General features: G+C 46.5%; 42 protein-coding genes, 2 tRNA genes, 1 rRNA gene and 3 pseudogenes. 25 read left to right on the top strand and 23 right to left on the bottom strand.

Features of this window, described 5'->3' with window-relative positions; translation table 11 throughout:
- Window positions 1-74: 74 nt before the first annotated feature.
- Both EL262_RS09610 and feoB read right to left on the bottom strand, forming a co-directional pair.
- On the bottom strand, window positions 75-257 hold the full coding sequence (locus EL262_RS09610) for a FeoB-associated Cys-rich membrane protein (RefSeq protein ID WP_025839228.1): 183 nt from the start codon (window positions 255-257) through the stop codon (window positions 75-77).
- 4 nt (window positions 258-261) lie between these two features.
- Window positions 262-2,730: a ferrous iron transport protein B gene (feoB, locus tag EL262_RS09605; RefSeq protein ID WP_078735942.1), complete on the bottom strand. Its 2,469-nt coding sequence runs from the start codon at window positions 2,728-2,730 to the stop codon at window positions 262-264.
- 546 nt (window positions 2,731-3,276) lie between these two features.
- Here feoB and pyrE point away from each other — a divergent pair.
- The 7 genes from pyrE to EL262_RS09570 all read left to right on the top strand — a co-directional run bounded on the left by pyrE (window position 3,277) and on the right by EL262_RS09570 (window position 11,708).
- Window positions 3,277-3,912 carry an orotate phosphoribosyltransferase gene (gene pyrE / locus EL262_RS09600; protein ID WP_025839230.1) on the top strand — a complete coding sequence of 212 codons (636 nt, stop codon included), beginning with the start codon at window positions 3,277-3,279 and terminating at the stop codon, window positions 3,910-3,912.
- 21 nt (window positions 3,913-3,933) lie between these two features.
- A complete protein-coding gene (locus EL262_RS09595; protein ID WP_025839232.1) occupies window positions 3,934-4,359 on the top strand; it encodes a hypothetical protein in 426 nt (141 codons plus the stop codon).
- Window positions 4,360-4,396: 37 nt separating this feature from the next.
- Window positions 4,397-4,891, top strand: coding sequence for a hypothetical protein (locus EL262_RS09590; protein ID WP_126464426.1), 495 nt, complete (start codon window positions 4,397-4,399; stop codon window positions 4,889-4,891).
- 207 nt (window positions 4,892-5,098) lie between these two features.
- On the top strand, window positions 5,099-5,632 hold the full coding sequence (locus EL262_RS09585) for a hypothetical protein (RefSeq protein ID WP_025839236.1): 534 nt from the start codon (window positions 5,099-5,101) through the stop codon (window positions 5,630-5,632).
- Between the two features lie 145 nt (window positions 5,633-5,777).
- Complete coding sequence (locus EL262_RS09580) at window positions 5,778-6,308, top strand: hypothetical protein (RefSeq protein WP_025839238.1); 531 nt, start codon at window positions 5,778-5,780, stop codon at window positions 6,306-6,308.
- A 563-nt stretch (window positions 6,309-6,871) separates the two neighbouring features.
- The gene (locus EL262_RS09575) at window positions 6,872-10,129 is read left to right on the top strand and encodes a SusC/RagA family TonB-linked outer membrane protein (RefSeq protein WP_025839240.1); all 3,258 of its coding nucleotides are present in this window, start codon (window positions 6,872-6,874) and stop codon (window positions 10,127-10,129) included.
- A gap of 16 nt (window positions 10,130-10,145) precedes the next feature.
- On the top strand, window positions 10,146-11,708 hold the full coding sequence (locus EL262_RS09570) for a RagB/SusD family nutrient uptake outer membrane protein (protein WP_025839242.1): 1,563 nt from the start codon (window positions 10,146-10,148) through the stop codon (window positions 11,706-11,708).
- A gap of 171 nt (window positions 11,709-11,879) precedes the next feature.
- Here EL262_RS09570 and EL262_RS09565 read toward each other — a convergent pair.
- Window positions 11,880-12,167, bottom strand: a pseudogene (locus tag EL262_RS09565) (transposase); the annotation flags it as partial.
- Between the two features lie 75 nt (window positions 12,168-12,242).
- Here EL262_RS09565 and EL262_RS09560 point away from each other — a divergent pair.
- The 3 genes from EL262_RS09560 to EL262_RS09550 all read left to right on the top strand — a co-directional run bounded on the left by EL262_RS09560 (window position 12,243) and on the right by EL262_RS09550 (window position 18,937).
- On the top strand, window positions 12,243-13,394 hold the full coding sequence (locus tag EL262_RS09560; RefSeq protein WP_126464425.1) for an IS256 family transposase: 1,152 nt from the start codon (window positions 12,243-12,245) through the stop codon (window positions 13,392-13,394).
- A gap of 605 nt (window positions 13,395-13,999) precedes the next feature.
- On the top strand, window positions 14,000-17,248 hold the full coding sequence (locus EL262_RS09555) for a SusC/RagA family TonB-linked outer membrane protein (RefSeq protein WP_025839618.1): 3,249 nt from the start codon (window positions 14,000-14,002) through the stop codon (window positions 17,246-17,248).
- A 12-nt stretch (window positions 17,249-17,260) separates the two neighbouring features.
- Window positions 17,261-18,937, top strand: coding sequence for a RagB/SusD family nutrient uptake outer membrane protein (locus tag EL262_RS09550; protein WP_078735984.1), 1,677 nt, complete (start codon window positions 17,261-17,263; stop codon window positions 18,935-18,937).
- Window positions 18,938-19,092: 155 nt separating this feature from the next.
- On the opposite strand, the gene EL262_RS09545 is transcribed toward EL262_RS09550, so the two are convergent.
- Window positions 19,093-19,995: an IS982 family transposase gene (locus EL262_RS09545; RefSeq protein ID WP_126464424.1), complete on the bottom strand. Its 903-nt coding sequence runs from the start codon at window positions 19,993-19,995 to the stop codon at window positions 19,093-19,095.
- A 223-nt stretch (window positions 19,996-20,218) separates the two neighbouring features.
- On the opposite strand from EL262_RS09545, the gene EL262_RS09540 reads away from it, so the two are divergent.
- Window positions 20,219-21,370 carry an IS256 family transposase gene (locus EL262_RS09540; RefSeq protein WP_126464423.1) on the top strand — a complete coding sequence of 384 codons (1,152 nt, stop codon included), beginning with the start codon at window positions 20,219-20,221 and terminating at the stop codon, window positions 21,368-21,370.
- Between the two features lie 111 nt (window positions 21,371-21,481).
- Here the strand turns inward: EL262_RS09540 and EL262_RS09535 are convergent.
- The 4 genes and pseudogenes from EL262_RS09535 to EL262_RS09520 form a co-directional block, all read right to left on the bottom strand.
- Window positions 21,482-22,802: pseudogene (locus EL262_RS09535) on the bottom strand (IS5 family transposase).
- Between the two features lie 218 nt (window positions 22,803-23,020).
- Window positions 23,021-23,764, bottom strand: a complete 744-nt coding sequence (locus EL262_RS09530) for a porin family protein (protein ID WP_025839625.1) — start codon at window positions 23,762-23,764, stop codon at window positions 23,021-23,023.
- 21 nt (window positions 23,765-23,785) lie between these two features.
- Window positions 23,786-24,766, bottom strand: a complete 981-nt coding sequence (locus tag EL262_RS09525) for a PCMD domain-containing protein (RefSeq protein ID WP_036851001.1) — start codon at window positions 24,764-24,766, stop codon at window positions 23,786-23,788.
- Window positions 24,767-25,049: 283 nt separating this feature from the next.
- Window positions 25,050-26,581 (bottom strand): 16S ribosomal RNA (locus EL262_RS09520).
- A 561-nt stretch (window positions 26,582-27,142) separates the two neighbouring features.
- Here EL262_RS09520 and EL262_RS09515 point away from each other — a divergent pair.
- From EL262_RS09515 to EL262_RS09480, 8 genes are all read left to right on the top strand, one after another.
- A complete protein-coding gene (locus tag EL262_RS09515) occupies window positions 27,143-27,733 on the top strand; it encodes a DUF4294 domain-containing protein (protein ID WP_025836987.1) in 591 nt (196 codons plus the stop codon).
- Window positions 27,734-27,950: 217 nt separating this feature from the next.
- A complete protein-coding gene (locus EL262_RS09510) occupies window positions 27,951-28,565 on the top strand; it encodes a DUF4254 domain-containing protein (protein ID WP_036853330.1) in 615 nt (204 codons plus the stop codon).
- A 31-nt stretch (window positions 28,566-28,596) separates the two neighbouring features.
- On the top strand, window positions 28,597-29,622 hold the full coding sequence (locus tag EL262_RS09505; RefSeq protein WP_126464422.1) for a glycosyltransferase family 9 protein: 1,026 nt from the start codon (window positions 28,597-28,599) through the stop codon (window positions 29,620-29,622).
- Between the two features lie 184 nt (window positions 29,623-29,806).
- Window positions 29,807-33,079 carry a S41 family peptidase gene (locus EL262_RS09500; protein WP_078735538.1) on the top strand — a complete coding sequence of 1,091 codons (3,273 nt, stop codon included), beginning with the start codon at window positions 29,807-29,809 and terminating at the stop codon, window positions 33,077-33,079.
- A 247-nt stretch (window positions 33,080-33,326) separates the two neighbouring features.
- Window positions 33,327-35,177 (top strand): ABC transporter ATP-binding protein, encoded by a 1,851-nt coding sequence (locus tag EL262_RS09495; RefSeq protein WP_025836979.1) that lies wholly within the window; start codon window positions 33,327-33,329, stop codon window positions 35,175-35,177.
- Window positions 35,178-35,248: 71 nt separating this feature from the next.
- The gene (locus EL262_RS09490; protein ID WP_078735525.1) at window positions 35,249-38,470 is read left to right on the top strand and encodes an Omp28-related outer membrane protein; all 3,222 of its coding nucleotides are present in this window, start codon (window positions 35,249-35,251) and stop codon (window positions 38,468-38,470) included.
- A gap of 16 nt (window positions 38,471-38,486) precedes the next feature.
- Window positions 38,487-38,957 (top strand): TlpA family protein disulfide reductase, encoded by a 471-nt coding sequence (locus tag EL262_RS09485; protein ID WP_025836974.1) that lies wholly within the window; start codon window positions 38,487-38,489, stop codon window positions 38,955-38,957.
- Between the two features lie 35 nt (window positions 38,958-38,992).
- Entirely contained in the window at window positions 38,993-40,573 is a 1,581-nt protein-coding gene (locus tag EL262_RS09480; RefSeq protein WP_078735524.1) for a DUF6029 family protein, read from the top strand.
- Between the two features lie 91 nt (window positions 40,574-40,664).
- Here the strand turns inward: EL262_RS09480 and EL262_RS09475 are convergent, their stop codons facing one another.
- The 5 genes from EL262_RS09475 to EL262_RS09455 are packed head-to-tail and all read right to left on the bottom strand — an operon-like array spanning window position 40,665 to window position 46,424.
- Window positions 40,665-42,029, bottom strand: coding sequence for a TolC family protein (locus tag EL262_RS09475; protein WP_159100486.1), 1,365 nt, complete (start codon window positions 42,027-42,029; stop codon window positions 40,665-40,667).
- Between the two features lie 19 nt (window positions 42,030-42,048).
- Entirely contained in the window at window positions 42,049-43,149 is a 1,101-nt protein-coding gene (locus EL262_RS09470) for an efflux RND transporter periplasmic adaptor subunit (protein WP_025836969.1), read from the bottom strand.
- A 32-nt stretch (window positions 43,150-43,181) separates the two neighbouring features.
- Window positions 43,182-44,462, bottom strand: coding sequence for an ABC transporter permease (locus EL262_RS09465; RefSeq protein ID WP_025836968.1), 1,281 nt, complete (start codon window positions 44,460-44,462; stop codon window positions 43,182-43,184).
- Between the two features lie 18 nt (window positions 44,463-44,480).
- Window positions 44,481-45,746 (bottom strand): ABC transporter permease, encoded by a 1,266-nt coding sequence (locus EL262_RS09460; protein WP_025836967.1) that lies wholly within the window; start codon window positions 45,744-45,746, stop codon window positions 44,481-44,483.
- 12 nt (window positions 45,747-45,758) lie between these two features.
- Window positions 45,759-46,424 (bottom strand): ABC transporter ATP-binding protein, encoded by a 666-nt coding sequence (locus tag EL262_RS09455; protein WP_036844504.1) that lies wholly within the window; start codon window positions 46,422-46,424, stop codon window positions 45,759-45,761.
- A gap of 320 nt (window positions 46,425-46,744) precedes the next feature.
- Between EL262_RS09455 and EL262_RS09450 the strand changes: the two genes are divergently transcribed.
- From EL262_RS09450 to EL262_RS09430, 5 genes are all read left to right on the top strand, one after another.
- Window positions 46,745-47,032 carry a helix-turn-helix domain-containing protein gene (locus EL262_RS09450; RefSeq protein ID WP_078735537.1) on the top strand — a complete coding sequence of 96 codons (288 nt, stop codon included), beginning with the start codon at window positions 46,745-46,747 and terminating at the stop codon, window positions 47,030-47,032.
- Between the two features lie 170 nt (window positions 47,033-47,202).
- Window positions 47,203-47,622 (top strand): SRPBCC family protein, encoded by a 420-nt coding sequence (locus EL262_RS09445; RefSeq protein WP_078735523.1) that lies wholly within the window; start codon window positions 47,203-47,205, stop codon window positions 47,620-47,622.
- Window positions 47,619-48,092 carry a MarR family winged helix-turn-helix transcriptional regulator gene (locus tag EL262_RS09440; protein ID WP_025836966.1) on the top strand — a complete coding sequence of 158 codons (474 nt, stop codon included), beginning with the start codon at window positions 47,619-47,621 and terminating at the stop codon, window positions 48,090-48,092. Before EL262_RS09445 ends, EL262_RS09440 begins: the two co-directional genes overlap by 4 nt.
- Window positions 48,093-48,100: 8 nt before the next feature.
- Window positions 48,101-48,544, top strand: coding sequence for a GNAT family N-acetyltransferase (locus EL262_RS09435; RefSeq protein ID WP_025836965.1), 444 nt, complete (start codon window positions 48,101-48,103; stop codon window positions 48,542-48,544).
- A 2-nt stretch (window positions 48,545-48,546) separates the two neighbouring features.
- Complete coding sequence (locus tag EL262_RS09430) at window positions 48,547-49,161, top strand: DNA alkylation repair protein (protein ID WP_025836964.1); 615 nt, start codon at window positions 48,547-48,549, stop codon at window positions 49,159-49,161.
- A 797-nt stretch (window positions 49,162-49,958) separates the two neighbouring features.
- Here the strand turns inward: EL262_RS09430 and EL262_RS09420 are convergent.
- Both EL262_RS09420 and EL262_RS09415 read right to left on the bottom strand, forming a co-directional pair.
- Entirely contained in the window at window positions 49,959-51,287 is a 1,329-nt protein-coding gene (locus EL262_RS09420) for a bifunctional folylpolyglutamate synthase/dihydrofolate synthase (protein WP_025836963.1), read from the bottom strand.
- Between the two features lie 164 nt (window positions 51,288-51,451).
- Window positions 51,452-52,621, bottom strand: a complete 1,170-nt coding sequence (locus EL262_RS09415) for a GIN domain-containing protein (RefSeq protein WP_078735522.1) — start codon at window positions 52,619-52,621, stop codon at window positions 51,452-51,454.
- Between the two features lie 116 nt (window positions 52,622-52,737).
- Here EL262_RS09415 and EL262_RS09410 point away from each other — a divergent pair, with 116 nt between their 5' ends.
- Window positions 52,738-53,745: a S24 family peptidase gene (locus EL262_RS09410; protein ID WP_051522628.1), complete on the top strand. Its 1,008-nt coding sequence runs from the start codon at window positions 52,738-52,740 to the stop codon at window positions 53,743-53,745.
- Between the two features lie 185 nt (window positions 53,746-53,930).
- On the opposite strand, the gene EL262_RS09405 is transcribed toward EL262_RS09410, so the two are convergent.
- The 8 genes and pseudogenes from EL262_RS09405 to rpsF all read right to left on the bottom strand — a co-directional run bounded on the left by EL262_RS09405 (window position 53,931) and on the right by rpsF (window position 57,603).
- A tRNA-Leu gene (locus tag EL262_RS09405) sits at window positions 53,931-54,015 on the bottom strand.
- Between the two features lie 20 nt (window positions 54,016-54,035).
- Window positions 54,036-54,108 (bottom strand) — tRNA-Gly (locus EL262_RS09400).
- Between the two features lie 131 nt (window positions 54,109-54,239).
- Window positions 54,240-54,374: pseudogene (locus tag EL262_RS10285) on the bottom strand (IS30 family transposase); the annotation flags it as partial.
- A 233-nt stretch (window positions 54,375-54,607) separates the two neighbouring features.
- Complete coding sequence (locus EL262_RS09395) at window positions 54,608-55,240, bottom strand: DUF417 family protein (RefSeq protein ID WP_025836960.1); 633 nt, start codon at window positions 55,238-55,240, stop codon at window positions 54,608-54,610.
- A 131-nt stretch (window positions 55,241-55,371) separates the two neighbouring features.
- Window positions 55,372-56,214, bottom strand: coding sequence for an AraC family transcriptional regulator (locus EL262_RS10235; protein ID WP_078735521.1), 843 nt, complete (start codon window positions 56,212-56,214; stop codon window positions 55,372-55,374).
- 190 nt (window positions 56,215-56,404) lie between these two features.
- Complete coding sequence (gene rplI, locus EL262_RS09385) at window positions 56,405-56,914, bottom strand: 50S ribosomal protein L9 (RefSeq protein WP_025836957.1); 510 nt, start codon at window positions 56,912-56,914, stop codon at window positions 56,405-56,407.
- 63 nt (window positions 56,915-56,977) lie between these two features.
- A complete protein-coding gene (gene rpsR / locus EL262_RS09380) occupies window positions 56,978-57,247 on the bottom strand; it encodes a 30S ribosomal protein S18 (RefSeq protein ID WP_025836955.1) in 270 nt (89 codons plus the stop codon).
- 2 nt (window positions 57,248-57,249) lie between these two features.
- A complete protein-coding gene (rpsF, locus tag EL262_RS09375; RefSeq protein ID WP_025836953.1) occupies window positions 57,250-57,603 on the bottom strand; it encodes a 30S ribosomal protein S6 in 354 nt (117 codons plus the stop codon).
- Window positions 57,604-57,671 lie beyond the last annotated feature (68 nt).

Genomic DNA, 57,671 nt, shown 5'->3' with positions numbered 1-57,671 from the left:
AGTATAAAAAGTTTGGCAAACCTCTTTAAGGTTATGCCCGATACTGCGATCGAAACTGCGTTTTTTCTTCCGATTTATCTTCCGCACGAGGTCGGAGGATTGCCTTTATCATCGCCCTTCCCCGGCTTGATGTCACAACCCGAACAGCCGGCACAAGGGCTGCCGGCATCATTCTTTTTGAACATCCGCACGGCTCCTCGCACGAGAAGGACGAAGACAACAGCAATGATAAGATATACAATGATTTCTTGCAACATAGTCTTAAAAGAACATTCGTCCCAACAATACACAGCCGTACGACAGCAACCATCCGATGGCCAGAGAGTAGAACACCGAGAAGAATGCCCACTTCGCAGAGCCGGACTCCCTACCGATGGCCACGATCGTCGCAATACAAGGGAAGTAGATCAGGACAAAGATCATAAACGCCAATGCCGTGATCGGATCGTAAGCCGGCGAACCATCAGGTCTCTTTGCCGTCTGGAGCTTCTCGGTCAATAAGACCTCGTTGCTGTCATCCCCCACATAGAGCACACCCATCGTACTCACGACGATTTCCTTGGCTGCCGCACCCGTAAGGAGAGCGACACTCATGCGCCAGTCAAAGCCAAGCGGCTCAAAGACAGGCTCTATCGCATGACCGATCTTCCCGATATAAGAGTGCTCCTGCTGAAGCATGCTCTCTCGTTGCTCTTCACTCAAACCTTCGAAGTACTCGACCTCAGAGACGGCATGATCTTTTGCAAAGTTCGCCACCTCCTGTGTCTCGGTGCCTCCCTCATAGCGTGGGAAATAGCCCAGTGCCCACACTGCTATCGAAGCCACGAGGATCACGGTACCCATCTTGTTGAGGTACTGCTTGGCACGTGTCCACATATGAAGCAAGACACTCATCGTCGTGGGGATACGATAGGGGGGCAGCTCCATCACGAACGGAGTATCTTCTCGCGTGAAGAAAAACTTCTTGAGCAGCAACGCGCTAAGCACGGCCACAATAATACCGAGGAAGTACATCCCGAAGAGCACCGTCCCTGCCGATTGGGGGAAGAACGCCCCTGCCAAGAGCAAGTACACCGGCAGACGAGCACTACAACTCATGAACGGCAGGATGAGCATCGTCACCATGCGGTTATTACGACTTTCGATCGTTCGAGTCGCCATGACCGCAGGGACATTGCACCCGAAGCCCATCACAAGGGGGATGAACGACTTCCCGTGCAAACCTATCAAGTGCATCAGCCTATCCATGATGAATGCCGCACGAGCCATATATCCGGTGTCCTCCATGATCGACATGAAGAGATAGAGGATGACGATGTTCGGCAAGAAGACGATGACCCCTCCGACCCCTCCGATGACCCCATCGATGAGCAGATCCTTGAGCATGCCATCGGGCATCCAGGTACCGACGAGATTGCCGAGCCACTCGACACCGGCCTCGATCCAGTCCATCGGATACTGCCCGAGCGTAAAGGTCGCTTGGAACATGATATACATCAACGCGATGAAGATCGGGAATCCCCATATCTTGTGTGTCAGGATGTGGTCTATCTTCCTGTTTTTGTCCACGATGTCGGAGAAGTCCGCCTTGAGCGTCTCATTGAGCGCACCACTGACGAAGCCATAGCGAGTGTCGGTGATCACCGTCTGCATGTCCTTCTCATACTTCGCCTCATACCCCTGACGGAGGTATCGAGCCCTCGTCAAGAGGTAGCCCCCTTTATTCATCTCCTTCTCCACCTGATGAGACAAGGCCTCATCATCTTCAAGGAGCTTGATGGCCACATAACGGCTACGGATACGACGAAGCGAGTCACTCATATCCGTCGAGTAAGCATCGATCTCGCCCTTGAGTTGGACGATCGCATCCTCCACATCCTCTCTGTATCTCACGTCGACGATACGACGAGTCTCCGATCTCTTCTCATGGAGCTCGATGACCTGAGTGAAGAGTTCTTTCAGCCCACGGCCTGTACGCCCGACGGTGGGACAAAGAGGGACACCCAGAAGTTGAGTCAACTTAGGCAAGTCAAGCTCGCTACTGCTCTTCTCAAACTCATCAAACATATTCAACGCCACCACCATCGGCAACCCCGTCTCTATCAGCTGAGTCGTCATGTATAGGTTGCGCTCGAGGTTGGAGGTATCCACCACATTGATGAGGACATCAGGCTGCTCCTCACCAGACATGAAGTCAGAGATATACCTCTCTTCGAGACTGTAAGACGACAACGAATAAGTACCGGGTAGATCCACCAGGTCAAAGGTATAGCCCCCCTGTCGGTACTGAGCCGTCTTTGCCTCGACAGTCACGCCGCTGTAATTTCCCACATGTTCGTTGGCACCACTGGCGGCATTGAAGAGGGAGGTCTTGCCACAGTTTGGGTTCCCCACGAAAGCCACCTTGATACGCTTGGGGTCCTTCACCGGCTTATCGACGGCAAGGCGGACTCTATCCTCCGATGCCTCGAAGGGCACAGCCTCAGGGACACGCACCTCGTTGGGTGAGATGAGCTCGACCTCTATGGTCTCTGCCTCCTGACGTCTCAGGGAGACATCATAGTTGAGGATCCGGTACTGCACAGGATCTTGCATGGGAGCACTCTTCACGACGAGGATCTCCTTCCCTCTGAGGAAGCCCATCTCCAAGATACGCTTCCGAAACGCTCCCTGCGCATGGTGTCGGACGATGATCGCTCTATCGCCCGTATGTAGTTCTGACAATCTCATAAACAAATATTTTGTGGTCTATAATTCACACTCTAAAACCAATCCCACGGAGATACAACATCCCCATGATAACGAGTGTTCAAAAATACGATACTTTGGACAATCCCGACATACCTAAAAGTAGGGATATTCGATCAAAAAAACTCCTTTATCGAAGAAAGAAATGCAGTCCGTAACCAACCATATATTTAATGTATTATGGAGCATAAAAAAAGATCCTTGAACTTGTCATCACGATTCATACGACTTTCGAAATCGAGTCCTACCGATCATCATCGAGCCTCCTACGACTTCTTTGTGTCGGGATAAGACCACCCAGCCTTGCAAGCCCCCCCAGAATACATACTGTCGTCCGCAAGAACACATTCCGACACGGCACAGAATGAATTCTGTCGTGCACCGAGACAGACCTTTCGGAGGACTCATGACTTGGAGCTCGGCAAGCCTTATGAAGACAGCATGGACGGATATTTTTCGTACCTTTGGATAACGATAAACAATAACCACTTGATACATAATCTAAAAACTAATATAAAATACTGAGACATGAAGACCTTACAAAAACAAATAGCGGAAAAACTATTGGAAGTAAAGGCCGTAAGACTCCAACCCAACAACCCTTTCACATGGGCTTCGGGCTGGAAGTCACCGATCTATTGTGACAATAGGAAGACCCTCTCCTATCCTGCCGTACGCACCTACATCAAGTTGCAGCTCGCCAGAGTGATCAGTGAAACTTTCCCCGAAGTCGAAGCCATCGCCGGTGTGGCAACGGGGGCCATCGCCCAAGGTGCATTGGTATCTGACCTACTCGGCCTGCCATTTGCCTACATCCGTGCCACTCCCAAGGATCATGGGCTCGAAAATCTCATCGAGGGTGAGCTCCGCCCGGGAGCAAAAGTCGTCGTCGTCGAAGACCTGATCTCTACGGGAGGTAGCAGTCTCAAAGCTGTCGAAGCCCTTCGCCGTTTCGGATGTGAAGTCGTCGGGATGGTGGCGATCTACACTCATCAGTTCCCTCAAGCAACCGTCGCCTTTGAGGATGCCAACGTACGCCTTGTAACGCTCAGCAACTACGACGCCGTCATCGAAGAAGCCCTTCGCACAAACTATGTCAGCGAGGAGGATCTCGAAGCCCTCAGAGAGTGGCGCAAGTCTCCCGACACTTGGAGACAAGAGTAACAACAAAACATTTGGATCACAATGGAAGTCATCAACAGCAGATCATTTACACTCAAAAAAGACATACAGACCGTCTTCGGAATCGCATCCAAACCGAGTGTCCTATCGGGGCTCTTGGCAAAAGTGGGCGACAAGCTCCCTCTGAAGGATGTGTCACTATCGGACGACAGCTTCGGATTTGATGCTCCCATGGTGGGGCAGATCAAGTTTGTACGTTCGGCAGACTCCACGCCCAACCTCATACGCTACAAAGCGGAGAGCGCAGCAGTCCCCTTAGGCTTCCTCATCCACATGAAAGAGGCCGGGGAGCACACAGATATGCAACTCAGTGTGGAGGCCGACATCCCTTCGTTTCTCAAAGGGATGGTCATGAGCAAACTCTCTCCGGGTCTTGAAAAAGCTGCTGATATGCTCGAAAAAATCGATTTCGACAGACTCAAACTCTGAGCAAGAGTTTTTGCATCCTCTTACACTTGACACCTTTATGAATACTATAATGAAGAGCCTCCGTAGTCTCGTGACAGCTTCGGGGCTCTTCTTTTTTGTCTCTTGTGGCTCTTCGCCCGAACCTCACCCTCTTCCCGAAGCTCCGGCACGCCTGACATTGGATCTTTCGGGCGAGGCCTATGTGCTGAGGACTCCATTGGGAACATTGGAGGTCCGATCGCCTCGCACCATGGACGAACGAGTAGGAGTGGGAGGCATTGTCATCGTCCATGGCATACCCCAAGGGGGCTCTTCGGGGTACTATGCCTATGATATGGCTTGCCCCATCGAAGCCCCGGAGCTATCCGTAATCGAGCCTTACAAGGGCAACGAGCATGAAGGGTTGATCCTCTACCGTTGTCCCTCGTGTGGTGAGGTGTACGAATTGGGACTTGGCATAGGCAATCCCATTCGAGGTCTCGGCCGTCACCCCTTGAGGCAATACACCGCCATACTCTCCGGGGAGCTACTGCACATATCAAACAGAAGATAAATCCCCATCCGGAGGCAGTCTTTATCCGAAGAGTTTTCTTGAAATCGAGCGTGAAGTCCTTCCCCAAAAGCAATTCGGAGAGCTCCTCCGCACCATTCATATCGAAAATACTATTATCTTTGCTCAAAGAGGGATACCTATCCCCATTAGTCAAGCCGGACCCAACTAACGATTGGTCGGGCGAGTGTTAATGAAAAAACAAACAGTATGAGAAAGCTAACTCTTTTGCTCGTGACAGCATTCCTGACTTTGAGTGCAACCTATGCCCAAGACGTATTTTCGAAAGGCAAATCAACCATCAATATTGGTGCATCGTTCTTTGGCGAACTGGATAAGGGTAATGTATGGAAAGTGAGAACACCCAATCTGGCTGTCGCTTATGACCTCTCCGTCGCAGATAAACTCTTTGGAGAATATGGCAGCATCGGTGTGGGAGCATACATTTCCAATGTAGGATACAAGTCAGATGCCATGGGCAACTTCGGCTTCACGACCGTCGGAGCACGCGGTACACTGCATTTTGAATTTGTAAAAAACCTTGACCTCTACATTGGAGGGATGGCGGGCTACGCGATAAGAAGTGGAGAAGCCGAAAAGCTCGACCCGGTGAACATCAAGTCAAAATTTGCCTGGGTAGGATTTGGAGGTGTACGCTATATGTTCACCAACTTCCTTGGTATTTATGCTGAAGGGGGGTATGGTGAGTACATGCTCAACGGAGGCTTGACCCTAAGGTTCTAAAGTCCCTTTGTTGCGACATGACATAAGAAAGTGGTCGCACAAGGCAATAAATAAACTATACAATAAAGCGAGGCACAAATCTATTCCATGTTTAGGGATGATTTGTGCCTCGCTTTGATTTACAACTCAAAAACTTTACAACTGTATGAAAAGACTATTCACTGCCATCCTTGCTCTGACAATGGGATTCGGAACTCTCAGTGCACAAGAGGTATTTAAGAAGAACGATGTGGCGATGAACATGGGTATAGGATTCAACAATACTCTGACTATGAACTTCAACACCGTTGTACCACCGGTGTCCGTATCTGTCGAATATGGCATAGTGGACAACCCCTTCAACGAAGACAACGGCAGTATCGGTATCGGTGGCTACTTGGGCTATACCTCCTATGGAATCAAAAACAACAGCTTGACTGCAAACTACACCATACTCGGAGCACGTGGTTCGTACCACTACCAGTTCGTCCCCAAGCTTGACACTTATGCCGGTCTTCTTTTGGGGTTGGCTTTCAGAAGCGGAGATCTCATCGACAACACCAATACAAGCAACACAAGGTTGGCTTATGGTATATTCGTCGGTGGACGATATATGTTCCACGAGAATATCGGAGCATTTGCAGAAGTTGGCTGGGGCGTATCGGCAATCAACCTAGGGCTATCATTGAAATTCTGAGCCTCTCAAGACTACTCCCCTCAAGAAGAATAACAGAAAAAGCATCAGAATAAAGAGAAAGGTCAGACAATTCGGAGCAGAAGACACAACAAACAAGTGTGCCTCAAGGGTGAAGATTTAGATTTATCTCATCCTTGAGGCACTTCTTTTTCAGATACTCCATGCGAGTATTATAATAACAACAACACACCTCATGAGATGTAACCCACACAAAAGAACAAATTCACACTTTTTCACACCGAAAACACTAATACCCAAATATCAAGCACAAACAAATATTGATAGCAATTCAGACCCGAATATGTTAAAATCAAACCCTAAAACGAAATATCCATTAAAAAAAGTTGCTTTATTGAGAGATTAAGCGTTTATTTGCATGAGGGTATGTTCTGGAACGTAGCCCAAAAACGCAAAACAGGAACAGTCAAACTTAAAATTAAATTAACTTAACATAGCAATAAATTAACTCAACAGAAATACTTTAACATCTCGCTAAAGATCAACCAAAATCAGAAATCAACACAAACTCATTAGAGAAATATTAATCTAAAAAGCCCGTTTTTATGAAAAGAATTACATTACTTTTTGCTTTCCTTGTGATGAGCATGGGTATGGCACTAGCACAGTCTCAGGTCGAGGTATCTGGTACTGTCATCTCTGCCGAGGATAACCAGCCCATCATAGGAGCTACCGTTAGAGGTAAGACATCAAAGAAGGGTGACCGCACCAACATTGATGGTAAATTCAAATTCACAGTCCCTGCCAACGAAAAGATCATCATCATCTCTTTCGTGGGTATGAAAACTCGTGAAGTCGCGGTAGGAAAAAACCTTAAGATTGTTCTCCAACCGGATGCTACCAGTCTTGATGAAGTTGTTGCGATTGCTTATGGTACTGCCAAAAAGCAGTCTTTGGTGGGAGCACAGTCCAACGTATCTGCAAAGCAACTTGAGAGACGCCCAGTATCTAATGTCACGAATGCTCTTGCAGCGGCAGCACCAGGGGTACAGGTTACAACCTCTAGTGGACAGCCCGGCTCTGGTGCAAAAATTATGATTCGAGGATTTGGTTCTATGAAAGAAGAATCTTCGGCACCATTATTTGTCGTGGATGGAGCGATATACAACGGCAATATTAGTGATTTGCCAGCATCAGACATTCAGAGCCTAAGTATCTTGAAGGACGCTTCTTCTACAGCATTATATGGATCCAGTGCAGGTAACGGTGTCGTTCTGATTACCACTAAGAGTGGTTCTCGTGCAACAAAAGGGAAACCTAACTTTACTTTTACGACAAGTGTTGGCGGAAGCCGTCGAGGAGAAGATCGTTATGAAATCGTAAATGCTATGCAGCACTATCCTCTACGTTGGCAACAGTGGTTTAACCAGTACAAATATGAGGAAAAACGTTCAGATGAAGAAGCAGCATACAAGGCTAACAATGATGTGTATACAGATTTGGTATACAATCCTTACAAGGGGATATCGTCTTATGTTGCTTATGATGAAGCTCAAAAAAAATGGATCAAAACTAACGATGCCAATATTGCAGGAGCATCACCTCTTTTTGTTATGCCTGACGGCACACTGAATCCGGAAGTCACAGGTCTTCTTTGGGGGGATGACACAGATTGGGAAAAAGAGCTCTTTAGGACAGGCTTGCGTCAAGAATATACATTGAGTGGAGGTCTTAATACTGAGAAAATGAAGAGCTTCATGTCATTAAGCTATCTTGGAGAAGATGGTTACAAAAAATTCACTCATCTCAATCGTCTGTCGGCTCGTATCAATGTCTCTTATGATGTCAACAATTGGTTTACGGTAGGGACGAATACCAGTGTCGTTCATACAGATACAGAAAGCCCCAAAACCCTTAGAGGAGCAGCATCCAATCCTTTCAGCTTTATGAATTTCGTTGCTCCCATCTATCCTATTCATCAACACGATGAAAATGGGGCCTATATATTGGATGGGAATGGCAATAAGAAAGAGGATTATAGTTCATTCAGACCGTATTCAAAGAATTTCAACCCAGTTTTGGAGCAAAAGTTAGACAAGAGGTATGGCTCTCGTGATGCGATAACAAATAGAACATTTGCTGAACTCAAACTTTATGATGGATTGAAATTCCGCACCAATTTAGGCTATGACATCAGTCGTTATACCTCAAAACAGCGCTACAACAATGTTATGGGTGATCAACCTCAAGGGATGCTAACCATCGAAAATGAGAGACAATCAACGATAACCTTGAACCAGCTACTCGAATATGATAAGACATTCGATAAGCACCATATTAATATTCTTGCAGGGCATGAAAGCTATCAATACCTTGTTCAGGCTCTAACTGGACGTAAAGATCAAATGTATCTTCTTGGTATGGATGAGATGTCCAATCTCTCTAACATGAATGACATTACATCATACACTGACAATTATCGTAAAGAAGGCTATTTTAGTCGTATCTCTTATGATTATGGCAATCTATATAATGCATCGTTCTCTTTCCGTAGAGATGGGACATCTAGATTTGCCCCTCAAAGCAGATGGGGTAACTTTTGGTCGGTAGGTGCTGGTTGGCAACTATCTAATCATGAGTTCATGTCAGGGACTCGTTCTTGGTTAGACTATTTTAAACTGAGAGCATCTATTGGTCAGACAGGGAATGATGCAGTAGGCACCTATTACGCATATCAGACCCTATTTTCTCTCGGAAGTAATAACAACAAAGATTTAGGACTGCGCGTCTCTAATCTTGGCAATCTTGATCTTCGTTGGGAGAAACAGACAGCATTCGACTTAGCATTCGAGTTCGGGCTCTTTAACCGCTTGACCGGTACTATTGAGTTGTTCAATAAAGAGTCTGACGACCTCCTATTTAGCTTCTCACTTCCAATATCCACAGGAGTTGGCTCTATTGACAAAAACTTGGGTAAGGTTCGGAACTATGGATTGGAAATGGACTTCAGGTTACAGCTCTTGAATGCAAAGGATTTCTCTTGGGATTTGAAATTCAATGGAACTGTGCTTAAGAATGTCATTGTACGTCTGCCTGAGGAAAACCGAAAAGATGGGATTGAAAAAGACTTTCATAAATACATGGAGAATGTTAGCCGCTACGAATTCTATCTGAACGAGTACATCGGGGTTGACCCTATAGATGGTAAGGCAATATACAGAATAGATGCTGAAAAGTATCCTGAGCAAGCAAATCCTGATAATAAGGCATTCGTCGGAATGGAAAAGGAAGGTGAGCGTGCAACATGGACCAAAGATGGTCGTTTCGTCAAGAAACACTTCTGTGGTAATTCAATTCCAGCAATATATGGTGGTATCGGGACAGAGGCGACATACAAAGGGCTTGAATTTGCAATTCTCTTCTCTTATCAACTCGGTGGTAAAGCCTATGATAGAAGCTATCAAAGTCTCATGGGCAGATCATTACAAAATGGGAATGCGGCTCATATTGATATGTTAAATGCATGGAAGACCCCAGGGGATAAAGACCAAATGCCAAGCAAATCTGACATTCCTCGTTTGGATGCCTCATCCACAGTATATGACAATTTGTCTTCTGACAGATTCTTGATTTCTGCATCAGCATTGATGCTGAGAAATGTCAGCTTGAGTTACAATCTTCCAGAAGCTTGGGTAAAGCCTCTCTCTGTTTCAAGTGCTAGGGTTGGCATTGTAGGCGAAAACCTATTTATGCTCTCACATAGAAAAGGTCTTAACCCAATGACCGGTTTTGGAGGAGTCTCAGAAACCTCCGCATTTGGCTATGCCAAGACCATCACGGCTAACCTAACCATAAACTTTTAAGTCATTTTAATTAGCTATGAAAAAAATATTAGTTTCGCTCATAAGTCTCTCCATGTTAGTGGGAATCACAGGTTGCAAGAAAGACTTCTTGGAGACAGCTCCTTCGACATCCTTGTCAGATGCTACTCTAAAAGAATCCGCAAAAGGTATTGATGGAATATTGAACGGCATCCATAATATGTTCTATATGTACTATTTTGGACAACGTTTTGGAGATGGATCTGCGAGTCTGAATGTACATATGGACTTTCTTTCGAACAGTTCTGTAAATTCGATTGCCTCTTTGGGAATGGGAACACACCGATGGATAGATCACCGAGATCCCAAGGGAATTATTAACTTTAGAGTTTGGGATTACTACTATACTATAATTCAACATACCAATACGGTTTTACAGATGACTGAAGGTGGCAATGGCATTGCTCCTGAAGACTTGAATCGTATGAGAGGTCAGTGTCATGTAATCAGAGCTTTTTGCTACAACAATCTCGTACAATGCTTTGGTAAAAGATTTGTCAGGGGAGGAGAGAACAATACTCCTGGTGTTGTTTTGCGCTTGAAACCAACTATTGAGCCAATGCCTAGATCAACTGTCGCAGAGTGTTTTGAGCAGATCAACAAGGATATTGAAGAGGGTCTCAATGAAATGAAGAATGCAAAACTTACTGGCGCACGTAACAGCATTTCATTAGGCACAGCTTATGGCATAGCAGCAAGAATCGCCCTAACTCAACAAGACTACGCAAAAGCTGAAGAGATGGCACAAAAAGCCATTGAAGTAAGCACTACAGCAGGGATCAGACTGCAAGTAGGCTCAGAGTTGCTTGATGGATTCAACAACTACCAAGCTTCTGAATGGATGTGGGGTTATCACCAAGCAGAAGACCAAAACAGATACTTCGCAGGTTTCGGAGCCCATTTTTCATACAATTTTATCGGTGGCTGGAATGATTCTTTCTTCTTTGCGATCAATCGCTCGTTCTATGACAAGATGGGAGCTAATGATATCCGTCGAAAATGGTTTGTAGCGGAGGATCAAGGAGATGAAATACCCGCAGATGCAGACCCAGGATACTTCAATGACAAAAAATGGGAACGTACCGGACAATGTATAAAGTTCCGTGTATTGAATCCTAAACGTTCTGATATAGATCAGGTCATGATGCGTCTTGGAGAAATGTACTACATCAAGGCTGAGGCTCAAGCTCAACAAGGTAAGCTTGCGGAGGCTGGTACAACTCTAAACACTGTAATGATAACTCGTGATCCTAATTATACAGTTGAGAGCACCTTAGACAAGGATGCATTAATCAAGGAAATTATGCGTAACAAACGTATCGATTTGTACTGGGAGGGTGGTGCCTTTTATGATATGAAGCGCTTGGGAGAAGTCCCTGACCGGCTCTCTGCAGGGAACGATAAATATATGACCTCTGACAGAGCTGATGACTTCCGCAAACGCAACTCAGGAACAAATGTAAAGGGATTGCCTAAAACAGCTGATACAAAGGAGTGGGAGTTCGCTATACCTTATGATGAAATTGTTGGTAACAAGCTCTGTGAACAGAATCCCCTATAAGTCGTATACGAGTATTTAGGAACGCATTTATTCAACATACATTATTCAAGAGGTCTGTGCCAAAATCTGATTTTGACACAGACCTCTTGAATAATGTATGTTCGACGTAAGAAAAACAGTAGTAGGTCAAGTATCAAGAAGCGAGACTCCCCCATACTAGCTAGTCGCCCCTTAAAAAGCATTTACAAGTAAGCAGTCATTCATCGATGGTCTCTCGCTTAGCTTTTCGCTTATTATTTTGAGCAGGTGCAAAAGAGCCTTCATGCCTCTTTTGAAGTTGTAAGCAGCGGCTGCCAATAGTATGCTCACAGCATCCCCAGCCAATCCCTTGTAAAAGATGCGGCCTAAACGATGATCTGATTTCAAGTGTCCAATGGTAGGTTCGATGCCCGCTCGCTTGCAGAATAGTTTGTGTTTCTTGCGTTTCTGATACCTGCTATCTGAGGGCTTGGGAACATCGATACTGTCCTAAAAAAGTGTGTAAGCCCCATTAGTCCTTAACTTTGAGGTAAGAAAAAAATAAACCTAAGAACAATGGAGCTTACAACAACACAAAAGTCGGCATTTATTTCTGAAATGCTATCATCAGAGGCGGGTATTAACGAACTTATCCGTGTACTATTGGACACCTTCTCGAAGCAAGAACGTGCTCTCTTTGTCGAAGAGCATGAGGGTGAACAGTGCAATGGCTTCCGTCCTCGTCGATGGCGAGGCTACGGCTGTAGCTTTGAATTACGGATTCCTCGAACACGTTCGGGCAATTTCCAACCCCTGATTTTGGGAATCCTTTCCGGCCAAGAGAGCGAACGAGCCTTGTTGTTTCACGAGCTTTATACCCGAGGGCTTTCGTGCGAAGACATTGGTTCGGTGTGCGAACGGATCTACGGCTATCACTATAGCAAGCAGCAAGTCAGTTTTCTCACCAACACGAGTAAAGAGGAGATCTACAAGTGGTTGGAACGCCAACTGTCGCCCCACTATTTGGCCGTGTACATCGATGCTACCTTTGCCTACACACGGCGGGAGGATCGTGTGGCTCAGGAAGCCTATTACACGATGTTGGGGTTGCTTCCTGACGGTAGTCGGGAGGTGCTTTGTGTGGTGAATCATCCCACGGAAGGAGCGTTGAATTGGGAGGCAGAGTTGAAAGCCCTCAAAACACGTGGAGTCGAACGTATAGACCTGATCATCTCAGATGCTTTACAGGGGATTGAACGAGCCATCGCCTCGGCTTTCCCCCAGGCAGCTCATCAGTTATGTGTTGTTCATTTCAAACGACAAGCACTTAACGCCGTGTCAAAGAGGGATAAAACTCAGATGAAGCAGGAGGTGGATGACTTATTCCCTGTTCCGGATACAGGTCTTACTCCCATAAAGGCATTTGAGAAATTATGTACATTTGCAGAGCGTTGGGGGAAAAGCTACCGGAGCCTGCTCTCCTTTTCGGCATCTCGCAATATAAACTACTTCACTTACCTGATGTTCCCGGAGGGTGTTCGTCGTATGATTTACTCGACGAATTGGGTGGAGCGTCTCAATCGGAGCTATAAGCGTACGCTGCGTATGCGTGGGGCTCTACCCTCGGCAGATGCCGTTGTCTTTCTCTTGGGCTCTGTAGCCCGAGAAATGACCGAAAAGACTTACGCAAGGAGGTTACCCTATTTCCAAGAGTGGAGCACCAAATAAATGAGTAATGAGTAATAACAGGAAAAACTCAAAGTTTTTTTCCCTGGGGCATGCCCCAGGGAAAAAGGGAGAACTAACCTTACACACTTTTTCGGACACTACCAATAATTTCGCCACTTTTTCAATTATAATACCAACAATATTAGGCAGTTAATGAAGTTGGTGAGATAGATTTATTCATCGTTTTCTTACGTCGAACTGACGTAAGGTAACATTTTCTTCCTTAGCTCTGCGTCCTTTTCCTTATAATCTACAAAATGTTTAGGACAACATTGCGCAAGATCAAGAGAAAAACTAAACTTTAAGTCCCCGCTTCAAGTATTCTTCAGCCTATTGCCCTAATTTTGTACTTGATACTTGAATCTGCAAACACAAAATATCCATTAAAAAAGTTGTTTTATTGAGAGAATAAACGTTTATTTGCATAAAGGCACATCTTTAAAAAGCCTGATAAAGCAATTGGAAATCAAATTATTTTAAATCCAAATTAACCAAGGCCGCAACTAATTTAACAGAAAAGAAACACATTAAACCCTCATCAAAATCAAATCGGAATCAAATCTGTACAGTCTCTTAGAGAAGTATTAATCTAAAAATCCGTTTTTATGAAAAGAATTACATTACTTTTTGCTTTCCTCATGATGAGCATGGGTATGGTATTGGCACAGTCTCAGGTCGAAGTATCTGGTACTGTCATCTCTGCCGAGGATAACCAGCCCATCATAGGAGCTACCGTTAGAGGTAAGACATCAAAGAAGGGTGACCGCACCAACATTGATGGTAAATTCAAATTCACAGTCCCTGCCAACGAAAAGATCATCGTCGTCTCTTTCGTAGGGATGAGGACTCAGGAAGTCACAATTGGAAAGGGCCTAATAATCAAACTACACCCTGACTCTGAACAACTTGATGAAGTCATGGTTGTGGCATTTGGCTCTCAAAAGAAAGCATCATTCACGGGTTCTGCAGCAGTAGTAAGTTCAAAAGATCTCGCCAACCATGTTACAACCAATGTTGCGAATGCCCTCGTTGGTAAAATCCCAGGGTTGCAAATGAGGGGAGGAACAGGAGCTCCGGGATCAGCGGGTGGATCGATGAATATTAGAGGAATTAGTACGTTATACGCAGGCAGTTCTCCTCTTATTATTGTCGACGGAGCACCTTATTCTTCAAGTTTATCGAATATCCCTCAGGGTGATATAGAATCCGTAACAGTCCTTAAAGATGCTTCGTCTGCCGCACTCTATGGAGCACGAGGAGCATCGGGAGTTATTCTTGTCACTACGAAATCAGGATCTGCTAAAGATGCGATAATTAACATAGATGCAAAATGGGGTGTCAATACTAGAGCCATTCAAGAATATGATAAGATTGAAGACCCAGGGCTTTTTTATGAAACCTATTATGCTCAACTATATAACTTTGCATCTACATACCGAAATCAACAAGGTAATCTAATCTTCGACAAACCGGAAAAAGCGAATTCTTGGGCAAACAAAAAGCTTATCGAGTTTCTGAAATATAATGTTTATGAACTACCAGAGGGTGAAAACCTCATAGGATTAGATGGTAAACTCAACCCTAAAGCCACGTTGGGAAGGACTTATACTCATGAAGGTCAAACTTATTATTTAACACCTGATGATTGGAGCAGGGAAGCTTATGGCCCAGCCCTTCGACAAGAATACAATGTAAGTTTAAGTGGAGGATCCTCAAAAAATACATTTTACGCAAGTGTAGGCTATCTTAATGATAATGGTGTCTTACAATTTTCAGGATACGAAAGGTTGACAACGAGATTAAGAGCAGATTATCACGCAAGGAAATGGCTAAAAATTGGTGCAAATATTGCATATAATCACTCAACGACAAAGTCAAATCCAAATCTTGATGATTCATTGGGGGCCACAAATGTTTTATATTTCACCTCTTCAATTCCCTCTATATATCCACTATATGTTCGTACGATAGGGGCAGATGGCAAACCCATTATTCTGAAAGACATAAATGGGAATCCTTTATATGATTTTGGATTGGAATATAAGGGATTAGGACAGAGACCTTTTGGAGCTCCAGGAAACCCACTTGGTGCAAATAGATACAACAATACAACAACTCGAAGTAGTCAACTCAATGCTAATGGAAATATATTATTGACAATAACAGACTACCTATCTCTTAACGCAACTAGTACTGTTATTTGGGGGAATACTTTATTTTCACATTATGACAATCCGTTTTTTGGTCCCAGGGCAGGTATAAATGGCCAACTTGAGAAATCCACACTTGAGAATATTAGACAAAATCACGTACAAACTCTAAACTTTGATAAAAGTTTCGGCTCCCATAACCTAAAAGCCCTTCTTGGACATGAATACTATAGAACAGAAAGGAGGAAATTGCAGGGAGTCGGACAAGGAGGATTTTCTCCAGAGATACAAGAATTAGATGCGTTTGCAAAGAAAGCCAGCAACGGTTCTAATCTGAGCAGATATAATGTTGAAGGCTTTTTCTTCAATTTACAATATGATTTCAGCGGAAAGTATTTTGCATCGATGTCGTTTCGTCGAGATGCCTCTTCTAGATTCCATAAAAATCACAGATGGGGGAACTTTTGGTCATTGGGAGGGGGATGGATTATCTCCAAAGAGGACTTCATGTCAAGTGCAAAATGGATTGATATTTTGAAACTCAAAGCATCTATAGGTCAACAAGGGAATGATAACATTGGAGATTTTGCCTTTGTAGATCTTTATAGACTTAACCCTGCTACAGAAAAGGATATGGCTCCAAGCTTTAGCAATCTCGGAAACCCAAATATAACTTGGGAAACTGCAACAAATGTCAACGTAGGTGCTGAGTTCTCATTTTTTAATAGTCGTTTGAGTGGAGCTTTAGACTTATACACAAAAAAGACTTCAAATCTTTTATTTTGGAGTTCTTTGCCAGAATCCGGAGGAGTACGCGGACTTTGGGATAATATTGGAGATATTCGTAATACCGGTGTTGAGCTATCACTTAATGGAGCAATTATTAAAACAAGTCTAATTGACTGGAATATAAACTTTAACATCGCACATAATCGCACAAAGATTCTTTCTTTACCAGAGTCTAAGACGAAGCTTTTGGGGGGATTTTATGAAGATCGTAATTGGTTCGAAGTTGGTGGAGAGCTATATAATCGCATGACTTATGCTTATGCAGGGGTAAATGAAAAAGGAGAAGCTCTTTACTATTATGATGCAGCATTACACGAAAAAGTCGATGGAAAAATCATCAATAAAATAAATGTACCAGGTAAAGAAAAATCAGGAACTACTACAGACCATACATTGGCAACGAGATATGCTCATGGTTCAACCTTACCAAAAGCATTTGGTGGTTTTGGAACAACCCTTAAGATTGGTGCATTTGATGCAAGCCTTCAATTTGACTATCAGATAGGAGGAAAACTATATGATTATCAATATGCAAATCTTGTCTCCCCTGCAAGCCAAAAACCCTCAACTATTTCAGCAATCCACAAAGATGTGTTGAGTTCTTGGCGCTCAGACAATCAAAACAGTAACATTCCAAGATGGCAATATGGAGACAAATATACAGCAGCAGAATCAGACAGATTCTTAGTAAATGCAAGTTATCTCAACTTTCAAGCATTCACTCTCGGATACACATTACCGTCGAAAATTATTAAGGGGATAACAGGAATCAGGTTATATGCCGCTGGCGAAAATTTGATATTCTGGTCTGCACGAAAGGGGCTAGATCCTAGATTTTCTTTCAATGAAACAGAAACTGTCGGGAGTTACTCTCCAGTCAGAAGTATTTCTGGGGGTATTCAGCTAACATTCTAAAAAAATCAACCTATGAAACAAATATCAAAATTTATATTTATAGCGATACTACCTCTGTCAGTTATCGGCTGTATGAAACAGTTTGATCCTCAAGACAACAGAGCATCTCAGGAGCAAGTAAACAATTCACCTGGGGCTTTTGACGCCTTGGTAAAAGGGGTAACCAATGACATATTTGGAAGAGCTATGTACACTGGAAATCCAGAACGCCGTGCGGACGACTTTGGTTTGCCAGCTTTATTTCTAAAGAGAGATGTGATGGGACAAGATATCATTTTCCCTGCACTAAATTGGTGGGGCAGTACCTATAATGCACAAGGAATGTCTCCCTCTACAGCAACTGCTCAATTTCCATGGACTATCTATTACAAATGGATAAAAAATTGCAACATTGTCATTGGGCAAGGAAAAGAAAAGCTTACAAAAGATCGGGAAAGTGGAATTGGTATCGCTCATGCAATGCGCGCTTTCTTCTATATGGACTTGGCACGTTTGTATGCACCAAGACCATATGGGATTGATAAGAATGCAAAAACAGTTCCCATTGTAACGGAGGTAACAACATCTTCTGACTTAACTAATAACAAACGAGCGACCAACGAAACCATGTGGAAATTTATCATGGAGGATCTTGAGTTAGCCGAAAAATTTTTAAAAGACTATAAAAGGACTAATAAGATGACCCCTGACCTTTCCGTTGTTTACGGTCTCAAGGCAAGAGCTTATCTGGAAATGCATGATTGGGTTAATGCCGAGAAGTATGCAAAGATGGCTCAAATGGGTTATAGTATTATGGACAAAGCATCCTACACAAGTTGGGAAAAGGGATTTAATACCCCCAATGATTCTTGGATGCTTGCATGTACTCAAAAGCCTGATGACAAGACCATCCTACTGAATGATGCTGATACCAGTTGGGGGTCTCACATGATTTTGGAAATTGTACCAGAAACAGGGTATGCTTCTGCATATGGACAAAATCCCGTAATTGATCGTCATCTATACGAAACAATCCCAACAACAGATTTTAGAAGAGAGTGTTATGTGGATTTTGCAATTGATGATTTGACAGGAGCCTCTAAAGAGGAGACAAAAAAGCTAAAGATCGATGCGTTAAGAAAGTATTCTAATTACCCTAATGAACTTTATCGCACAGGAGAGAATTCTTCAACCCAAACACTGGGAGGTCTTCCTTTAAAGTTTCGAGCAATAGGTGGAGATGCCGGGCATCAAAATCAATATATTGGATTCGTTGTTGCACTTCCATTGATGCGAGTAGAGGAAATGTTCTTGATTGAAGCCGAAGCTGCAGGGATGCAGAATGAAGCTCGAGGAAAAATATTACTTGAAGCCTTCGCTAGAACTCGTGACCCACACTTTGTTTATGGAAAACATAATGAAGCCTATGGAAATATGTCCAACACTGCTTTCCAAAATGAAATTTGGTGGCAAAGACGTATAGAATTTTGGGGAGAAGGCTTTGCAACATTTGATATAAAACGTTTTGGAAAAGGAATTATTCGCAACTATAAGAACTCAAATCATGTGGAACAATGTAGATGGAATCTAAATGAAACTCCAAGCTGGATGACTCCTCCTATAGTTCAGACTGAAACAAACTATAATGATATAGAGAATAATCCTACTCCAACTCCTCCTAGTGGAGATTCGCCAATCCATATATTTTAGTCTTTACACAGAATGATGTAATTAGTCGTTCCTTAAAAATCATCTAATCGATGATATTCAGTGTTTTATATTGAAAGATCCTTTGATGAATCTGCAAGCTTTCTTATCTTTACAGTGAGAAACTTGCAGATTTTCATGATTAACGTCAGTTCGATTTAAGCGCAAGTAGGAAGTTGGGGGTTTCTAACGATTTCAATATTCAGTTCAGGCTTTTTAGGGAGGAGATTGTAGGCAATGAGTCCTGAGATAAGGTTGGCAAGAAAATTGTTAACACTACGATGTCTGGTATGCTCTATCTGACAGACGTTTTTGAGCATATCATTGACGGTCTCTATGAGAGCTCTTTTCCTTAGTAACACTTTGTCGTAAAGATGCATAAGAGAGTTCTTCATGTTCTTTTTGATTCTTGTGATCATATGAATATCATCGACAAAGAGTTGATCAAAAAGACTTTGGGAAATGTATCCTCTATCTCCGATGAGTTTGCCGAAAAGCTTCTTGGTGAAAGACGAGTCCTTAAGGGGTTCTCTGTCATCACAATTGCCCGGAGTGATCCGGTATTTGATGATTTCTCCTTTGTCGTTAATGACAATGTGTAACTTAAAACCATAAAACCAACCCATGGTACACTTCCCTTTTCGAGCCAATCCTTTCATTGTCTTATGTCCTTGAGCCCGTTTGACATGACAGGCTCTCAGCGGGGTCGAGTCTATAAAAGAGATACCTGTACATTCGCCTAAACAGCACATATTCAGGAATGCGATGAGCTTGTATCCCACTTTACTTTGCAATTCGACAAATCGATTGTAGGAGACAAGATCAGGAAATTCGGATCGACACGAGTGGGTGATATATTGTAGATAAAAAGCCTTGAGATCTCGGTACCTTGAGAGATGAAAGAGTATAAGGATGGTCATTACCTCACCGTCAGACATCCTAGACTTCCTGTTTCTACGCTTTTTACCATCCTTTTCTATACTCTTTTCCTTGATTGTTTGGTCAAAAAGCTTTGAGAAGTCATCTACCATACAAAAAATATCAACTATATTTGTCTTCATAAAGTGGCGTTTTATTTGTGTGTATCACCTTGGTTTTCAGATACTGATATACAAATAATTCGCCACTTTTTCAATTATAACCACAACAATATTAGGCACTTAATAAAGTTGATGAGATAGTTTCATTCATCGTTTTCTTATATCGAACGATACTGTCCTATAAAAGTGTGTAAGCCCCATTAGTCCTTAACTTTGAGGTAAGAAAAAAATAAACCTAAGAACAATGGAGCTTACAACAACACAAAAGTCGGCATTTATTTCTGAAATGCTATCATCAGAGGCAGGTATTAACGAACTTATCCGTGTACTATTGGACACCTTCTCGAAGCAAGAACGTGCTCTCTTTGTCGAAGAGCATGAGGGTGAACAGTGCAATGGTTTCCGTCCTCGTCGATGGCGAGGCTACGGCTGTAGCTTTGAATTACGGATTCCTCGAACACGTTCGGGCAATTTCCAACCCCTGATTTTGGGAATCCTTTCCGGCCAAGAGAGCGAACGAGCCTTGTTGTTTCACGAGCTTTATACCCGAGGGCTTTCGTGCGAAGACATTGGTGCTGTGTGCGAACGGATCTACGGCTATCACTATAGCAAGCAGCAAGTCAGTTATCTCTCGAACACGAGTAAAGAGGAGATCTACAAGTGGTTGGAACGCCAACTGTCGCCCCACTATTTGGCGGTGTACATCGATGCTACCTTTGCCTACACACGGCGGGATGATCGTGTGGCTCAGGAAGCCTATTACACGATGTTGGGGTTGCTTCCTGACGGTAGTCGGGAGGTGCTTTGTGTGGTGAATCATCCCACGGAAGGAGCGTTGAATTGGGAGGCAGAGTTGAAAGCCCTCAAAACACGTGGAGTCGAACGTATAGACCTGATCATCTCAGATGCTTTACAGGGGATTGAACGAGCCATCGCCTCGGCTTTCCCTCACTCCTCCCATCAGCTGTGTGTCGTTCATTTCAAGCGTCACGCACTTAATGCCGTATCGAAGAGGGACAAGGATCGGATGAGACAAGAGTTGGAAGACTTATTCCCTGTTCTGGATACAGGACTTACACCCATCAAGGCATTTGAGAAATTATGTACATTTGCAGAGCCTTGGGGCAAGAATTACAGAAGTTTACTCTCTCTGTCTTCCCCTCGCAATATAGGCTACTTCACCTATCTGAGGTACCCGGAGGAGGTTCGTCGTATGATTTACTCAACGAATTGGGTGGAGCGTCTCAATCGCAGCTATAAGCGTACGTTACGTATGCGTGGGGCTCTCCCCTCGGCTGATGCCGTCGTACTCCTCTTAGGATCTGTTGCCCGAGAGATGACTGAGAGAACTTATGCTAGGAGGTTGCCCTACTTTCAAGAGTGGAAGATTAAATAAATGGATAATAACAACAAAACCACAAAGTTTTTACCACAGGGGCATGCCCCTGTGGTAAAAAAGGAAAACAACTACTCTTACACACTTTTTCGGACACTACCTAGTCATCCCTTAAAAAGCATTTGCAAGTGAGCAGTCATTCCTCGATGGTCTCTCGCTTAGCTTTTCGCATATTATTTTGAGCAGGTTCAAAAGAGCCTTCATGGCTCTTTTGAAGTTGTAAGCAGCGGCTGCCAATAGTATGTTCACAGCATCCCCAGCCAATCCCTTGTAAAAGTTGCGGCCTAAACGATGATCTGATTTCAAGTGCCCAATGGTAGGTTCTATGCCTGCTCTCTTGCAGAATAGTTTGTGTTTCTTGCGCTTCTGATACCTGCTATCTGAGGGCTTGGGAACATCCGGTATTAAAATCTGAGTGCCATTAACCTCTTTCTTACCCCGATAGCCCCTGTCGCCTGCCAGTATCTTGATCTTTCTCTGTGTGAGACGTTCTACTTGTGCCAACGAGGCTTCTATCGTGTGTCCATCATACTCATTACGAAATTGATTGGGCTCCAAGAATAAGCCCCGTAGCCGAGCGGATGATGGATACCTTATTGCCGAATTCGTACTTCTTATGCTCTTTGCCCTTGCTGATGCATTGTACCTCAGGTTCGTGAATAGAATAAATCTTTTGCCGGCTATGACGTCGTTGAGCAAGAATCGCCTCAAATCTCTCTATCAACTCCTTATGGACAGAATGCTCTCCCGGATTACGCTTGAGCTCTCGGACTAACCGGCCGGCTATGGTTCGCAATTTCCTATCCGCTCTGAGTGCCTTTTGGCGATTCTTGGGATGATTGCGAAAACGTTGGTCGCGATAAATGCGCTTGAGAACAAAGGTATAGCTTTGGCGAAGTGGTAGATCTAATTTGTGGACAATGTCCGGAACCTTACGGACAATCTTTTTATGCAACTTGGCATCTGTCGGAAAGGTGATATTCTTCTCTTGAACGGTGGAATCAATAAAAGCAGTGTCATGATGATGCTCGTCATCATCTTCGTTATTGACACGAATGCGTTCTTGGAAGATGAGTTCTACTCCCTTTGCTCCAATACGATTGCGAAAGTGTACCAATTCAGAAGAGGCACAAGGGGCACAGGGTGTAAACTCTTGCATACCACAAAAGTATTGGTAATAAGCATTTTCACTCCATTGTTTCACAACAGATTCATCTGAGAGATTACGAAGGTGTTTGAGAATCAACAAGCCACACATCAGACGAATAGGTTTAGCAGGGCGACCATTGTTTGGGCAATACAAAGGTTTGAAGGCCGTATCGAATTTGGCCCAATCTATTTTCTCAGCTAATTTATAGAGTGGGTGCGATTGGTTCAACATGTCTGATAGACTGCTGAATAATGAAGGAGTATTATAGGGCTTTTTAATCATAAAATCTGCAAGTTTTCTGCTATGAAGATAAGAAAACTTGCAGATTTAGCAAAGATATTCGTAAACTAATTTGCTGAATATCAGAGATTAAAATGAATTTTAAGGGACGACTACCTATCGAACTGACGTTAAGATACTATATGTGTATGCACAAAAAAGCTCAGGTAGACCGGTCGGTCTACCTGAGCTCTATATATGAAAATGATCTATTAAACTGATTACTTAAAAAGGCGATAGGTGAAACCGACGAAGCTGTAGACATTGTGAAGGGAGAAGGGCATCGCATCGAAAGACCGCTTGAGTATCGGAGTGATTCCCATGTTGACTTGTCCTGTCACGGCAATGCGAGGTGTGAAGTAAAAGTCCATGGCGACACGCCCACCGAAATCCCAAGCATTAAATTGGTCTGAGAAGTCAAAGTCTGCAATCTGTCCGGGGAAGAATGGTCCCAAGTCAGTCACGCCATCACCATCAAGGGCAACCTTGAATCGATTCTCCATAAGGTATGAAAGATAAAAGCCGGCATGAAATCTGAATCGATCGTTATTAGTGATATATGTTGCAACAACGGGGAGGGTCAGATACGACATTGAGAAATCGGTACTGTTGTCCCCGGTGTAAGTATTTCCGGGGTAGCCATATTTATTCATATTTATCTTTATGCTCTCCACATGAGTAGAAGCATACATCCCTTTCTTTTCGAATTCAAGCCCCGAAGTCAATCCCCAGTTTTGGTATCGGTTGAAGCGTATCGTTGTCCATCCCTTGAATGCAAAATTCATGTGAGGCTTCCATGTATACACCTTATCGACCGAAGAAGGTTTGGGTATAGGCGTTGTCGCTCCGACATTGAGGCCGGCAGTAAGACCGTATTCCATCTTCACCTTAGGAGCTTGCGCATACACTTCTGTTGCAAATAGCGTGATGCAAACCAAAGCAATGATACTGATTATCTTGTTCATGATATATTTTTATTTTGGAGATTATTTACTGAGAGGTTCTCCCTTGATTTCAAGTTTGTCTACAAGGAGTGTACTACCGACAGCTCCAAAAAATTTATCACCCATATAACTTGAAGAGAGGACAAGAGCCAAACGATATTTCTTTGTTTTGAAGTCGAGCGTCTCCCATGCTTCCTTATTCATGACAGTAAATGAAGACTCAATCCTAACCCAGTCCTCACCCTTCGTATCCTCGATCTCGCACACGGCTTTGGCTATGACACGAGGATCTGTATGTAGATTGAGCCCGGTCAAGTATGTATCTGCATCATTTCCATCTTTTATCAAAGTCTGATCCACCTCATAAAATACAGCCACTATAGAGCCCTTATCCTTGGAGTCAAGTTTCTTTTTGTCAATACCATTGATCATCTCAGCTCCTGCCTTATACCTGACAGATGCAGAGAGCCTGAAAGGCATCAAGATATACTCAGACCCAAATAAAGTCGCTTCAAGGGGAGCTGCGATGAGTTTAAGCATGTTCAACTTGCCATTGTAGACAGATCCGGGGACAACGTAAGATCCCATTCCAAAAATTCGAGTACCGGCTTTCGTTTCAAGCTTGAGAGACTTATGGTCAGACTCAGAGTTGCTTTCAAAATAAACCGGGTAAGTATTTGCAGGTTTGCTTCCTGCAAGGAAGACATATCCGGCGTTGCTCGCGGACTTCCAAAATCTCGCCAACTCCATATCCGTGGTATCCCCTTTTGCGACCGGAATCATATACGGTTTAGCTTTACCCTTGTCATCTGTCGGAGCATTCCAGGTCTTGAAGTCGTAATGTTCACTGATACGAAGTTGCTCACGCTCTTGTTCTCGTTTAAGTGCTTCTGCTATACTGTTGCGCTTCTCCTTTATGGGATCTGTCCCATTACAAGCCGAGAATACCAAGCCGGTAAGCAGGCAAAGTGCACCAAGTTTGCATACCATGGCACTTGATACACCGTTCTTATTAAGTGTCATATCTTCTCTAAGTTTTATTCGTTTCGACAAACTGTATAATACTCACTAAATACTTCCTTACGATAATCTGTCGGAAATACCTGTCATAGGGTAGATAAAAAAAAGACCCAAGATTCCAGTAAAGAATCCAGGGTTCAATCTTTCTTACATAACCTATTAACCTAAATATATATAAAGCATACCGAACTCAGGACATTGACAAAGTAGTCACAGAGAATAATCCCTCATCACCACTGTTTCCTAAAAACTACATTCGTCAAAAACAAGACCTCAGAGTCTCCAGAAAGGAGGTGTTCCAGCCGCACCTTCCGGTACGGCTACCTTGTTACGACTTAGCCCCAGTTACCGGTCTTACCCTCGTGCGATCCTTGCGGTGACGCACTTCAGGTACCCCCGACTTCCATGGCTTGACGGGCGGTGTGTACAAGGCCCGGGAACGTATTCACCGCGCCATGGCTGATGCGCGATTACTAGCGAATCCAGCTTCACGGAGTCGAGTTGCAGACTCCGATCCGAACTGAGATAGGGTTTGGAGATTCGCATCCTGTCGCCAGGTAGCTGCCCTTTGTCCCTACCATTGTAACACGTGTGTCGCCCCGGATGTAAGGGCCGTGCTGATTTGACGTCATCCACACCTTCCTCGCGCCTTACGACGGCAGTCTCGTCAGAGTCCTCAGCTCTACCTGCTAGTAACTGACGATGTGGGTTGCGCTCGTTATGGCACTTAAGCCGACACCTCACGGCACGAGCTGACGACAACCATGCAGCACCTACATACATGCCCCGAAGGGAAGTCAGGCTCTCGCCCAACCGTCATGTACATTTCAATCCCGGGTAAGGTTCCTCGCGTATCATCGAATTAAACCACATGTTCCTCCGCTTGTGCGGGCCCCCGTCAATTCCTTTGAGTTTCACCGTTGCCGGCGTACTCCCCAGGTGGATTACTTATCGGTTTCCCTTGGGAGCATACCATATATCGCATACTCCGAGTAATCATCGTTTACTGCGTGGACTACCAGGGTATCTAATCCTGTTTGATACCCACGCTTTCGTGCTTCAGTGTCAGTTGCGGTTTGGTAAGCTGCCTTCGCAATCGGAGTTCTGCGTAATATCTATGCATTTCACCGCTACACTACGCGTTCCGCCTACCTCATCCGCACTCAAGCTCCACAGTTTCAACGGCAAGACTATGGTTGAGCCACAGCTTTTCACCACTGACTTATAAAGCCACCTACGCACCCTTTAAACCCAATAAATCCGGATAACGCTCGTATCCTCCGTATTACCGCGGCTGCTGGCACGGAGTTAGCCGATACTTATTCTTAGGTTACTTGCTTACAGCTACACGTAACTGCTTGTACTCACCTACTAAAGAAGTTTACAATCCATAGGACCGTCTTCCTTCACGCGACTTGGCTGGTTCAGGCTCTCGCCCATTGACCAATATTCCTCACTGCTGCCTCCCGTAGGAGTCTGGACCGTGTCTCAGTTCCAGTGTGGGGGATAAGCCTCTCAGCTCCCCTATCCATCGTTGACTTGGTGAGCCGTTACCTCACCAACTATCTAATGGAACGCATGCCTATCTGTCAGCAATAAATCTTTCCTAAAGTCCCCATGCGGAAACCAAAGTGTATGCGGTATTAGTCCGGATTTCTCCGGGTTATTCCCCACTGACAGGCAAGTTGCATACGCGTTACGCACCCTTACGCCGGTCGCCACCAAGATTAGCAAGCTAATCCCGTGCTGCCCCTCGACTTGCATGTGTTAAGCCTATCGCTAGCGTTCATCCTGAGCCAGGATCAAACTCTCCATTGTTGAAATAAATTTGTTTGTTGTTCCTTCAGCTCTAAGATCCGTTCTATCGTTTTTGACCTGTTTTTAAGTAAACATTGACGTGGCAATGTCGAATACTTGTCGTATCCTATATTCCCTTGTACTACTTGTCAATCTTTAATTGTCCTTCGTTCAATATGTCTATGATCTCGTTGTTGTCCCTTGCTCTTGCAAAGTGATTGCAAAGGTACGAAGATTTTTTATTCTCGCAATAGGCAAGGCTAAAAAAATCCATTTATTTTTCGTTCATCCGCTCTTACCTCTAAATATATTATTGTGTACCTTCAAGTTTGCAGAAAATATCACAACACCGGAGTATGACAAAGCTCGGAAGTCCCTTACACTCTTCGGAGGCCAAAAGTCTCTGCAAAGAAATGTGTACAAAGAATAAGAATGATTCATTTACTTTTTTCGTCCGAAAATATCCATATATTTGCGAAGTGAGACAAATTGGTTATGAATAAGGTATTATCCATACGACTGATCAGACGGCTACTGCACCTGATACGGAAGGACAGCGTCAGGGAGGGAAGAGCATCATCCCTGCTCCTTGTCGTGTTACTGTCATGCAGCCTACCGGTCATTGCCCAAGATGGATCTTCGTTTCCTCCCACCAACAGGGGCTATATCGTCAATGCGACTTTGGAAGGCGGAGACACTATACCAATCATCAAGCTCCGCACACTGAATGTGTTTGCCCCCCTTGAGTTTAAGTCAGAGAAGGAGAAGCTGGAATACCTCCGTCTCATCAGAGACGTTAAGAGGACATTGCCTTATGCTCGCATGATCTCCTCGACCATGAAGGAGACCTATGAGTACATAGAGACTCTACCGACCGATAAGGAGCGTCTCGCGCATCTCAAACGGATGGAAGATGAGCTATACAAAGAGTATTTCCCGGAGATGAAGAAGTTGACCCTGAGACAGGGCAAACTGCTGATCAAGCTCATCGATCGTCAGTGCGGATCATCCGGCTTCGAACTCGTAGAAGCCTTCCTCGGTACCATCTCGGCAAACATTTGGAATCTCTTTGCAAAGTTTTTCGGGGCCAGCCTCAAAAGCAGTTACGATCCACAGAACAAGGATGCGCTCACCGAACGTGTCGTCATCTTGGTGGAGAATGGCGTACTCTGAGCCCTACATTCAGGCTCTTTCTTTCATATAGAAGAAGGCTGTATGGCCTTACCCACAGCACTGACAACGAAGCCATTGTCTCACAGTCGCACCATCCCGACGATTTATCTCTGCGAAAAGTCGAGGGATATTACCCTTGTCCACATTATTATGTCTATCTTTACAGACCATTTGAATTTTTATTAATCATTCTAAATCCGAAAGTAAAGTAATCATGATGCTTGCTTCACGTTTTAGCGAAAAGACTGTACAGATCTTCAATCAAGCGATAGCGGACTACCATGTCTCCGATGATGTGGATGCTGCGATCGTGAACCCCTACGAGTTCAAGAGCATCGAGTACTATCTGTATCTCAAATGCTGGATCGACACTGTCCAGTGGCACTTGGAAGACATCATCCGCAACCCTGACATTGACCCGATCGAGGCACTTGCCATCAAGAGGCGTATCGACAGGTCCAATCAGGAACGCACCGACCTTGTGGAGATGATCGACAGTTATTTCCTTGATCAGTACAAGGAGGTCAAGCACCTTCCCGAAGCCACGATCAACACCGAAAGTCCGGCATGGGCCATCGACCGTCTCTCCATCCTCCAGCTCAAAATATATCATATGCGTGTGGAGACTGTGCGTACCGATGTCGATGCTGCTCACATAGAGACCTGTACTTCAAAGCTGAACGTACTTTTGGCTCAGAATGAAGACTTGACTTCGGCTATCGAAACTCTTCTTGAAGACTTTGCTCACGGTCGGAAGTACATGAAGGTCTACAAACAGATGAAGATGTACAACGACCCCAACCTCAACCCTGTCCTCTACGGCAAGGGCTGATACCCTCAGGGGACAAACATATACTAAGACATTGGGATCGAGACAAACAAAAGAGGTACCGATATACGTCTGCTTCCGCTTTTCAGCGTTAGGAGATGTTGCGATGACCCTCCCCTTGATCTATGAAGTGGCTTTGGGGCATCCTCAGAGCCACTTTTACTTTGTCACCCGCCCACTGATGACTCAGTTGTTCAAGGCATGCCCTCCCAACCTCACGGCACTGCCATACGATATGGGAGCCAAAGGCTCTTGGCGTGATATGCTAAGACTCGCACACGAACTCCACAAAGCTTATCCCAAGGCAACAGTCATCGACCTGCATGATGTCCTGAGGACAAAGATATTGCGCTACACACTCAGGCTTATGGGACATGAGGTGATCACCCTACACAAGCCACGTAAGGAGCGCAAGGCCTTACTCTCTCGTACACCCACACCCGAAGTTCCAAGGGCTCTGTACGTGACACCGATGCTCTCTTTGTATGCAGATACGTTGAAGCGTGCAGGGCTGAGAGTAAGTGGCGGATGTCCTATCTTCGCCGGCTCGGAGCGACGACAGGTGATAGGTATTGCGCCTTTTGCACAACACAGAGGGAAGATACTTCCTCCTGAAGTACTGGAGACACTCATCGACAGACTTCTCGAAGTACTCCCCCTGCATCGGATCATCCTCTACGGTGCACCGGGCAGGGAGAAAGACGCTCTCAGTGAAATCGCTGCACGAAAAGGTGATCGTGTGGGGCTCTCAGAAGCCAAAGGGTTAAGTGCAGAGATAGATGAGATATCGACCTTGGAGTGCATGGTGAGCATGGACAGTGCCAATCAGCACATCGCTTCGCTCGTCTCCACTCCGGTAGTCTCTCTGTGGGGAGCGACACACCCTGCAGCAGGGTTTATGGCTTTCGGACAGAAAGAAGAAGACTGCATCGGTCTCCCGATGGGATGTCGTCCATGCTCGATCTATGGGCAGAAGCCTTGTCACCGGGGTGATTATGCCTGTCTGCACGACCTGGATCTCTCAGAGATCTTGGCACACATCATGCGTCATACGACCTAAAAGGTGTCGGACAATCGACAAAAAAAGTCGTACGACTTGATGACGAAAGTCGTTAAACTTGAGATCGAAAGTCATACGACTCGATTTTGCCCCTCGAACGAGCGCAGAGATTCGGCACGAGTGGCCATGCCAAACTTGAACCAAAAACATACAAATACATAAACTTACATCACTTATGGATCAAATTAAGAAAGTCCTCTGGACAGCTACACTGTCGCTGTGCTCGACCCTGGCAGTCGCACAAGAGGGTAGTCCTCTGTGGCTACGCTACCCAATCATTTCTCCTGACGGAAAAGAGGTTGCATTCACATACGGTGGAGACATCTACAAGGTCTCTGTCGCCGGAGGTGCAGCAACTCGCCTGACCACACACAAGGCCTATGACAATCACCCCATCTGGAGCCCCGACGGTCGTCAGATAGCATTTACCAGCGATCGCAACAACGCAGGCACCAATATCTACATCATGCCCGCAACCGGCGGAGCTGCTCGTCAGCTCACCACACACTCTTCGACAGAGACTCCTTATACCTTCACCAGAGACGGTAAGCAAGTCGTCTTCAAGGCACATTACCAAGACCCCCATACGAGCGCACGCTTCCCTATGTCACCGCTCACAGAGGTCTATGCCGTACCGGTCGAAGGGGGACGCCCCGTGCGCCTTGTAGACACACCTGCCGAAGAGATCATCTTCTCTGCCGACGGCAAGAGGTTTATGTACCAAAACATCAAAGGCTTCGAAGACGAATGGCGCAAGAAGCACGTATCGTCTGTGACAAAAGACATCCTCGAGTATGATATGACGACAGGTAAGCACCGCTTCATTGTCGAGCATGATGGTGAGGATCGTGATCCGGTCTACAGTCCTGACGGCAAGAAAGTCTACTTCATCAGCCAGCGCAACGGTGGCGATCTCAATGTTTACGAAAAAGAGATCGATGCCGATCCCAAGACTGCCAAGGCTCTGACTCACTTCAAGGACGAGCCCGTGAGATTTCTGTCCATGTCGGACGGAGGTGTACTTTGCTTCAGTTATGCCGGTGAGATCTACACCCTTGTTCCCGGAAGTACGCCTCAGAAGTTGAGCGTATCGATCCACTCGGATGTAGAGACATCTCAAATGACTTATCAGACCTTCACAAAAGGGTTCAGCGAAGCTACCGTATCGCCTGACGGTAAGCAGATTGCATTCGCAGTAAGAGGAGATATCTTCGTCACTGCGACAGACTACAATACCACAAAGCGCATCACGAATACCCCTCAGGCCGAGTCTTCGCCCACATTCAGCAGCGATGGTCGCACCCTTGTCTTTGCCAGCGACAAAGACGGACGTTGGGATCTCTACAAGGTGACGATCGCAGACAAGAGCGAAAGCAACTTCCCCAACGCCACCATACTCAAAGAAGAACGCCTCATCAAAGACAACAAAGAAGAAAAGATGCACCCTGTCTTCTCCCCCGATGGCAAGGAGATCGCTTTTGTCCTCGGCCGTACTCGTCTTGCCGTGTACAACCTCAAGAGTGGTGCCATCCGCACCATCACCGAACCAAAGGATCAGCACGGACTCACGGGATATATGGACTTCGAGTGGAGCCCCGACAGTAAGTGGTTTGTGATCTCTTATGTCGCTCGCGATCATGCTCCTTACAGCGACATAGGTATCGTAAGCGCAGAGGGAGGCAAACCCATCCACAACATCACCAACACAGGTTACTTCGACACCAATCCTCGATGGGCACTCGATGGCAATGCCATCATCTTTGCCAGCGAACGCTTCGGTATGCGTAACCATGCTTCGTGGGGCTCTCAGTCGGACGTCATGGCGATCTTCCTCAATCGTAAGGCTTACGACGAATACCGCATGAACGAAGAAGAGTACGAACTCTATTCGGCTCAAAACAAAAAGGCAGAGAAGCCCGAGGAGAAGAAGGATGATAAAAAGAAGAAAGACAAAAAGAAGACAGAAGAAGTCAAGTCCAAGGACATTGTCATCGAATGGGACAACATCGAAGACCGCATCGTCCGTCTCACACCCAATGCTTCCGAACTCGGTGATGCCCTCATCACGAAAGATGGCAAGACACTCTACTACATGGTGAGCTTTGAGGATGGTTATGACCTCTGGTCACATGATCTTCGTAAGAGATCGACCAAACTCATCAAGAAGCTCAACCAAGGCTTTGCACGACTCCGGATGGACAAGGACGGCAAGCACATCTTCATCTTGAGCAACTCACCCCAAAAGATGACAGTACAAGGCGAAGCACTCAAACCCATCACCTACCGTGCCGAGTGGTCTACCGATCTGACCAAGGAGCGTGAGTACCTCTACTCCGTGGTCAAGCTCGAAGAAGGCCTCAGATTTTATGAAGAGAGTATGCACGGCGTGGATTGGGAAGCTCTCACCAAACGCTACGCGAAGTACCTCCCTCACATCTCCAACAACTACGACTTTGCGGAACTCCTCAGCGAACTCCTTGGCGAGCTCAATGTGTCTCACACAGGTAGTCGTTACAGAGCACCCGGTGCACTCAAAAGGACAGCCGAACTCGGCCTCTTTATCTCCACCCCCAAGGGCAACAAGGATGGACTCGTCATCGATGAGATCATCTCAGGAGGACCTTCTGACAAGGCAATAAACAAGGTACAGCCCGGTGATATGATCGTGGCCATCGACGGCACAGACATCAAGGCGGGCATGGACTACTTCCCACTCCTCAATGGCAAGATCGGTCAACCCATCGCACTTACCATACGTTCGGCAAAGGGTGGCCAGCTATTTACCCAAAGTGTGAAAGGCATCTCCTCCGGTGCGCAAGAAGACCTCCTCTACAAGAGATGGGTAAAACAAAGAGCAGCTGAGGTGGACAAGCTATCCAATGGCCGTCTCGGATATGTACACATCCCATCGATGGGAGACCCCAGCTTCCGCACGATGTATTCTGAAGTGATGGGACGCTACTACGACAGAGAGGGTATTGTCATCGACATCCGTTACAATGGTGGTGGTCGTTTGCACGAAGACATAGAAGTCTTCTTCACCGGTAAGAAGTACCTCCAACAGTCGATACGTGGCAAGGACTATTGTGAGATGCCGAGCCGTCGCTGGAACCACGCCAGCATCATGGTCACTTGTGAAGCAGACTACAGCAATGCACATGGTACACCTTGGGTCTATCAGAAGATGAAGATCGGTAAGATCGTCGGTATGCCGGTCCCCGGCACCATGACAAGTGTCAACTGGGTGACGCTTCAAGATCCTTCACTGCTCTTCGGTATCCCGGCCGTAGGCTACCGCACAGAGGAAGGCCACTACCTCGAAAACATCCAAGTCGAACCTGATGTCAAGGTCTCTCTCGATCACGACAAACTCCTTCGTGGCGAAGACACGCAGATGGAAGCTGCCGTAAGGACTCTCCTTGGTGACATCAAGACAGGTCTCTGGAAGTCATTCTGACCTGAACAGATAGGACAATGAGGGCACAGTCTCCTGTCCTCTGACATAAAACCCGGATCGGGTCGGCATAGTCGATATGCCGACCCGATCCTTTTTTTGCCTAAAGACATCTGAGTCGACTTTCTGTCGCAGGAGGACTGAAAACATACTCCCAACCACTGTAAAGAGGAGCAGCATCCCCTGTCCCAGGACAAGTGGGACTTGATATTTTTTGTACCTTTGTTTGTCCAACACTTCAGATCATAAAATGAAACAGTTTTTTAGCACGCTACGCCGCTTCATCCCCAAGTATAAAGTGTACGTGGCTCTCAGTGCGATATTCAATATACTTTCGGCTTTCCTCAACCTCGTGTCCTTTGCGATGATCATCCCTATCCTGAGGGTGCTCTTCAAGTTGGAGACGAAGGAGTTTCAGCACATACCGATGGACAGCATGGACTTCTCATCCATCACAGCATTGAAGGAGCTACCGACAATATTGTGGAACAACTTCAATGCCCTTCTGGTGGAGTTTATCAAGGTCAACGGTGGCTCCATGGCTCTTGTCCTGCTGGGGTGCTTTCTCGTGGTGATGACGCTGATCAAGGTGGGTACGAGCTACCTCGGATCTTACTTCCTCATCCCGATACGTACAGGCGTGGTGAGGGACATACGAGACAGCATCAACAAGAAAGTACTGGAGCTACCGATGGGATTTTTCAGCGAAGAGCGCAAGGGGGACATCATGTCCCGGATCTCGAATGACGTCTATGAGGTCGAAGGATCGCTGATCAGTTCGCTCGACCTCCTTCTCAAAAATCCGATCATGGTGCTCATCTATCTTGTGACGATGATCATCATCAGTCCTCAACTCACCCTCTTCGTCCTCATACTGCTTCCGGTGTCAGGATTTGTCATGGGAAAAGTGGGTAAGAGTCTCAAACGAGACAGTTCCAGACTACAAGATGAGTCCGGCCTGATGCTGAGCCTCGTCGAGGAGACCCTCAGTGGCCTGAGGATCATCAAGGCCTTCCATGCGGAGCATAAGATCCAACAACGCTTCGAACGTCAGACAGATACCGTCCGCCGACTCTCAGGTAAGGTGCAGGGGCGTCACCTCCTGGCACACCCTATGAGCGAATTTTTGGGTACGGCTACGATCGCTATCGTACTCTGGTACGGCGGGAGTCTGATCGTGGGCGAAAGTTCGAGCATCGATGCCGCGACATTCATCTATTATCTCGTTATCTTCTATTCGCTCATCAATCCTGCGAAAGAACTCACCCGATCAGCATATTCGATCCAAAAGGGGATGGCTTCTTTGGAGCGTGTGGACAAGATCCTTCTCGCAGAGTCCAACATATTGGATCCTGAAGTGCCCAAGCCTGTGAAGTTCGAGGAGTACATTTCGTTCGAGAACGTATCCTTCCGCTACAAGGATGCTTGGGTGCTCAAGGACATCGACCTCACCATCCCCAAGGGTAAGACCGTGGCTATCGTGGGGGCTTCGGGCTCAGGGAAGAGCACGATGGTGGATCTCTTGCCGAGGTTTTATGACGTACAGGAGGGGCGTGTGACCATAGATGGTACGGATGTCAGAGAGGTGAAGATGATAGATCTGCGTAACCTTATGGGGAATGTCAATCAGGAGGCCATACTCTTCAACGACAGTGTACGAAACAATATAGCCTTCGGGGAGAAAGATGCTACCTTGGAGGAAATCACCACAGCGGCAAAGATCGCAAATGCCGATGAATTTATCCAACAACTGCCACAGAAGTATGAGACAAACATCGGCGATCGTGGAGGCAAACTTTCGGGAGGTCAGCGTCAACGCCTGAGCATCGCTCGTGCAATACTCAAGAACCCGGACATCCTCATCCTCGATGAGGCTACTTCGGCTCTTGATACGGCTTCGGAAAAGTTGGTACAAACGGCTCTCGACAACCTTATGAAAGGCCGCACGACCATAGTCATCGCACACCGCCTCTCGACGATCGTCAATGCAGACATGATCTGTGTCCTCGATCAGGGTCGCATCGTCGAAAAGGGGACACACAACGAACTCATGGAGCTCAACGGGTATTATGCCAAGTTGGTGCATATGCAGAGCTTTTGATCTGCCCTTTTTGAGACCTGACAGATAGGTAAAAATCACATCTAAGACATTAAATTCCTTTTACTACGAGCATGAAGAAGTCCTTTTACCTCTTCCCACTACTTGTATTGCTGTTTTTCACACATTGTGCCGAAAATCATCCCGAGCTCTTGGTCGAGACTCTGACCATATCAGCAGACAAAGAGCACATCATCGCTGATGATGAAGAACTTATATCATTCTCGATCCAAAGTCAGAATGGACGGAATTGGACCAACGAGGCCAAGATCTTCGTCAATGGAGTGCTGTTGGACGGAAACAAGTTCAAGACCTCTGAGGTGGGGGCATTCAGATGTCATGCCGTACTGAACGAAGTGACATCGAACGAGATCGTGTTCACGTCAAAGATCAAGCCGGCGACACTGACCTTGTCGGCCGATCGAAAGAGCATCTTGGCAGATGGTCAGGATCATCTGACCTTTGTCGTCACAGATGCACAAGGGAAGGATGTGTCAGCTTTGGCAAAAATAAGGGTCAATGACGTGCCCGTACAGGGTCTGAACTACAAGACAACAGATGTAGGTATTCAGAATGCCGTGGCCTTTGTGGGCAAGGAGTACTCGTTGCCTCTATCGTTTGTGACAAATAAGGTGGAGGAGATCACACTCACAGCGGACAAGCCTCTCGTCTTCGTCGATGGTGAGGACAAGGTGATCTTGATGGTCAAGAATGCAGAGGGGCAGGACTTGACGGGTGAAAGCCGATTCTTTGTCGGAGAGACTCCGATGGCATCAAATGTCTATCGCCCCGAATCGGTAGGGCAAGTTTCGTTCACGGCCATCTACAACGACAATAAAAGTACATCTGTCATGGTGACCGCAAGGAAGCCGATAGAGTACAAGTTGGTCATCAAGCCAAGTAAAGAGATACTCATAGGGGACAACGTGGATGAGGTGTCATTCTCGTGCATCAATACCGCTGAAAATGATGAGGATCTGACATCGGAGACGACATTCTTCATCGATGGACAACCTCTTGGGGGCAGAGTATTCAAGACAGATAAAGTGGGGACTTACCGCATCACTGCGAGGTATAAGGATCACGATGCCGAACCTTTGCTTCTTGTAGTCGATCCTCATCCCGACACCATCGCCAAGAGTTTGACACTCTCCGCAGACAAGGATGAGATATTTGCCGATGGAGAAGCGATGGTGACTTTCACGGTCAAAAATCAAGCAGACAGGGACTTCACCTCTCAAGCGACCATACAGATCAACAACAAACCGATCTCCGGCAATACGTTCAAAACCACAACCCCCGACATCTACAAGATAGTAGCCATCGTCGGTAGCGTAAAGTCGAACATCGTCACAATCAATGCGATCAAACGCCCTGCCCTGCTCAAGATCGAAGCGAACAAAAACAAGATCATCGCAGACAACAAGGACGAAGTGATCCTGACTTGCATCAATACGGCAGATAAGGATAAGGATGTGACAGGAGAGGCTACATTCTTCGTCGATGGCAAGGCCATTTCTGGGAACAAGTTTAAGACGAATAAGGTCGGAGACTATCGTATCACTGCGAGATTCGACGGCTCCGAGTCATCTCCGGTGCTCATCGTTGCCGAACCTCATCCGGACACCATCGTCAAGGAGCTGACAATCACGGCAAACAAGCGTAGCTTCGTTGCCAACAACAAAGAGGTGGTGACATTCAGAGCCAAAAATCAAGCCAATAAAGACTTCACAAGCGAAGCCACATTCTACATCAATGACAAACCGATCTCCGGCAATACATTCAAGACTTCGGTAGCAGATGCGTACAAGGTCTATGCCAAGGTCGGAGACAAGCAATCCAATGTCCTCACCCTCCAAGCGACACCACGCCCGGCATCTCTGAGACTGCAACTCGACAAGAGAAGCATCCTCGCCGATGGGGCACAAAAAGTAAGGTTCACGGTACAGGATGCCAATGACAGAGACATCTCGTCCAAAGCGACATTTATGGTAAATGGGCAAAGGATAAACGCTCGGGAGTACAGCACCGATGTCCCGGGCACTTACAAGGTCGTCGCAATGTACGAGGAGGAGCACTCTGAAGAGGAGACCTTCACGGCTCACCGTCCCGAGCGCATCACCATCGAGATGGACAAGCAAGAACTAACCCTCGGTACGGATAGGGCTCTTTTTACGGTCAGAAACTCCGCACAAAGCCATATTACAGATGCTTCACAGATCTTTATCAACGGTCAAGCCATCCCATCTCGCTACCATACACCGGATCGAGTGGGCACATTCAGAGCCTATGCCATCTACAATGGAAATAAGAGTGCGGAGATCTCCTTCCATGTCAAGGAAGCCGTCGTGCAAAACCTTCTCGTGAAGGCAGACAAGTCTGTCATCGTCAGCGATGGGGCAGACTTCGCCATCCTAAGATGTACCGATAGTTCAAGAGGTGGGAGGGATGTTACCGAAGAGGCAGAGTTTTTCGCTGATGGTCAAAGACTTCAGAGCAATATACTCAAGACTCAAAAGGTCGGCAACATCTCGATCACGGCAAAACTAAAAAATCAAACCTCCGCACCTCTTCAGCTCAAAGGTCAGACGACCCTCTCGGCAGTACCTAAGCTGTATGTCGAGGAGTTTACAGGGACATGGTGTCCTTATTGCCCTCGTGCAATACATATGGTGGATGAGGCCTCAAAGAACCCACAGGTCATCGCCGTGGCTTTCCATACAGGAGCCAACTCGAAAGGTCATCCCCGCTATGATCCCTTCTCCTCTTCTGCAACATTGATAGTAGGGAATGTCCTTGGCGTGAGGGGTTATCCAAGCCTTGTCGCAAACAGGGATCGCAACCAACACATACAGGCGTACGGCAATCCTGTGGGGATCACCAGCCGTATCCCTTCGGACACAAGTGTGGGTATTGCAATACAAACAACGCTCTCCGGACACCACCTCTCGGCAACCGTCAATGTCCGCAGCTCGGAGACCCGAGAGGCCGCACACTGGGTGGCGATCATCACCGAAGACAAGCTCATCGCAGATCAAAGGAATGGCACGGGGAGGTATCCTCATATAGGCAAGAACTTCTCGCACGATCATGTCTATAGGAAGTCATACGGTGACGTCAGAGATGGCACTGAGTTCTCTCTCCCTAAGGATCAGACTCAGCATCTGACCTTCTCACTCAACCTCGACAACAAGCTGGTACCAAGCAACTGCAAGCTGGTCATCCTCGTCATGGATAAGGATCGCAAGGTCCTCAACGCTCAAGTCGTCAAACTCGGAGACTCCATCAGTTACTAACCAAAAATAATCAGATATGAAAAAGCTTTTACTCCTTACACTCCTTTGCTTTCTTCCCCTTTTGGGCACAAAGGCACAGAACATCCAAGTAGAAAACCTCAAAGGCGAGAAGGTCCTCTTCTCCGAGATCATCAAGGGTGATATGCCCGTCGTAGTGTCATTTTGGGCGACGTGGTGCAAGCCTTGCATGATGGAGATGGAGGCATTCAAAGAGATCCAAGACGAATGGGACGGCAAGGTACGTATCGTCTCTATCTCCATCGACGACTCCAGATCGAAGAGTAAGGTACCATCGTTGGTCAAAGGAAGAAGTCTGCCGTTCGAGATATTTTTGGATCCCAACAAGTCGTTGTACAACAGTCTCAACGCCCTCGGTGTCCCCTATACGTTCATCTTCCATAAGGGTAAACAAGTGTATTCGCACAGTGGTTACACTCCCGGTGATGAAGAAGTAGTCATCGAAAAGGCTCTGAAATACACGAAGTAAAAACACCCCCAAAACAACGATCATCAAGCGACACGATGAACAAACTCATCACAGCACTCCTTATCACCACCTTTGCCCTATCCTCAAGCACCCTATCTGCCCAATCTCCAACGCCCAAGGACTATGGTAAGCTACAAGGAGGGATAGAATCAAACGGTGCTCTCTACAAGAAAGATCCGTCCGATCCCGAGGCCCAACGCCGTGGGATAAATACCTACCTCAACCTCAGATATACGTACAAGGACTTCAATGCGGGACTTCAGTACGAGATATTTGAGCCTCCCATGCTGGGCTACGAAAAGGAACTCAAGGGACACGCTCTCACACAGTACTATGCCAACTACTCCGGCGAGAAGTTCAATGTCACCCTGGGGAGCTTCTATGAGCAGTTCGGCAATGGACTCATCCTCCGTGCTTACGAAGAGCGTTCGCTGGGCATCAACAATTCGCTCCGAGGTCTCAACATCAAGTACACCCCCACGGATTGGGCGACCATCAAGATCATCGGAGGGCAGCCTCGACGCTATCTCACCTATGCCGATGCCTTCCTCATGGGAGGAGATACAGATCTCAGCATTGCACACCTGTGGATGAAGGAGCGAGATTATGACATCACACTCGGGGGCTCATGGCTGTCGCACTTCAACACCAAGACTTTCGACAGACCCCAATCCCCTCAGAAGACCCATCTTTGGAGCCTTCGTACAGGGCTTACGACTTCGGACTTCAACCTTGGTGTCGAATACGCCCGAAAAGGTGCAAGTCAGAGCTTCTCCCCTTATGTCCTCAGATACCTCGACGAGGGCGGAGATGCTCTTCTGATCAATGCCGACTACACCCACTCGGACTTCGGGATCTCGACGACGCTCAGACGTATCGAACACATGGACTACCGCATCGACAACTTACAAAAGGAGATCTATGTGCCGATGAACTATATCCCCTCGCTCACGAAGCAACACAAGTACGCTCTCCCCGGACTCTATCCTTATCAAGCAAATCTATCGGGTGAGATCGGAGGGCAGATTGATCTTTTCTATACGATCAAAGGAAAGTGGCTCGGCAAGTACCCACTCAAGGTGGCTCTCAACGGCTCGCATTACCGTTCGCTCGGGCGCAACCCGATGCGTACGATGCCCCTCTTCGGCGAAGGGGGAGAATCCCTGCTGAGCGAGATGGCTCTTGAGGTGGGAAAGAAGTTTTCGCGCTCATTGGAGATCAATGCAGGGCTCTACCACCAACAACTAAGGTACGAGGGGCAGAATAGAGGCTCCTTTGCTGAGGTCATCGATGTCCTTTGGCGCATCTCTCGCAAGTACTCTCTACGTACCGAGCTCCAGCACATGAGGACAGAGATGAAAGAAAAAGGGTGGCTCTATGGCCTTGCCGAAGTCGGGATGGCACCTCGTCTCTCTTTCTACGGCAGTGTGATGTACAGCTATGCTGCCGAAGCCAAAGAGCTCTACTACACCTTGGGAGGTAGTTACACTTACAACAGCCTTCGTGCGTCTCTCTCCTATGGTCGCAATCGCGAAGGGATCCAATGTGTCGGAGGCATCTGTCGCTTCGTACCCGAATACACAGGTCTCACCGCAAGTCTATCGTACACATTCTGAAAGACAAAAAGGATCTTGACATATTGAAACAACAGTAGCGCACTGAGAGTATGAGACTCTCAGTGCGCTACTTTTTGTTTTTAAGCCTTCGTCAATCAAGTGTCTGCCAACCCTCGGGCATTGTATGGTATTTGAGGACTTGGACCTTGTACACGAAGTCATACTTTGCTCGCAAGGCCTCCATCGTGCTGAGAAATTGCTTTGTCTTGGCTTGGGCATAGTCGTACGTAGAGATACGCCCGGCTTCGAAGCCTTTCTGCGCATAGTCGAGGGCAAGCTCAGATTGCTTGAGAGCTGTCTCAGCTACAGAAATCTTACGCTCCGCCGTGGTGGCGTTGAGTAAGGCTTGTCTCATCTCTTTGTCCAGTTTGCGGAGTGCTCGTTCGCGTTCGAGCTTTGACACCGACACCTGCTGGCGTGCCGCCCTTACAGCATACCGAGTGGCAAACTTATCGAAGATCGGTATCTGGAGCGAGAGCCCTACATAGTAGCGACCGTTGTTGCGGAGCTGATCTGCAAAGGGGACATTCATGCTTTTGAACTGCTCATCGATGAGGTAATAGTAAGAATTACTGTAGCCTGCGCCAAGACTTAAAGTAGGAAAGTAGCCTGCACGAGCCATGGCAATCCGCTGTTCGGCACTACGAATACGAAGATCCGAGACCTTGAGAGCAGGACTCACGGTCATGGCCTTCTGTGTCCAGTCACCTTCTGTGAGGAGAGCGACACGAGCTTGTTCAAGGAGTTTGTCTATCTCCGAAGTCCTTATCTCCAAAGGCCTTGCCGTATCTTCCCACTCGATGGCTTGCATGAGGTCAAAGCGAGCGAGCTCGAGGTTGTTTTCGGCCTCGATGAGGTTGAGTTGCTCCTGTGCATACTGGGTCTGTAACTCGGCAAGCTTGCCCTCGGCCCACTTTCCGGCTTTGACAAAGACTTCAGCTTTGGAGAGGAGTTGAGCAGTGAGCTCTACCTGAGCTCGTGAGATACGAACAAGATCTTGTGAGTAGAGGAGGTTGTAAAAGAGCTGAGCCACAGAGATAGCAAGCTCTTGGCGAGACTGTCGTAGAGCCTCTTTGGAAGCTTGGTGATCGAGATCCGAAAGCTTGACTCCGGCAATACGATTGAGTCCGCTGAAGAGCTCGTACGACAAGCCGACAGACACACTACTTCCTGTCGAAGAGCGATCTTGCATCACGCCCATCTTGTCCTGCGAACGCCCAAGATCAAGACTATGTCCCACAGAAACTCCAAGAGAGGGTAAAAAACGGTAACGAGAACTTCGTGTGGCATCCTGTGTAAGGAGACTGTCCACTTGCCCTTGACGTATAACGAGGCTCTTGTGATGAGCTCGCTCCACGCATTGGTCGAGCGTAAGGATCGTTTGTCTCTCTTGTCCTGCGACTTCTCCACAGAGAAAAGGAGCCAAGGTTATGAGGGTCAATAGATATCTTTTCATAGTGTTGGTGTCGATGAGGTTACTTGAGGACTTTTTCGCCTCCTCGGACATACTCGTGCTCTGAGAGGCCTTTCTTGATTTCGACGTTGAGACCGTTGCTGACACCTATATCGACAGCTCTTCGTACAGAGGTTAGGGACTCCTCACTTTCGAGGACATCCACAAAGGCCGAGTCACCGATAAAGATAATGGCAGACTCGGGTACAGCGAGGACATCATAAGCCGATCCTGTGATGATTTCGGCGTTGGCACTCATACCCGCACGGATGTTGCTGATGTCATCGAGCGTGATCGCTGCTTCGACTGTGAAGAGACTGCTTCCGCCCTCTTGGACAGCCTTGGGCGAGATGTACTCGATGGTCGCATCGAGGGTGAGACGATCGAGGGCTCCGATGATGATCTTGACAGGCATACCCTCACGGATCTTGCCGACCTCGATCTCGTCAATCTTACCTTTGAAGAGGAGATCCTTCATGTTGGCAATGGTAGCGATGGTCGTACCGGCATTAAACGAATTGGCCTGTATCACTGAATGTCCCACACGTACAGGGATATCAAGGATGACACCACTGACGGTGGCTCTGACAAGGGTAGTAGAGGTCTTGGTATCATGACGACCACGACCGGTGCGTATGATGTTGAGTGCATCCTTGGCGTTCTCTACTTGGTTCTTCCCTTTGTCATAATTGAGTTTGGATGCTTCGTACTCTTCTTGGGGAATGACCTTTTGTTCAAACAAAGCCTTGTCTCTCTGGTATCTTTCAGAGATATTGTCGAACTCCAGCTGTGCTTGCTCCAGGCTCGACTGAGCCTGACTGAGCTCCATCGTACCGGGTATGACAGCGATACGGGCAATGACATCTCCGGCTTTGATGTGCTGACCGGGCTTGCAGAGTATTTCTTCGACGATACCTGCAATCTGTGGGACGATCGACACTTCGTCCCTCGGAGCTATGCTTCCGCTGATGACACTCATCTTCTCTATCGCATCGACCTTCTCGACCTCGAAGATATTGTACTCTACTTCGGGTCTCTTGGACTTGTTGAATAGATAGACAAAGGTCAAGATCACCAGCAGCCCAAAAAGCCCCCATCCGAAATACCTGAAAAACTTTTTCATACGACTCTCTCTTGTGTAGTTATAATTATCATTTATTCTTCCCTGATTGCATCTATCGGCTTAATATTGACAGCTCTGATAGCCGGCAAAGTGCCTCCGAGCAGGCCACCCAAAATAATGACCAGCAGAGCAATGATGGCTGTACCAAACGGTAGCACGGGATTGTGCAACGGCACGAACGCCGGACTCACTTGCATCGAAAGCACAAGGTCGACAAGGCTCATGATGCCTGTCGCCAAGATAATCCCGGTAAGCCCCGACAGTACAGTGATGGATATCCCCTCCAGGAGGATCTGACCGATGATGTCTCGTGGATGTCCACCCAAAGCCCTCCGTACTCCGATCTCCCTGGTACGCTCTCTCACGGTGACCAAGAGGATATTGCTGACCCCGACGATACCACTGATGATCGTACCGAACCCCACAAACCATATAAGTATGGTGATACTGGTGAGCAGCAGATTGAAAAACTGAAAGATACTTGATATGTCTATTGTCTCAAGGGCTATTTCGTCATCAGGGTGTATATCGTTTTTGGCATAAAGGTAGGCCTTGATCTTATCCAATACCGGTCTGACTTCCGCTCCGTCTTTCACAGACAAAAATGTCGTATACACCTGCCCCGGATTTTTCTGAAAAGCATCCACTACAGAGTAAGGCAAGAAGACATTTGTCTCTGCACGCCCCCCCATAATGGATACAGAGCGACTGATGTCACTCACAACGCCTATGACGGTATAGTGTTTCTGACCGATCCGTATCACTTTGCCCAATGCCTCTTCCTCTCCTCCCAAAACGGTTTTGGCGATCTGACGTCCCACAGCGCATACAGGACGGCGACTACGATGATCCGCTTCGGTGATAAATCTACCGCTGTGTATATTGTACTTCACGATCTTGGTATAATCCCCCATAATGCCCAGCACAAGGGTTTCGGACTTTTTGGTACCATAATATAAGGTCGAATACTCCCCATTTTCTCCTCTCAATGTTGTGACAGGAGTCACACATAAAATATCCTTGTCGAAGTCCTTGATGCGCTCTATGTCACTCATGGTCATATGCCAAATACGCCCCTTCTTGAATCCCTTATATGGTCTTGCAGTGGTCGAAGTCTCCATCATCCCCATGTTGGTAGAGATTCCTCGTAATTCTCTGGACACGGCATTATTGACTCCTGCGCCGATACTAAGGAGGATCACCAGTACAAAGATACCCCAAAACACACCGAAGGCTGTGGTGAAGGTCCGCTTTCGGTTACTCATCAAGGTGTGATGCACTTCTTTCCAAGTCTCTCTATCGAAGATATTCATCGCTCTACCAAGTCTGAATTATTCTCTCATTGCTTCTACTGCGGGCACTCGCACAGCCCTACGAGTAGGCACGAATCCTGCAATCGCGCCGGCGACGACCATCACCAGCACAGTCATGAAGGCCACTGATGGTAGGATGATCGGATCTCTGAATATAAAGAAGCTCTCTCCCTCTATCGTCTTCTGTCCCATCCCTGTTGTCAGCAAAAACTGCTCTATCCCTACAAGGACACCGACTCCCACGACCAGTCCTATCAACCCCGATACCAATGTCACAATGACGCTCTCAGTCATGATCATGGAGATAATGTGCACACGCTTGGCACCAAGAGCTTTGCGGATGCCTATCTCACGCATGCGTTCACGCACAGTGACGAGCATGATGTTGGATACACCGACAATACCGATGAGGAGCGTACTCAATCCCATAGCCCAGAGGAAGAGATCAAGGCCATTGAGTACCTTATCTACGCTCCTACGTTCACTAAGGGTCGAAGTGATATAGACCACACGATCATCGTCAGGATGGATGGGGCGCATCAATCTTACCTTCGCAAAGATCCGCATCCGCAGATCCTCCAACTCCTGATCGCTGCGTATATCGGGACAATACATATGAACGCGATTGAAGGTCAGGATCTTCGAAGGCGCCAATCTGTCGTAAACACTTTCAGGAATATGGCATTCGTAGTTGGCGGAGCTCAGAAAAACCCCCACAATGAGAAATCTCCCAAATGGGGTAGTCAAGTACTCTCCCAAGACATCCTCACGCCCAAATATCTTCTTGGCCAGATTGTTACTCAAGACAGTATTCTTCTCTAAGAGTCGATTGTCTATCTCATTGATTGCTCTTCCATACAGCATTGTCTGCTTCTTCATCTCGTGGGCATAGCGAGGGTTCATACCAACGATCTTGCTACTTGTTGACGAATACCCATCAGCACTCACGCTCCTCCATTCTTCCTTGCTCATATAGAGCTTTTTGATCTCCGGAATACCCTCTTGTATCCGCTGCCACTCCGATTCAGTCAGTGATATGGACTGCTCGTCAAGCCCCTTGTAAGGCATCGACGTCCACCAAAGAGACGCAGTGACTATATCATTGATACTCGCATTTTGACTAATATTATAGATGACGCCTGAGCGCACCCCGGCCCCCACACCAAGGAGCAAGATGAGAAAAAGCACTCCCCATGCAACGGCAAACCCCGTGAGGAAAGTCCTCAGTTTGTTTCGCTTCAATGTGAGTCCGATCTCTTCTATGTATTCTCTCGAAAAAAGCATCCCTCTCCTCCCTTAGCTTTGTGAAGTGATGAGACCGTCCTTGATGTAGATGATACGGTCGCAAGCCTCTGCCACCGAAGCCTCATGGGTCACGATGATGATCGTCTTGCCCCGTCGATTGACGCTCCGGAGCAGTGCCATGACCTCCACGGTCGTCTTACTGTCGAGTGCTCCGGTGGGTTCATCGGCAAGGATGATGGAAGGATCCGCGATCAACGCACGAGCGATGGCTACACGTTGCTTCTGTCCTCCACTCATCTCCCCGGGCAAGTGGTGACTCCATTCGGCAAGACCTACCTCCTCGAGGAGCTCCATGGCTCTTCGGCTACGCTCCTTGTGACCGATACCCTGATAAAAAAGAGGTAGGGCGACATTCTCCTTCGCGGTCTTGAACGCAATAAGATTGAATGACTGAAACACAAAACCGATCTCCTGACTTCGGACATCAGCTGCCTGATCCTCATTGAGATCCCTTATCATCCGCCCATTGAGGATATATTCTCCCTCATCGTAGGTATCGAGGATGCCCAAGACATTGAGGAGGGTACTCTTACCCGAGCCACTCGCTCCCATGATGGCGACCATCTCACCCTCTGCGATCTCGAGATCGATCCCCCGGAGGACGTGCAGGGGCTGTGCTCCCTTATATGTTTTGTGTATTCCTTTAAGTCGTATCATAAATCTTAGGTCTGACGTAATGTCACAAATATAGAACTTTATTGTAAAAACAGATAAAAAATGAAGGCAAAATTGAGCTCCTCAAGAAGGAGTTCGGATGGACAGAGAAAAAAGGCACGGAATCCCTTCAGAAAACAGATCGGTTTTACTTATAATATTTGCCTGCGACTTCCTGCTGTTTCCCTTGCTTTCATCGGGGCTGAAAACAAAGATTTCGCCTGCGTACATTTGCACCGAACAAAGTAAAAATCACAATTAAACCGATATTGATATGAGATTTATCGCCATCGACACCTCCGCTTGGGAGGAACACAATGACTATGGGACATGAAATCGTAAATAAAGAAACACCCGAAATGAAACAACTCATTTCGGGTATTCAAGAAGTAAGCAAACGTATTAGGGAGATTGCCCAAACGCACCGTCCGCTGTTCGGGGGAGAAATCTATCTTACGGGGCGAGAGGTATGCGAACACCTTTTCGTTAGTCCTCGTACCTTGCAAGACTATCGGGACAAGGGCATTATTCTCTACGCCCAAATCGCAGGGAAAATACTCTATCGCCTCTCAGACATCAACCGACTACTGCAAGAGAACTATCGGAGATAAAACTCTTTATGACAAAATTGCTCTCTATTCTTTGATTATTGTTGTCGTATATATTATCTTTGTGGCAACAAAACAATTTCTCACATGAAGATAGAAAGAATAGGGATGCGAAACGTCGATTTTCGGTTCATTCATTTCCTGAAACTTTCAGAACATAAGACAATTAAAATATGTGGTCAAAAACGTATTCTATTACAACGAACGAAGTTACAAGAGAACAAATGTGGAAGCTATTTGCTGATGTCAATGGCTGGCATACATGGGATAGTGGGGTGGAATATGCCCAATTGAATGGATCGTTTGAACAAGGTAATCACATTCTATTGAAACCTAAGGGAGGTCCGAAGATAAAGATTGTCCTTTCAGAAATAATAGAGAGAAAAATGTTTATCACGGTTTCCTCTTTTCCTTTGGCAAAAATCTATCACGAGCATTTGTTTGAGGAAACCTCTGATGGGTTGAGAATTTCATATACTATCACGGTAAAAGGAGTGTTGAGTTTCTTATGGGTAAAACTTATTGCCCAAAATCTGTTCATTTCAATTCCAAAAGATGTTGTAAAACAAATAAACATAGCCAAGACACTATGAATAAGACAGACATTGTTTTTGGAGCCGAAAAGGCCGAAGATAGTTCGGGGTTTCTGCTTTGGCAGGTTACAACACTTTGGCAGCGTCGCATAAAGCAATCATTGGATTTATTGGATTTGACACACACGCAATTCGTGCTATTGGCAACCGCTGCTTCGCTTTCTCAAAATGGTAATATCGTAACACAGATTGATATTGCAAATCAAAGTAAAACCGATCGTATGATGGTCTCTAAGGTTTTGCGCACACTACAATCAAAAGGACTGATAGAGAGAAAAGAGCATCGAACGGATACACGAGCCAAAGAAATAACCCTCACTCGAAAAGCCTTAGACCTTGTGCAAAGAGCAGTGGTTGCAGTGGAGCAAACAGATAGAGAGTTCTTTGGGGTTCTCCACACCGAGCGAGAAAGTTTCAACGAAAGTATGTGTAAGCTAATCAAGAATGACATAGATCGTTCCTCAACGTGACAGACATCATGAAAATAGAACGAGTCGCCAAAAACAAGAAACAATTTCTTGATTTATTGCTGTTAGCGGATGAACAGGAAAATATGATTGACAAGTATTTGTCGAGAGGAGACCTGTTTGCCTTATACGATGATGACTTGAAAGGCATTTGCGTAGTGGTGCCTGTAAGCAGTGACACCTGTGAATTGAAGAACATAGCGACATACGAACAATATCGGGGTAAAGGTTACGGTAGAAGATTGATAGATTACATCTCCGATTTCTACAAAAAAGACTATGAGGCAATGCTTGTCGGTACTGGTGAAGTTCCTGCAATCCTATCGTTTTATGAAAACTGTGGGTTTGAAAAGTCTCATCGGATAGAGAATTTCTTCACTGACAATTACGACCATCCAATTTTCGAAGGAGATATACAACTCGTAGATATGATTTACCTTAGAAAGGATTTATGACAATGGAAATAGACAATATCTTGAACAAAATACAGCAAATTGAACATGGATTTCAGCATATCCTTGACGGAGCAAATGAAATCCTTTCTGCATATTCAGAAAAACAATGTTTTGAACTTGCACTCACGTTGTTTGAACATGAAGCCTATCAAGCCCGAATGTTGGCAACAACTATATTGGGCAAATTGGCAACAGAAGATAATAACGCACTTTGTTTTCTGAAAGAGCAAGTAAGCACCGATGAGAATTGGCGTGTACAGGAAATGCTTGCAAAGGCATTTGACGAAGTTTGCAAACACAGAGGGTATGAAGCTTCTTTACCTCTCATTGAAGAATGGATGAATGATAATAATCCGAATGTTATCCGTGCTGTAACGGAGGGGTTGAGAATTTGGACAAGTCGCCCACACTTCAAGGAAAATCCATCTGTGGCTATTGCTCTAATCAGTAAGCACAAAGCACATGAGAGCGAGTATCTTCGGAAATCTGTTGGAAACGCTTTAAGGGATATGAGCAAGAAACATTCAGAATTGATACGACAGGAAGTGCAACAATGGGATTTGTCCAATCCCCGAATCCTGTTCACCTACAAACTTGCAGCGAAATTGCTAAAATAAATATTACAATGGGCAAGGGCATTCTTTTATTTTTTCTGGACTACCAGCGGTTGAGAAATCCACACTTGCGAGGTTTGTCTCAAAAGAGTTTGGAGCGGTTTACTTGCGCATTGATACCATAGAACAAGGACTGAAAGATCTGTCTCGTCCTAAATAAGCGTTACACTTATTTAGGACGAGACAAAGCGTTCTCAGCTACGCAAAAGATTGTGTCACAAAGCATCAGTAACGTAATTGCGGAAAGATGAGTTACCGAATAGTCTTCTGTCAGTTACCTTACTTCTACCTCTTCGTTACCATTCTGAGAAATGGACTAACGATTTGGTAACGGAACTTCTGCAGAAATCCATGCATTTTGCACTCTATTCCTCAATGCAAACCTCCGAAACATAGTGAAAAAACCTCTCATTTACATTCACTTACCCTCAATATTCTCCTTAACACCCTTTCCTCCAATAGTTCCGGTCGTCTAAAACAATCAAACATACGGATCAAAAGAAATCGAGCCTTTGGAGACGCTTACAGAGAGCCAGAGTCATGGGTAGAAAAAAAGTCGTAGGATTCGATGACGAAAGTCGTAAGACTTGTTTCATCGAATCTTACGACTTGATATCGAAGAACCTTTGACTCAAATTTGAAGCGACAGACCGACGCACTCAGCGGTAAAAAATCCAAACCGCCTCGTCAGAAATCAAAATCTCGACGAGGCGGTTTGAGTATGGATAAGAAGCTCTGAACAGGTGAAAAACGACTTTCGATCAGAGCGTAAAGATGGCGGCGTGTCTCCCCTATAGATATTATGGGACAAGACCTTCGAAGGTGCGTTCGGAAAGGAGCTCGCCGATAACGAAGTTGCTCCCCCCGATGAAGAGTGTCGGGATGCCCTCGGACACACATCGCTCCACAGCAGTATCATAGGCTCGGGCTATGGAGGGGATGCACTCACAGTGCTCGAAGCCCTTGTCCTGCATGATCTTTAAGAGCTTTTCGGCCGGCATGGAGCGCTCTCCCTTCGCCTTACAACATATATAATGGGTATTGGTCTTGGGGAGAAGGGTCAAGACTTCGGAGACATCCTTATCTCCGGCCATGCCCAGGACACAAAGGAGGGGAGCTTGAGAGGCCCACTCTTTCAGTTGGCGAGAGAGATAAATCCAAGCTCCGGGATTGTGTCCGGTGTCGAGGATGATCCTTGGTGCTGTGTCTCGGACGACTTGCAGACGACCTTTGAGTCCGGTGCGGGCGACAGAGTGGATCCCTTCTCTCACGTGGGTCGGAGTGATGGAAAGACCGAGCTCGGCAAGTCGGAGACAAGCGCAGAGGACGGTAGTGGTATTTTCGACCTGATAAGCCCCACCGAGTGGCTGGCGAATGATACCGAAGTGCAGGGTGTCAAGATCTTGACTGCCATCCCCGGCAGGTCGGACATCGGTCACTTCGCTACTCTGATCGGCGATGGTAAGGGGTGCCTTGTGGGCATGAGCGGTCTTTGCCACCACATCATAGACCTCGTGCTCCACACTACGTCCGAGGATGACCGGTGTTTGTGGCTTGATGATGCCTGCCTTCTCGGTGGCTATGGCTTCGAGCGTACCGCCCAAGAAGGCTGCGTGATCGACGCTCACGTTTGTGATGACACTGAGGAGCGGACTGATGACGTTGGTGCTGTCAAGGCGTCCGCCCATGCCGACCTCTATCACGGCGATGTCGGTGCCGACCCGGGCAAAGTAACTGAATGCCATCGCTGTCGTCAGCTCGAAGAAAGAAGGCTGGAGTCCCTCGGGGATGCGAGGACGGATGTCCTCGACGAAGTCTATGACATACTGCTCGGGGATCATCTCTCCGTCGATACGGATGCGTTCTCTGAAGTCTATGAGGTGAGGTGAGGTGAAGAGCCCCACACGATATCCGGCACTCTGTAAGATAGAAGCGAGCATGTGTGAACTCGAGCCTTTGCCGTTCGTCCCGGCGATGTGTATGGTCTTGAGCTTCTTGTGTGGATTGCCACAGAGCGAAAGGAGTTCGTCGACGCGCTCCAACCCGGGCTTGTAGGCACTTCCACCTTGATGTTGAAACACAGGTAAAGCGTTGAACAAATAGTCTATCGTAGCCTCGTAAGATGTCATGTCCGATGGTGTTTTGAAGATAAAGTCTCTTGCCGATCTTATAGCAATCGACGTACAAAGATACCATTATTATTCAGCCTTGGAACAAACAAAAAACCCGAAGATGAACAACGTCGGGTTGTTCATCTTCGGGTTTTTATCTCTGAAGAGATTATATGATGATCTTATCGTCTGCGGACACGGTCGTTACAGTTGGACACAAAGCTCTTTTGTCGTGGCTCTCCCACGTGCTCAAGCAAACCCAACGAACCCACATCAGCCTTGAGATAGTCCGAGACATTGACGATGGCTTCACTTGATGAGGAGACTTCGACCTCTGCACTTCTGGTGGCAAAGGATTTTGCATCACACTCGGAACTGCCGGAGACTTTCGCCTTGAAAAAGTCGCAACCGCCATAGATCTTGAGATCCGAAGCTCCCGTGACAGAAATGTCAGCATGGCCAAAGACGGCGTATAGCTTCACGTTGCTTGAGCCACTGATTTTGACCTTACCTTGAGGAGCAAAACTGGATCCGGAAAATGAAGAGCCTCCTGACACAGAGATCTCACTCGATATGCCTTTGTCGCTTCTGTCGGCATCTTTGGGGCTCTCCAGATCCGAAGCTCCCGTGACAGCGATCTTTCCGTAGGTCTTTGCACCGATGACGACATCCGAAGCTCCGGAGATTTCGCCTTCCACAAGCTCGACAATGAGGTCACGTCCCTTGAATGTCGAAGCCCCCGAAACATCCAAGATGCAGACATCACACCTCCCCTGATACTGCAATTCCGAAGCCCCAGAGAGGTCTGCATCGATAGTCTCTGCATTCCCCTTGATACGAGCAGAGCTGGCACCACTCAAATCCAAGGATACGTCATAGGCTTCGATGTCTGCGGTGAAGGACGAAGCACCCGAACCTTCGAGTTCGAACCGGCGTACCATGATACGTGGCTCAATGCTCATACCGGAAGCCGAAGAGAGCTCCACAGCTTCTATCCTATCGGGATCGGTCGTATATAAAACGGCACGTACCCTCTTGCGCACCTTGAGGATCCTCCAGCTGAACGAACTCTGTTTGATGCGTAGCTCCTCCTTTGTCACAGAGACAGATATCTTGTCGAGGTCACTTTTCGTCCCCCTTATCTCCAAAAGATTTTTGTCGGAAGACACTACCGTAATCTCCATCGGAAAGGCTACTTGGATGTCGGCAACAGGCACAGACAGTTCGCGCTTGATGATCGCCTCAGATGTCTCCCGACCGAAGATCTGAGGTCGTCTCTGTATGGCATAGGCAATGGATACAAAAAGGAGTGTCGCGACAAAACCAAGGAGTAGAGAATGGATGGGCTTCATGACATGTTTATTTTTTTACAAGAATAAAACATCAATTAACTATTCGCCTAAAGTTAGTATTATTTTTTGGGAAACAAAAAGAGTAAATAAGTATCTTTGCGACAAATGACTTGTTGATGGCAGATCGTAAGGAAATACTTGGACGAAAAAGAAGGCTTGCAGCGTGCTATAAGCACCTCAAAAAACAAAAGCTCGCAGGCTCTTACTCGGATCTGGGGGTAGCCATGGGGATACCACCGGTGTCTGTACGTGTTGCGTTCAGCAAGGCTTCGGACTTCATTTCGCCGAAGTTCATTTCCACATTTTGCAGTGCTTATCCCTTCACATTTTCAGAGCAATGGATACTTACGGGGGAAGGTGAGATGCTACTGCCGACAGGGCACGCAGCCGCCTCTCCGTTTCCGGAGCGTTGGCAGAGGGTCAAACACTTACTCGATCTCGAAGGCCTGACGTATACAAAGATGAGTGCTCTCCTCGGTTATCCCAACAACACAACGCTTTACCGCATCGTCAAGCTCCACACACGCCCCCAAGATGAGACGCTCGAACGCATCCTCAATCACTTCCCCAAGTACAACCGCGACTGGCTCTTCAACGGTCGTGGTGAAGTCCTTATGACAAGGATCATCCCAAAATCGAAACAAGAAGATACTGTAGCCTTCTACGACGAATACGAAGAGAAAGCATTCCCTCTCATCTCCGATCCTGCGGCAGCCGGCACCTTGACCAACTTCTCCGATTATGATCCGGACGAGGATGAACGGATGGTGCGCATCCCTGTCGATCGTGACTATCAGGGTAAATATGCCCTCTTCAAGGTCAAAGGAGCATCGATGGATGACGGGACCCCATTCTCCCTCTCTGATGGAGACATCGTCCTTGCTCGTATGATCCCACAGCTCTATTGGCAGTACAAACTACACAAAAATGCCTGGAGATACTTCATCTTTGTCACCAGGACCGAGGGGATCATCATCAAGAGTATTGCCGAGCATGATCCCGAAGAGGGGACTCTTCTCCTACGCTCTCTCAACCCCGACTATGCAGACATCACCATCCACATGGAGGAGATCCAGGCGATATACAACGTGATCGAACTCACCCGACGCAGTCTGCGGTGGTAATCCCCTATGTTGTGCAGCTCCGTATCTGAAAAGTTGCACAAGTCACTATTATCACTCAGCTGTTAGGGAAAGAACCTCTTAGTGAGAGCACACCAAGAGGGATTGAAGACCTTGAGTGTATGGACAAAAAAAAGACCCCTCATTCCTCTGATCGGAATGGGAGTTCATCTACAATCTTCTACTTGTACCCGGAGCGGGACTCGAACCCGCACAGCCATTACTGGCCAAAGGATTTTAAGTCCTTCGTGTCTACCATTCCACCATCCGGGCTCTTTGTAGAACTGAAAAAGAGCGGAAGACGGGATTCGAACCCGCGACCCTAACCTTGGCAAGGTTATGCTCTACCAACTGAGCTACTTCCGCATTTGCTATGGCATTGATGTCTGTGAATAGAAGACTTTCGAATGCGAGTACAAAGGTAAAATAATTATTTTGCTTTCACAAGGGCTTATCTCTAAAAATCTCTCTTGCAGATTCAAGTATCAAGTGCAAAATTAGGGTAATAAGCTGAAGAATACTTGAACCGGGGACTTAAAGTTTAGTTTTTCTCTTGGTCTTGCGTTAATTTTGGCACAGTATTCATTGATTTATTTCTGAGAGATGAGATCAAAATTTGCCATTTTAGGGATGCTTAAGTTCACATTGGAAGTGCAAAACCTTCCAATCTGAACTTAAGCACACAAGTATGTGACGAACACGTAATGAGCCCTCACTTTCTGAGGTCTGACAGAGCAGACTCCGATATGGGAGAGAAAACATTCTGCTCCGTGCCGGAATCTACTCTGTCCCCTACCCTGTAAAATAAAAGAGCCCGTGCCGAAATGAAGTATCTCTGCACGGTCTCCTTGGCTGTATTGATGTATCAGGCTTTGCGTTGGAGTATCCTACGAGCAGCATCCCAAGCCACAAGCAGGCCTCCGGCACTCATGATGATATCCTTGATGACCAATCGGCCGACACCCGAAAGATAGGGGAATCCGTAGTGGGGTGTCGGTAAGTCTCCACCCAGATTGGGCACCCAAGACTCAGGCGTAGTGATAAGAAACGAGAGTGTGACGATCGACATTCCGAAAGTCAACATACCTCCGATGAGTCCGACTTTAGGAAACCAGATGCCCAAAAGCACAGTCAGACCAATCAAAACAATGAATGTACCCAAACCGTATGAGAAGGGGTAAGTACCGTTGGACTTGTGCCAGTCGATATTCTTCTGCACCATCTTACCCTCGGGGTTCTTGTACAGGGTGTACTCTTTGACCATCTCGCCCTTTTCGTTCTCCACATACTTGTCAGAGTTATTGTATAGAAAACACATAAAGGGGCTGTTGCTGACAAAGTGAACAATACCGTCAGCTTCGTACTGGCAAGCCTTGAGGCCACCGATCCAAGCCATCACGACAAAGATGGAAATGCGCATGAAGTTAAAGAATGGACGCTCCAAGCCCAATAAAATCTTACTTCCTCTTTCGAATAGTTGTGCTACAAACTGTTTCATATCTGCTGTGTTCTTAAAAAATTATGTACACTGCAAAGTTCTTCCTTTTATAGCACACATAGAATGGATAAAAATGACAATAACATGGATATATTTGACATTTATCCATCTTAAAAACCCAAACTGCCTGATCAAAGGGTCGGATGGACAGTCGTGATGATCGATATGCCGACCTCATCCCTGAAATGTTTGGGAGAAAGCCCTGTGGCCTTCTTGAAGTAACGACTGAAATAAAATTCATCTTGGAAGTTGAGAAGCACCGCAATCTCCTTGATACTCTTATCCGAGAGGTGTAGCAGCCTCTTGGCTGCGATGATCACCCGATCTTGTATCAACTGTGTGGGCGTCTTGCCAAAGGCTTGTCGGCTCTTTCGGCTCAAGACCTCGACAGATACGCCTATTTGATCGGCATAAAAACCTACCCGACGTTCGGAGAGGTGATGCTTCTCGAGGAGTTGCTCGAAAAGGAAAGCCTGACCATCTATGACAGTAGCGTGCTGACCCTCCGCAGCCTCTTTCTCCCGACTGCAAAGTGCCAAAAGGAGCTGCAAATAAGACTTGATGACAGAGGCAGTAAAGGGCTGCTCCTCCATATCGACCTGCTGCTCCGTACGAATATATTCGGTCAACTGATGAAGATGACTCAATAGCGCATCAGACACCTCGACATAGGGCGTCAGATATGCATTGTTGAACAATAGTCCATTGCACGCCACCTCATATTTGTGATACTCGATACAGTAGAAATCTCCGTGAAAAGAGACCTGACGACAGACCTTCGGCTGTCGGAACCACTGCAGGCTCTGATATGGAGTCAGGAAGAGCACCGTATTTTTGTCTGTCCGGTATGCCGTACCATCGACCGCAAAGTGACCTCCCTGCGCAAACAGAAAGATGCAGTAAAGCGGAGAGGTAAAAGTGTCCTCCAGCACATCGGTAGACGAAAGCTCTTTTATAGAAATCAAATGCGACATAAATCACTATTGAAGCAAACCCGATGGTAAAGATAACAAATATCAGTCATGCAAGAACCTCAACAACACCCTTCCCGAGCGATAAAAAACAAAATCGCTCGCAACAGGGCAAACCTTATTGCGAGCGATCGATATAATAAACTTTTATCTCCAAGAGCACTTATTGAAGCACCCTTTACTTCAGATGAGATTAAGCTTCTGTTGTTTCTGCAGGTGCTTCTGCGACAGGTGCTTCTTCAGCAGGAGCCGCAATAGTCGCAGTCTCTGACTCGACAGTGAATGGCACTTCGACAGTTACATCCTTGTGTAGACGTACCTTTGCGATGTAGTGGCCGATTTCCTTGATGTTCGCGACATGAATCATCTTACGGTTAAGTTCGAAGCCGAGCTTTTCAAGCTCTTCTGCGATTTGGATGTTTGTCACCGAACCAAAGATTGTACCTGTCGAACTTGTCTTTGCGACGATAGTAAGCTTCACGCCTTCCATCTTGGCAGCCACAGCCTCAGCATCAGCCTTGATCTTAGCCAACTTGTGAGCACGTTGTCTTTGGTTTTCAGCCAATACTTTCTGAGCGCTTTCAGAGGCGATGACTGCAAGACCTCTTGGGATTAGAAAGTTGCGACCATATCCGGGCTTTACTTCGACGATCTCGTCCTTGAAGCCAAGATTAGCGATGTCTTCTTTCAAAATAACTAACATATTCTGTCTCCTTTATGGGTGAATTTTTCTATTCTTAAATAATAACTGATCTACCTCTTCGGCTTACTTCATCAAGTCAGCCACGTATGGTAGAAGTGCCAAGTGGCGTGCACGCTTTACAGCTTGTGCGACACGGCGTTGGAACTTGAGAGAGTTACCTGTGATACGACGTGGATAGATCTTTCCTTGTTCGTTGAGGAACTTCTTGAGGAATTCAGGATCCTTGTAGTCCACATACTTGATACCGGCCTTCTTGAAACGGCAATACTTCTTCTTCTGTGCGTCTACAGTAAGAGGAGTTAGATAACGGATTTCTGAGTTTTGTGCTGCCATGATTACTTATCCTCCTTTACAGTGTTGTTAGACTTTAGTGATCTTCTCTTCTCTGCGTACTGGTGAGCGAACTTGTCTTGGCGGAAGGTCAAGAAACGTAGCACCTTCTCGTCACGACGGAAGTTGACTTCAAGAGTATTGATGACAGAAGGGTCTGCCTTGAACTCAAGGAATACATAGTAACCGGTAGACTTCTTTGCGATAGGGTAAGCAAGCTTGCGTAGACCCCACTCTTCACGGTTCACGATCTCTGAGCCATTTGACTCGAGCAGACCTGCGAACTTATCTACCGCTTCCTTCATCTGATCTTCAGACAAAACGGGAGTTAAAATGAAAACGGTTTCGTAATTGTTCATCATAATGCTTTTATGAATTAGTAAAATGATAATTGTTTATCGAGGCACAAAGATAAGAATATTTTCTC

This window comes from Porphyromonas cangingivalis (assembly GCF_900638305.1).
Lineage (GTDB): Bacteria > Bacteroidota > Bacteroidia > Bacteroidales > Porphyromonadaceae > Porphyromonas_A > Porphyromonas_A cangingivalis.
This window is presented reverse-complemented; position numbering and strand designations above follow the sequence as displayed.

Excerpts from the sequence above, each read along its gene's own strand:
- EL262_RS09610 (WP_025839228.1), bottom strand. The coding sequence starts at position 257 with ATGTTGCAAGAAATCATTGTATATCTTATCATTGCTGTTGTCTTCGTC.
- EL262_RS09585 (WP_025839236.1), top strand. The coding sequence starts at position 5,099 with ATGAGAAAGCTAACTCTTTTGCTCGTGACAGCATTCCTGACTTTGAGT.
- feoB (WP_078735942.1), bottom strand. The coding sequence starts at position 2,730 with ATGAGATTGTCAGAACTACATACGGGCGATAGAGCGATCATCGTCCGA.
- EL262_RS09410 (WP_051522628.1), top strand. The coding sequence starts at position 52,738 with ATGGCAGATCGTAAGGAAATACTTGGACGAAAAAGAAGGCTTGCAGCG.
- EL262_RS09545 (WP_126464424.1), bottom strand. The coding sequence starts at position 19,995 with ATGAAGACAAATATAGTTGATATTTTTTGTATGGTAGATGACTTCTCA.
- EL262_RS09485 (WP_025836974.1), top strand. The coding sequence starts at position 38,487 with ATGAAAAAGCTTTTACTCCTTACACTCCTTTGCTTTCTTCCCCTTTTG.
- EL262_RS09540 (WP_126464423.1), top strand. The coding sequence starts at position 20,219 with ATGGAGCTTACAACAACACAAAAGTCGGCATTTATTTCTGAAATGCTA.
- EL262_RS09555 (WP_025839618.1), top strand. The coding sequence starts at position 14,000 with ATGAAAAGAATTACATTACTTTTTGCTTTCCTCATGATGAGCATGGGT.
- EL262_RS09440 (WP_025836966.1), top strand. The coding sequence starts at position 47,619 with ATGAATAAGACAGACATTGTTTTTGGAGCCGAAAAGGCCGAAGATAGT.
- EL262_RS09415 (WP_078735522.1), bottom strand. The coding sequence starts at position 52,621 with ATGAAGCCCATCCATTCTCTACTCCTTGGTTTTGTCGCGACACTCCTT.
- rplI (WP_025836957.1), bottom strand. The coding sequence starts at position 56,914 with ATGTTAGTTATTTTGAAAGAAGACATCGCTAATCTTGGCTTCAAGGAC.
- EL262_RS09595 (WP_025839232.1), top strand. The coding sequence starts at position 3,934 with ATGGAAGTCATCAACAGCAGATCATTTACACTCAAAAAAGACATACAG.
- EL262_RS09510 (WP_036853330.1), top strand. The coding sequence starts at position 27,951 with ATGCTTGCTTCACGTTTTAGCGAAAAGACTGTACAGATCTTCAATCAA.
- EL262_RS09525 (WP_036851001.1), bottom strand. The coding sequence starts at position 24,766 with ATGACACTTAATAAGAACGGTGTATCAAGTGCCATGGTATGCAAACTT.
- EL262_RS09575 (WP_025839240.1), top strand. The coding sequence starts at position 6,872 with ATGAAAAGAATTACATTACTTTTTGCTTTCCTTGTGATGAGCATGGGT.
- EL262_RS09490 (WP_078735525.1), top strand. The coding sequence starts at position 35,249 with ATGAAGAAGTCCTTTTACCTCTTCCCACTACTTGTATTGCTGTTTTTC.
- rpsR (WP_025836955.1), bottom strand. The coding sequence starts at position 57,247 with ATGGCAGCACAAAACTCAGAAATCCGTTATCTAACTCCTCTTACTGTA.
- EL262_RS09530 (WP_025839625.1), bottom strand. The coding sequence starts at position 23,764 with ATGAACAAGATAATCAGTATCATTGCTTTGGTTTGCATCACGCTATTT.
- EL262_RS09580 (WP_025839238.1), top strand. The coding sequence starts at position 5,778 with ATGAAAAGACTATTCACTGCCATCCTTGCTCTGACAATGGGATTCGGA.
- EL262_RS09475 (WP_159100486.1), bottom strand. The coding sequence starts at position 42,029 with ATGAAAAGATATCTATTGACCCTCATAACCTTGGCTCCTTTTCTCTGT.
- pyrE (WP_025839230.1), top strand. The coding sequence starts at position 3,277 with ATGAAGACCTTACAAAAACAAATAGCGGAAAAACTATTGGAAGTAAAG.
- EL262_RS09590 (WP_126464426.1), top strand. The coding sequence starts at position 4,397 with ATGAATACTATAATGAAGAGCCTCCGTAGTCTCGTGACAGCTTCGGGG.
- EL262_RS09455 (WP_036844504.1), bottom strand. The coding sequence starts at position 46,424 with ATGATACGACTTAAAGGAATACACAAAACATATAAGGGAGCACAGCCC.
- EL262_RS09570 (WP_025839242.1), top strand. The coding sequence starts at position 10,146 with ATGAAAAAAATATTAGTTTCGCTCATAAGTCTCTCCATGTTAGTGGGA.
- EL262_RS09395 (WP_025836960.1), bottom strand. The coding sequence starts at position 55,240 with ATGAAACAGTTTGTAGCACAACTATTCGAAAGAGGAAGTAAGATTTTA.
- EL262_RS09465 (WP_025836968.1), bottom strand. The coding sequence starts at position 44,462 with ATGAATATCTTCGATAGAGAGACTTGGAAAGAAGTGCATCACACCTTG.
- EL262_RS10235 (WP_078735521.1), bottom strand. The coding sequence starts at position 56,214 with ATGTCGCATTTGATTTCTATAAAAGAGCTTTCGTCTACCGATGTGCTG.
- EL262_RS09435 (WP_025836965.1), top strand. The coding sequence starts at position 48,101 with ATGAAAATAGAACGAGTCGCCAAAAACAAGAAACAATTTCTTGATTTA.
- EL262_RS09450 (WP_078735537.1), top strand. The coding sequence starts at position 46,745 with ATGGGACATGAAATCGTAAATAAAGAAACACCCGAAATGAAACAACTC.
- EL262_RS09550 (WP_078735984.1), top strand. The coding sequence starts at position 17,261 with ATGAAACAAATATCAAAATTTATATTTATAGCGATACTACCTCTGTCA.
- EL262_RS09460 (WP_025836967.1), bottom strand. The coding sequence starts at position 45,746 with ATGCTTTTTTCGAGAGAATACATAGAAGAGATCGGACTCACATTGAAG.
- EL262_RS09470 (WP_025836969.1), bottom strand. The coding sequence starts at position 43,149 with ATGAAAAAGTTTTTCAGGTATTTCGGATGGGGGCTTTTTGGGCTGCTG.
- EL262_RS09495 (WP_025836979.1), top strand. The coding sequence starts at position 33,327 with ATGAAACAGTTTTTTAGCACGCTACGCCGCTTCATCCCCAAGTATAAA.
- EL262_RS09560 (WP_126464425.1), top strand. The coding sequence starts at position 12,243 with ATGGAGCTTACAACAACACAAAAGTCGGCATTTATTTCTGAAATGCTA.
- EL262_RS09480 (WP_078735524.1), top strand. The coding sequence starts at position 38,993 with ATGAACAAACTCATCACAGCACTCCTTATCACCACCTTTGCCCTATCC.
- rpsF (WP_025836953.1), bottom strand. The coding sequence starts at position 57,603 with ATGAACAATTACGAAACCGTTTTCATTTTAACTCCCGTTTTGTCTGAA.
- EL262_RS09445 (WP_078735523.1), top strand. The coding sequence starts at position 47,203 with ATGTGGTCAAAAACGTATTCTATTACAACGAACGAAGTTACAAGAGAA.
- EL262_RS09430 (WP_025836964.1), top strand. The coding sequence starts at position 48,547 with ATGGAAATAGACAATATCTTGAACAAAATACAGCAAATTGAACATGGA.
- EL262_RS09420 (WP_025836963.1), bottom strand. The coding sequence starts at position 51,287 with ATGACATCTTACGAGGCTACGATAGACTATTTGTTCAACGCTTTACCT.